We start from the raw sequence: 57,140 nt of genomic DNA, 5'->3' as shown, positions 1-57,140 counted from the left end.
CTGCTCGGGACGAGCACGCCGAGCATCTGCTCGTTGGCCACGAGGACGTCTCCGTTCGGCGCGATTCCCAGTCCGTACATCGGCGGGCACTGGAGCGACTCGTCCTTCGAGCCGTCCGGATTCGTGGTGACGAGGTACCAGCCCGGATGACGGTGGCTGTTGTACGTGAGCCCCTGGATGCGGGTCACTCCGTGGTTGGTCGTGATGTAGAGGTCGCCACGATACGGGCCCCGCGTCACACGGGCGCAGTTCAGGACGCTGCGATCCTCCTCGTAGTGGAAGTCGTTCGTGTTGTGGATGCCAATCTGCTTGCCCTTGTTCGACGAGCCCGTGGTGCGCCAGATGTGCTCCTCGAGCACGACGGTCCCATCCTGCTGGAGGCGGACCGCGTCGAGGTCTCCCTTCTGGTACTCGGCGTAGCGCTCGGGCGTGTAGTTCGGCTCGCCCGGTCCGGGGATGTACGTGCGTTGTGAGATTCCCTCCGCCCGCTGCATCTCCCGCGCGCGATACCCCACGTACGCGCGCCCGGCCTCACCGCCGCAGATGACCGTCGAGCCGACCGCCAGCGAATCCGAACCGAACGGCTGGCGCGCCTGACCAATGCCCGTGGTCCACGCCGGCGCCGTGTCGCCCGGACGCAACACGCCAATACGGTAGCCATCGAGCAGCCACAGGTTCATCCCTTCATCGAGTCCGATGCTCTGGGGTTTCCCAACACCAAACGACAGGGTGTAGTCGAGCACCGCCTCCACCGGCCACGGACCCGCATCCGGTGGCTCGGGCTCCTCCGGCTCCGGCTCTCCGGCATCGGGCGGCGTTCCCCCATCCTCATCCGGAGTGGGGTCCGGGGTCGTACCGGCATCCTCGGAGGGAACGGGAGGGACGTCCGAGGGAACTTCGCTTCCATCGGGTGAACCGGGCTCCTGCGTCTCCCGCGGGTCGACTGTCCGGGTCCGGTCAGTACAACCCACCGAGAGCAATGACACCACCACGAGTCCCGCCCCCAACGCCCCTGCGCGAATGCCCATCCATCCCTCCGTAAGCAGAGACTCCTTCGCAAATCCCAGGCCAGCACCGCGCCCTGGCCAGATTCTGCGCACCCGGTGCACCGATCATGGTCATTTTTTCGCTCGGGGAGGGCGTGTTACCCAAACCATGCCTTTCAACGAAGGAGAGCGGCATGCGCCGGCACCATTTCCCCATCGTTCCCCTGCTCCTGCTGACGGCCTGTGCCAGCACGGGAGAACTTGCCTCGAACAAGCCGCCGCCCCTCGGGAGTCCCCGCGAGCTGCTGAAAGGCTTCCGCGAACGCGCGGGGCTCGTGCTCGAGAAGGATGCCTACGGTGACGGCGCGACGAAGCTCGTCTACCTGGACCAGGGCTGGGGTCCGCCCGAGACCCTCTGGTTCTACCATGCCGATCAGGGCTCGGTGCTCATGCCCTACGACACGCTCGTCCACCTGGAGCAGGCCGGGAATGACCAGCCGTTCATCCACCCCGAGCACATGACGCGGTTCCGGTTCCTCAATCAGCACAGGACCCCGAACAACCCCGACGCGCTCCCCGTGGGCTTCGCACGCCACGAGGACCAGGTGGGCCTGACGTGCGCGGCCTGCCATACCTCGCAACTCAACTACCGCGGCACGGCGATCCGGATCGACGGCGCTCCCGCGCTCGCGGATGTCTCCGGCTTCCTGCGCGAAATGCAGGCGGCGCTGACGGCCACGCTGGCCGATGACGCCAAGCTCGCCCGGTTCGCCACCACGATGCCCAGAGGAGGCCGTGACGAGGCCAGCCGCGAGGCGGCACGCAAGAGCCTCACCCAGACGCTGCGCTGGTTCGAGAGCTACAACACCGCCAACCACTCCTCCACCGTGGAAGGCTTCGGCCGGCTCGACGCGGTCGGACGGATCATCAACCAGGCGATCCGCTTCAGCAGTGACTCCAAGAACAGCATCGAGCCCAATGCACCCACGAGCTATCCCCTCCTGTGGGACGCTCCGCGCCACGACTATGTGCAATGGACGGGCTTCTCGCCGAACGCGGGCGCGGGCTCGCTGGGCCGCAACACTGGCGAGGTGGTGGGTGTGTTCGGGCGCATCGAAGTGAAGCACTACGAGACGGAGCAGGCGGCGAAGAAGGGCTATCCCTCCACGGTCGAGGCGAACGAACTGGTCGCGATGGAGGAGTCCTTGCGAGGGCTGAAGTCACCCCGGTGGCCGGAGAATGTCCTCCCGCCCATCGATCGCACGCTGGCGGCCCGTGGCGAGACCCTGTACCAGGCGCACTGCGTGTCGTGCCATGCCCTCATCGACCGCGATGACCCCAAGCGGAGCGTCACCGCCATGATCACGGGCATCGACGTCGTGGGAACCGATGACACCACCGCCCGGAACATCGCCGAGGCGCGCGTGCCCTCGGGAGTGCTCGAGGGAGCGCTCTCGCCCCAGGGCTCGAAGTATGGCGCGCAGATGAGCGCCCTCTCCCTGGTGGCGGACCTGGCCACCCGCACCGTCTCGGCCAAACCCGATGCGGCACTCAAGTCGCTCGTCAATGCCAGACTCCACCGGCAGGAGAAGACCGCCAAACAAGGCAACCACACCCGGAACAGTGACGCGAACCCGTCCGCCGACCTCCTGGCCTACAAGGCGCGCCCCCTCAATGGGACCTGGGCCTCCTCCCCCTACCTCCACAATGGCTCGGTCCCCACGCTCTACGCGCTGCTGCTGCCGCCCACCGAGCGGCCCCAGACCTTCTCCGTGGGCCGCTGGGAGTACGACCCCAAGCAGGTGGGCTACATCAGCGCCGGCTCCGCCCCCTTCGTGTTCGACACCCGCGTGACCGGTAACTCCAACCGGGGCCACGAGTACGGCGTGACGCTCCCCGACACGGATCGCTGGGCGCTCGTGGAATACCTCAAGACCCTCTGACGCCCCGCCCCGGCCAGCTGACGGCTCCTGGAGCTCCAACGATGCCCTCCTCCCGAGGGGGAGGGCCGCCCGCCGGGAGAGCGGCCAGGGCAGGCTCGGCCCGAGCAACCGCCCCGGCCCCGGCCCGGCCTGCTTCTCTCTCGCCCTGAAGACCAGAACGGCGATAGTAAGGAGCACATGACGAGCAAGCAGCCAGCTGACCTGATTCCCGCGCCCGAGACACGCCGCGTGTCTCCGAACTTCATCACGGAAATCATCGACGCGGACCTCAAGTCCGGGCGGCACACGCGGGTCGTCACGCGCTTCCCGCCAGAGCCGAACGGCTACGCGCACCTGGGGCACGCGTTCGCCAGCTACCTGGACTTCATGACGGCGCAGGACTACGCCGGCGTCTGCCACCTGCGCATGGATGACACCAACCCCGAGGGGGAGACGCAGGAGTACGCGGACAGCATCATCCGCGACATGAAGTGGCTGGGCTGGGACACCTCGCGCCTCTTCTACGCCTCGGACTACTACGAGCAGCTCCACGACTTCGCCGTGCAGCTCATCCGCAAGGGCCTGGCGTACGTGGAGAGCGTCAGCGGCGAGGAGATGGCGCGCCTGCGCGGCACGGTGGAGCAGCCGGGTACGCCCAGCCCGTACCGCAACCGCGGCGTCGAGGAGAACCTGGACCTCTTCCGCCGCATGCGCGCTGGCGAGTTCAAGAACGGCGAGCACGCGCTGCGCGCGAAGATCGACCTGGCCCACCCCAACTTCAAGCTGCGCGACCCGGTGCTGTACCGAATCCTCCACGCGTCCCATTACCGGACCGGGGATAAGTGGTGCATCTACCCGATGTATGACTTCGCGCATCCCATCAGCGACGCGCTCGAGGGCATCACGCACAGCATGTGCAGCCTGGAGTTCGTCGACAACCGGGCCATCTACGACTGGCTGATGGACAACCTGTTCTCCGACAAGGAGACGGGCAAGATGGCGCCGCGCCAGTACGAGTTCGGCCGGCGCAGCATGGAGTACACCGTCGTCAGCAAGCGCAAGCTGCGCCGGCTCGTGCGCGAGGGCGTGGTGAAGGGCTGGGATGACCCGCGCATGCCCACCATCAGCGCGATGCGCCGGCGCGGCGTGACGCCCGAGTCCGTCCGGGCCTTCGCCTCGCAGATTGGCGTGAGCCGCACCAACCGCACCGTGGACCTGGCGCTCTTCGAGAACGCCGTGCGCGATGATTTGAACCTCCGCGCACCCCGCGTGATGGCGGTGATGCGCCCGCTCAAGGCCGTCATCCAGAACCTGGAGGCGGAGCGCACGCTGAGCCTGCCGTACTGGCCGCAGCAGGAAGAGCTCAGCGCCGATGGGAAGGTCCCCCTACCCACCGGGGAGCGCGTGCCGTCCGAGAAGGCGGTGCGCGAGGTGCCGCTCACGCGCGAGCTCGTCATCGAGCACGACGACTTCAGCGCGAATCCGCCCAAGGGCTTCAAGCGGCTCACGCCGGGCGGAACGGTGCGCCTGCGCGGCGCGGGCATCATCCGCTGCGACGAGGTCATCACGGGCGCGAACGGTGAGCCCACGGAGCTGCGCGTCACGCTGCTCGGCGAGGACGCCAAGGCCAGCGGCGTCATCCACTGGGTGAGCGCCACGCGCGGCGTGAGCGCCGAGTTCCGCCTGGTCGACCGGCTCTTCACGGTGCCGGAGCCCGACAGCGAGGCGCAGCAGTTCGACCCCGAGCAGCCCGGCCACGAGGACGACACGAAGCCGGTGAACACGGACTTCATGCGTTTCGTGAACCCGAACAGCCTGGTGGTGACGCGCGGGATGGTGGAGCCGAGCGTGGCGAAGGACCCCGCCGACGCCCGCTACCAATTCGAGCGCACCGGGTACTTCTGGCGCGACCCCGTGGACAGCCGCGACACCGCGCTCGTGTTCAACCGCATCATCACGCTGAAGGACACCTGGGGGAAGAAGGCGGAGACCACGGAGTCGGCAAAGGCGGCCCAGAAGAAGGCGGATCAGCGATTCGAGGACAAGATCCTCAAGGATCCGCCCGTGCGTCCGGCACTCACCGCGGAGCAGGAGGCCACGGCCGCGCGCCTGCGCCAGCAGGGTGTCTCCGAGAACGACGCGTCCCTGCTCGCCCGCGAGCCGCAGCTCGCCGCGTACCTGGAGGGTGCGGGTGGCAAACGGCTGGCGGAGCTCGCGCCCTGGGTGGTGAACGATCTGGCCACGCCCATCCGCGAGGGCACCAACCGCGTGGGCGTGGACGCGCTCGCGGCGCTGGTGACGCTGGTGGCCGAGGGCAGCATCAGCGCCCGCATCGCCAAGGACGTGCTCGCGGAGGCGCAGGCCTCGGGCGAGGCGCCCGCGAGCATCGTGGAGCGCAAGGGCCTGCGCGTCGTCAGCGACGAGGGTCAGCTGCGCACCGCCATCCAGGGCGTCCTGGACGCCAACCCCGCGAAGGTCGCCGAGTACCGGGGCGGCAAGAAGGGCCTCACCGGCTTCTTCACCGGCCAGGTCATGCGCGCCACCAACGGCCAGGCGGACCCGAAGGCCGTCGCGCGTCTGCTGAGTGAGATGCTCGGTTAGCCGGGCAGGCGAAGCCTGGCGGGGCGCGCTCTCTCAGCGCCCCGCCAGAAGCCGAGCCGCTCACCCGCCGTGACGCCCATGGAGAACGACTCCGCCCCCCTCATCGTCGATGACTCCCTCTGGCCCCTGCTCATCGTCCAGATACGAGAAGCGGTCCCGCTCGCGCGCTTCGAGGAATACCTCGCGCAGCGGCTCACCTACCTGCAGCGCGCGGAGAAGCACGTCACCCTCTTCGACATGCGGCACTCGCCCATGCTCTCCTCCGAGCTCCGCCAGCGTCAGGGCGAGTGGCTGAAGCAGCATGCGTCCCTGCTCGACACCCAGATGCTGGGCTACGCCCTGGTCATCACCTCACCGCTCCTGCGGTTGATGATGTCCACCTTCCTCAAGTTCAGGCCGCGCAATGCCCCCTACGTCGTCACGCCCCGCATGGACGACGCGGCGCGCTGGTGCCTCAACCTGCTCGAGGAGTCCGGCAGCCACCCTCCCGCCGAGCGCATCAAGGCCCACTTCGGGCTGTGAGCCGGCTATTTCGGAGGCGGGGGAGCATTCGCGAGGATCGCCTCCACCCGAGGGTCCTTCCGGAAGGTCTCGAACTTCGCTCCGGTCCTGATCGGTTCCGCGAAGAACCGGATCCACGGCTTCATGCCCTCTAGCAGCGCCACGGCCTTCTCGGTCTCCCCCGCTTCCACGAGCAACTCCAACAGGGCGAAGGCCACGACCCCGCGGTTGGGAGTACCGAGCGCCAGGGCCCTCTCGAAAGCGGCCCTCGCGCCCGCCGCGTCTCCCGTCTCGCGCCGCGCCTCCCCCACCCGCTGCCACACGAGCGCGTCCAAGGGCGCTGACTTCACGGCCTCCTCATAGCCCACCACCGCGGCCTTCCAGTCACCCCGGAACGCGGCCCCGGAGGCGCTCGCCAGCGGCACGCCGGCCTTGATCGACGCCGAGAGCCCGGTCGTGAGCACGCGCTCGAGGAAGTCGAGCGTGCGAACAATGGCCGCCCTCGAGGTCTCGGCGTCGTCGCGGATGTCGAAGGCGTGATTCGCGGCCGGGACGTTCAGCAGCTCCACCGGCGCGTTCTCCCGTGCCGCCTGCGCCACGAGGGCGTCGAGCCCACGGTTGAGGCTCGCGCTGTCCAACCCGGCCCGCACGAAGAGGACCGGCAGGTCCGGACGGAAGGCGGTCACCTCGGCAGTGCCGTAGTACACCACCGCCGCCGTGACCTCGGGAGTCTCCACCGCGAGCGGCAGTCCCCGCCGCACATTGGCCGAGCACGCCCAGAGGGCCACGCGCGCTCCGTCCACGCCGAGCGCGCTCCCCTGCGTCCGCAGGTGCCGCAACAGCGCGCGCAGATCCTCGTCCACGCTGGCCTCACGCGTCTCCAGCACGATCCCCGCGAGCCCCCTCGCCGTCACCGCCCGGCTCCAGCTCGTGTACTGCACGTGCCCCCGCATCCACGGAGCCCCGATGCCATTCACGAACACCACCACCGGCACGGGGCCCTTGCGGCCCGCGGGAAGGTAGAGATCGAACGCCAGCCGCGAGCCCCCACTCTCGTAGGCCAGGTCCTTGCGAACCTTGATGCGTCCCTGCGCGGGCAGCGGCGCCATGAAGCGCTCACTCGCGGGTGAGGGCGAGACAGGCGTGGTCCGCGGAGCCGGCGGAGCGGCGAGCAGGAAGAGCGCGAGCGGCACGAAGGCGAAGTGCATGAGCGAAGCTCCTGGTTCAGGGACGAAGAGGTGCGGGAGGGCCTTCCTGGTCGGCCGAGAAGGACTTCAGCCAGGCGAGCAGGGCCTCCGGCTCGAAGGGCAGGTCATCCGGCCAGAGCCGGACGGAGCCGTCCTCACCGGTGGAGGCGAGCGTCTTGCCGTCCGGGAAGAAGGCCACCGCCGCCACCTGCCCCATGTGGCCTCGCAAAGCGCGGCTCTCCAGGGTCGCCAGGTCCCACAGCCGCACGGTCTTGTCGAGACTCGCCGAAGCCAGACGCGTTCCATCCGGCGAGAAGGCGAGATCCAGCACATCGCCCTGGTGGCCACGGGGCACGAGGATCGGCACGCGCTTTCGCGCGTCCCAGAGCATCACGCTGTCATCCTTCTGGTTGCGGCTGGCCACCACATCCCCCTGGGGCGAGTAGAGCAGTTCCAGGACGACTCCACCGCTCGGGTTGTTGGCAACGCTCTGGCCGCTTTTCACATCCCAGAAGATCACCTGTTCCAATCCGCCCGTGACGAGGTGCTCGCCATTCGGGGAGAAAGCCATGGCGCGCACGACATGCTGGTGCCCGTTCAGGAGCCGGAACTTGCCCGGCGTGGTCACGTTCCACAGCCGTACCTCCTTGTCCTCGCCCGCGGAGGCGATGAGGCCGCCGTCGGGTGAGAACGCGAGCTGCCACACCATCTTCCCATGTGCTCCGAGACGCTGACCCTTCCCCGAGGCGACATCCCACAGCCACACCCCACCTTCCTCGTCCGACGAGGCGAGGCGCTGGCCGTCTCCAGAGAAGGAGATCGCCGTGACGCGGGCTCCAGGTCCTGACTGGAGTGGCCGCTCGCTTCCCGTGGCGGAGGCGTACAGGTGCAGCCGTCCATCGAGTCCACCCGCGGCCAGCCACTGTCCATCCCCGGAGAAGCGCACCGTGCCCGGAGAAACACCCGTTACCTCCAGGAAGGGCTTCCCCGAGGAGGCATCGAGGAGACGCAGGGCGCCCTGCTCGGACAGAGAGGCCAGCCGCTGGCCATCGGAGGAGAGATCCAGCGAGACCTGTGGACCCGCGCCCGCGGAGAGCACACGATGGAGCTTCCGCTCCATGGAGAACAGACGCACCTGCCCGGTGAAGCTGGCGACGGCCAACCGCTGGTCATCCGGCGAGAACAGGACGAGGTGGGCTTGTTGCCGGGGCCCACGCAGCAGGCGGGGCTCTCCGGTCTCGAGCTCCCAGAGCACCGCGGTCCGATCCGCGCTGGCCGAGGCGAGGTAGCGGCCATCCAAGGTGACATCCAGGCTGTTGACGAGCCCCTCGTGGTGGTGGAGCTCCCGCGATTGGCCCGTAGCGGCGTTCAGCAGCCGGATCACTCCCTCCTGGGTTCCAATGGCCACCCAGGGAGTCCCCGGGACAAAGGCGAGCGACGTGCCGATGCCGAGGTTGCGTGCGAGCAGTTGTCCCTCGGTGGTTCCAGGACTCCAGCGATGGAGCTCTCCCCGCATGTTCACCGTGAAGAAGAGGCCCTCCGCGGAGAAGCCCCCCACGGTGGGCCTCGCCTGCTCCAACACCTGGAAGGAGCCCGTGTCCGCGTCGCCAAGGGCCGAGGCGGCGTTGCGGTGGCCTCGCACGAACACCCAGGAGCCCAAGGGTGAAGCCAACAGTTCCTGGATGCCCTGGACACCCGTGTGAAACGTGCGGGTCTCGCCCGTGGCCAGGTCCCAGCGGTAGAGCACGTCATCCGTCTGGGTGGCGGCAAGCAGGCACCGGCCCTGACAACCTACCGTGAGCGCCGAGACGGGGTTCCACAACTTCGCGAGGACCTTCCCCTCGACATTGCCGTCCACGGCGGAGAGCGTCCACTGGCGCAGGACGCCGTCCTTGTCGCTGGAGATGAAGCCCTGCCCATCCGGGAGCATCTGGATCCGCCACACCTCGTTGGCGTGGCCCCTCAGCACCGGGAGTTCCCTGTCCTGCACGAGGTCCCAGACACGCAGCGTGCGATCGTCGCTGGCGGAGACGAAGTACCTGCCATCGGCCGTGAATGAGATGTCGTTGATGTGCTGGGTGTGGCTTCGCAGCACCCTGGCGAATCCCTGGGCCTGGGCGTCCGCCGCGATCGTCCGCGCCGCCGACCACTTCTCGAAACCGGGCGGGAGATTCCTCAAGGATTCGAGGGAGTCGTTGGGCGCTTCCGCCACGATGTCCCGCGCCTGGGTCAGCCGGAGCTCATCGTACGCCTCCTGGGCCCTCTTGGACTCGTCGTGGATCTCACGGATGCTCTCCGCGCCCAGGGCGGCGAGCAGCAAGAGGAACGTCACCGCGGCCCGGTAGCGCCGCACGAAGCGGCGCAGCAGATCCATCCGCGAGTACTCGTAGGCTCCGACGATCTGTCCCGTCTGGAAGCGGCGCAGGTCCTCCGCCATCTCGCGCGCGGTGGCGTAGCGCTCGGCGGGCTCGCGCGCCATCGCCTTGGTCACGATCGCCTGCAAGTCCCTTGGGATGTGGGCATGGAGGGTGACCAGCGGTGGCGGTGGGCCCTTCATCACCCGCGCCAGCACCTGATCCGAGGTCGTCCCATCATAGGGACGAGAGCCCGCGAGCAGGTGATAGAGGATGGCGCCCAGAGCATAGACGTCGGCACGCTCGTCCACGGGCCGGCCCGCGGCCTGCTCTGGAGGCATGTACGCGGGCGTCCCCATCACCGTGCCAACCCGGGTCATGGCGCCGTCCGTGGCGGCGTGCGTGGCGGCGAGAGCCTGCGTGGGTGCGGTGTCCTCCACGCGCGAGAGCTCCTTGGCCAGGCCCCAGTCGATGACCACCGTCTCGCCGAAGTCTCCCACCAGGATGTTGGCCGGCTTGAGGTCGCGGTGGATGATGCGCTCGGAGTGCGCGTAGGCCATGGCCTCGGCCACCGCCAGCACATGGGGCAACAAGGCCAGCCGCTCCTGCAACGTCTTGCGCCCGGAGAGCACATCCGCCAGCGAGCAGCCGGAGACGAGCTTCATCGAGTAGAAGAGCTCACCATCCGGCCAGCGTCCCGCCTCGTACACCGGCACGATGGCGGGGTGTTGCAGACGCGCGGTGACGAGCGCCTCGGTCAGGAAGCGGGACTCGGTCTCCGGCGAGGGCGAGAGCATCTGCTTGATGGCCACGGGCCGGCGAAGCCGCAGGTCCCGGGCGCGGAGGATGCGGCCGATGCCTCCCTGTGCCAGCTCCCCGTGGACGGCGTAGTACGCCGGGTCCACCACGGGCATCAGGGACGATGGTTCCAGGCGCGCGGGAGAGGACGCCGGCAGCGTGGGCGCGCTCCCGATGCCGGAGGCATCCTGTGCGGGGGCCGCGTCCGCGGATACACCGTCCTCGACGGGTCTGGCCTGACTCATGACTGCGCTCTCCCTGGAACACCTGATCTCGATGGAGAGAACCTTTTTATGATTACGCGCGGTGCGAGTCGAGGGCACGCGAAGGACGGCTCACCGCCAGAGCCGCCGGTACCAGGGCTCCGGTGGCTTGCCGCCCGCGGCCTTCTTCCCGGGCGCGTCGTCCCCCATCTTCTTCGTGATGGTGCCCAGGTCCCAGCCCGTGAGGTTCGCCAGCGTCTCCGCCTCCTGCTGGTGGCGATTGTCCAGCGCCTTCAGGTACTGCTTGCCCGCCTCGCACGACAGCTCCCCCTTGAAGGCATGCCTCAGCACGTAGCGCGCCTGGAAGTTCTGCCGGTCGCTCGTCACCTGGAACACCAGGTCCTCGGGGAAGTGCTCTCCGTCGTAGCGCGCGTGCAGCCGCGTGAGCACCACCTGGGAACCGCCTCCCATCGTGGGGTTGCGCTCGTCCAGCCAGAACACCCCGAGCGCCCTCAACTCCTGTGGGCTCAACGGATCCGCCGCGCAGGGGTCGCACCACCCCATGTCCCAGACGTACTCGGTGAAGAGGGCGCGCTTCTCCTCCCGCGCGTGGGCCTTCTCGAAGAGCGCCGGATAGAATTGTTTGAACTCCTCCTTCACGAACACGGGAAGGTCCATGTTGCTGGGAATCTTCACCGTGCGGTAGTTGGAGGACTCCACCCGCCCCTGCCGCGTCATCGCGTAGATGACCAGGTCCTGCGGGCCCTTCGCGTTCGCCATGCCCAGGCGGATGGGCAGCATGAACTTCTTCGACTCGTAGGCCATCTGCAGCGGCCGCAGGTAGTTGAAGCCCTGGCTCTTGTGCTCCTTCAGGTTCACCCTGGCCACGAAGAACTTCATGTCCTGCTTGATGTACGGCTCCAGCGCCTTCGCGGCCCGCGGCGGAATCTTGTAGCCACTCTCGCGCAGCCACGTCTCCAGCCCCGACGACTCCTTCGCCGACAGCAGGACGATGTCGTACTCGCCAATGGTGTACTCAGCTTCCACCGTCACGCCCAGGCTCTTGCGCCGGACCGCGTCCACCCGAGCTCCCTCCGGCGCGCCGACCGAGGGCAACGCATCCTGCAATCTCGCCATCGGCGGGGCACACGGATCCTCGTCGAAGTACTCCACCAGCCGCGGCGCGGAGTACGCATCCAGCCGCTCCACGTACTTGCGCTCCCCCACGTGGATCTGCTCGCGCTCGAGCACCACCGGCACGGGCACCACCAGCGCGAAGTCGGTGAGCTCTCCCTTGTAGTCGTTGGACATGGTGATCACCGTGCGCTCGCCATCGCGCACCAGCACCACCTGCGAGGCCTCGTTGAAGAGGCTCGTGTCCGCCTTGCCCACGTAGAAGCCACAGAAGGCCTCGGCGGCGGGCGCGGCGAGCGTCAGGAATCCAGCCGTCATGCCGGCTGCGAGGACACGGAAACGCATGCGTCGTTCCTTTCCGGTGCTCCTCCTCCCGGCCACTGGAAGCGGCCAGAGGGCAGCACACGGTCGATGAGGGGAGTGAGGGGAGACACCAGGCAGAGCGCCCAGACGAGCGCGTTCTGCCACCACAAGCCGTGCAGCATGAAGAAGGCCAGCCCGGCCACGGAGACGGCGTAGAGGACGCGCCCCACGCGGTGGTCCGGCGTCGTCTTCGGGTCGGAGATCATGAAGAAGGTGAAGAGGATGAGGCCGCCGGCGGACAACTGGTGCTGGAGGCTGGCCCAGGGCGCGCCCAGGTAGAAGATGCGGGCCGCCTTGAGCAGCACCCACGAGCCCAGGAAGGCCAGGCTCACGTCCGAGCGGAACGAGCGGTGCGCCACCGCCAGGCCGAACGCCGCGAACCACCCCAGCAGCGCGCCACTGTGGCCCCACTGGCTGGGCGAGCACCACGCGTGCGCGGTGAGCAGCATGGCCACCACCAGGCCCAGGTTGGTGGGGTTGAAGAGGTGCTTGCCGCGCACACGCAGGACGAACTTGCTGGAGATGGCCACCGCCGCGGCGAAGGGCCCCACCCAGAAGGCATCGGTGCGCAGCAGCAGCGACAGCCCCAGCGAGGTGATGAGCGGCGAGAGGTACCCCACCGGTGGCGCCCGGAACAGGCGCGTCATGGCCCACTGCGTCACGCACGCGGTGAGGATGATGAGGGGAGGCTGCCAGACGGGAATGTCGAAGCCCAGCCACCCCACGCCCGCCACCAGGAAGGAGGAGAGGAAGGCGATCTGGAGGTAGCGCGGGTCGCGGGGAAGCGCGGCGGCGAGCGTCATGCGCCCATCAACGGCCGACCCGCCAGAAAAGGTCTACGCGCTACCATGCCGGCCCATGCAGACCAAGGCCGCGCCCCCCATCTCGTTCCTCCAGGGACGGAGCACCCTCGCCCTCATCGAGGCGTACTTCGAGCTCAACCACCTCAAGCAGCTCTACCGGCAGGGGTGGTTGCGCGTGGGCCTCTCCCGGGAGCGCTGCGAGAGTGTCGCCGAGCATTCATTTGGCGTGGCGCTGCTGGGCCTCTTCCTCGCCGACAGCTACTTCCCCGAGGCGGACGCCTCGAAGGTGGTGCGCATCGCGCTCCTGCATGACCTGGGCGAGGCCTACGTGGGAGACATCACGCCCCATGATCCCGTGAGCCGCGAGGAGAAACTCCAGCGTGAGCAGCAGGCCGTGGAGCGGATCCTCGCCAAACTGCCGCGCGGCGCCGAGTACCTCGCGCTGTGGCGGGAGTACGAGCACGGCACCTCCTTCGAGGCCCGGCTGGTGCGCCAGGTGGATCGGCTGGAGATGGGCTTGCAGGCCACCATCTACGAGCACCAGGGCGCGGGGGACCTGTCGCAGTTCTTCGCCTCGGTGCACAAGGCGCTGGAGACCCCCGAGCTGAAGGCCGTGCTCGCCGAGCTGGAGAAGCTGCGGCCCGGAGTCCAGGGCCACTGAAACCACGACGCCCGCCCGCCTGGCCTCCAGGAGCCTGACGGAGTGAATTTCAGGACGCCCGAGCCGGGCGCTATCCTGGGGACATGCCGGAGGGCGCAGCGAGAGACGAGGCCAGGACGGCACCCGCCGTCCCCGAAGCGGAGGCGCCACGAGCCGGAGAGCCGCTCCCCTCGGCCCTCACCCCGCGCGCGCTCGCGCTCGGCAGCCTCATCGGCGCGCTCATGTGCCTGTCCAACCTCTATCTGGGGTTGAAGACGAGCCTCTCCTTTCCCGCCGCCCTCATCGCCTGTGTCGTCGGGCTCGGCCTGCAACGGGCACTGCTGCGGCTGAGCGCCTCGCGCTTCGGCCCGCCCCTCAGCCTCCGCGAGACGAGCGCCATGCAGTCCGCCGCCTCCTCCGCGGGCTACTCCACCGGCGGCACCATCGTCACCGCCAGCGTGGCCTGGCTGCTGCTCTCCGGCCACCATCCTCCGCTGTGGGCGCTGTTGCTGTGGACGCTGCTCAGCTCCGCGCTCGGCGTCGTCCTCGCCCTGCCCATGCAGCGCGCCTTCATCCGCCACGAGCCCCTCCCCTTTCCCTCGGGCATGGCCGCGGCCTCGGTGGCGCGCTCGCTGCACGCCGGGGACTCCGCGGGCCGCCAGGGTGCGAGGGCCCTCGGCGTGGGAGCACTCGGGGCCGGTGTGTTCGCCTTCGCGCGCGATGGGCTCCAGCTGTTTCCCGCCGCCATCGCCCTACCAGGTGCCCTGCTCGGCGTACCGCTGTCGGAGCTGACCATCTCCATGGAGCTGATGCTCCTGCCGCTGGGTACCGGAGCCTTCGTGGGCCTGCGCACCGGGGCCTCGCTGCTGCTCGGCGCGCTCGTGTGTTACGGAGGACTCGCCCCCTGGCTGTACGGGCACGGGCTCCTGAAGGAGACGGGCTACTACGGCATCCTCGAGTGGAGCATGTGGCCCTGCGCCGCGATGGTGGCGGGCGCCTCCTTCACCCACCTGGCGCTCCAGCGGGGACTGCTGCGGCGCACGTTCGGCGCGCTGCTCGGTGCACGCCGGTCCCCGGGTGAATTGCCCGAGTCCACGGACGTGCCCCGCACGTGGTTCCTCGCCGGGGTGGTGCTGCTCTCCGTGGGACTCGCCACGCTGGGCGCGGTGGCCTTCGGCCTTCCCTTCCAGCTCGGTCTGCTGGGCGTGCTGCTCTCCTTCGCGCTCGCCGCGGTGGCGTGCCGCGCGACGGGCGAGACGGACATGACGCCCTCGGGAACCCTGGGACACGTGGCGCAGCTCGCCTTCGGCATCCTCATGCCGGGCAACACGCTGGCCAACACCGTGGCGGCGAGCCTCTCCGGCAACATCGCCGCCTCCAGCGCGGACCTGCTCACCGATGTGAAGGCGGGCACCCTGCTCGGCGCCGCTCCCCGGCAGACCTTCCTCGCCCAGCTCTGGGGCTGCGTCGTCGGCTCGGCCCTCATCGTCCCCGTCTTCTACCTGCTGGTGCCGGACGTCTCGGCCATCTCCGAGGAGCGCTTCCCCGCCCCCTCCGGCTTCATCGTGGCCGGCGTGGCGCGCGTGCTCTCCTCGGGCCTGGGAGGTCTGCCCGAGGTGTCGCGCTGGAGTGCCCTCGTGGGCGCGCTCCTGGGCGTGGGGCTCGTCCTCCTGGAGCGCTTCGCTCCCGAGCGCGCCCGGCGCTTCATCCCCTCTCCCACCGGTCTGGGCATCGCCTTCGTGCTGCCCGCCTCCACCTCCCTGTCCATCTTCCTGGGCTCGGTGGCCGCGGCGCTGCTGGCCCGCGCGAGGCCCACGCTCGCGGACGGAGTCACCGTGCCGTTGGCCTCGGGACTCATCGCGGGGGAGAGCCTCGTGAGCCTGGCCATCCTGCTCGTCCTCGGCGCGTCCTCCTGAGGATGAGGCAGCACGCCGGGCAGGCCAGCGGCCGGCGAGGCCAGGCAGCCCCGTGACTAGCTTTGGAGGCGAGGAGGAGTGACATGGAACGTTCGACCCGACGCATCCTCGCAGGGGCGGGAATAGGGATTCCGCTCGTGGCCCTGGGCGCCCGGCTATGGAGCAGCCAGGGCTTCACGCCCCGCATCCGGGATGCGCGGGGACGGCCCGTGTCCGAGGGCATCGCCTCGCTGGAGCAGGTGCGGCTCGGCGGCGTGGAGCAATGGCTGTTGATTCGCGGACGGAGCCTCCACAACCCGCTGCTGCTCTACCTGTCGGGAGGCCCCGGCACCTCCGAGATGGCCTGGGTGCGCCACTTCAACGCACCCCTGGAGGAGCACTTCACCGTCGTGCAGTGGGACCAGCGTGGCGCCGCCAAGTCCTACGCCGCCCGGAAGAACGGGGACGACCTCACCGTGGAGCAGTTCGTCTCCGATGCCAACGAGCTGCTCGAGCTGCTGACGACCCGCTTCTCCCAGCAGAAGGTGTTCATCGTGGGCCACTCGTGGGGCAGCATCCTCGGCGTGCTGCTGGCACAGCGCCGCCCCGAGCGCGTCCATGCGTTCGTGGGCACGGGCCAGCAGGTGAACTTCCTGGAGAACGACACCCTCTGCCACCTGCGCGCCTACGAGCTGGCGATGCGCTACGGGGACTACAAGGCCCTCGCGCGGCTGGCGCGCATCGGCCCGCCGCCCTACACCGGCCGGGACATGACCCAGCGGTACCTCACGTTGTACTCGCTCGCGGGCCGCCACGCCGGCCGCCGGGGACTGATGCCCGAGCTGCTCTCCTCGATGCTCACCGCGCCCGAGTACTCGCTGCGCGACAAGGTGCAATTCTTCCTCGGCCTGCGGGAGACGTTCCCGCGCGTGTACCCGCAGCTGGCCGGTCTGGACCTGGAGGCACAGGTGCCCCGGCTGGAGGTGCCCGTCTGGTTCCTGCTCGGGCGCGAGGACTACGTGACCCCCTCGGAGCTGGCCGTGCGCTACTTCGACAAGCTGGAGGCTCCGCGCAAGACGCTGCTCTGGTTCGAGCACTCCGGGCACTCTCCACCGTTCGAGGAGCCCGGCAGGTTCAACGACATCCTCACCCAGCAGGTGCGCGCCGTGGCCGAGGTGCGGCTCGAGGCCATGCTGCACTGAGACACGTTGGCTACTGCCCCCGGGCCGAGCGGCGCACCTCGTTCACCAGGCGGTGCGCATGGCGCGTCGTCTCGGGCTCGCGGTAGCGGGACGTCACCCGCAGCACCAGCTCGACCGCCGTGGGCAGGTCCATCATGTGCCCCGGCGAGACGTAGACGGGCAGCACGTTGGGGCGCGTGCGCACCGCCATGCCCACCACCTCGCCCCCATGGGTGATCTCCGCCATCGAGCCACGCTCGGCCCCCAGCGGTCCGTGTCCGCCGACCAGTAGAGACTTGGCACACCCGATGGAGGGCACGCCGAACAGCAGCCCGCCATGGCACGCCAGCCCGAAGCGCCGGGGGTGTGCCGTCCCCTGCCCGTCGAAGATGAGCACGTCCGGACGCACGTTCAGCCGGGCCCACGCCTCGGAGAGCACCGGCAGCTCCCGGAAGGACAACAGCCCCGGGACATAGGGGAAGCGCAGCTTCACCGCGACACTCACCTGGGCCACTGGCTCCAGCGTCCCCGCGTCCAACACCGCGAGGCCTCCGTACGCGGTGTCGTCACCACGGCTCATGGAGATGTCCGCGCCCGCCACCCGCTCCGCCTTCAACCCCGGGGGCGGACGCAATATCAGACGCTCGCGCAGCTCACGCTGCAGCGCCACCGCCTGTTTCGGTGAGAGGTTCCATCCATGCAGCGGTACCAGCTCCATCCACCCTCCGAGGCCGTGCAGGGCCGTCCTCGTGGAATGGGCCGCGCCAGCCGACCTCGGAGATTAGGTCACCCTGTCGCCCGGCACCAGTTTGCGTCCGCCCTCGGGCACGTGGGCCCTTGAAAAAGTAGAACTCGAGAAAGGCTCCGGCAACGGCGTCCGTGGCGTCACACCTCGACGAATCGAGTGCCGGTGATGCCCTCTGCCTCCATGGCCTGCTTGAGGTCCTCGGAGATGATGAGGGCCACCCGCCAGCCCCAGGGACGGAAGACACGGGCATCGCCCACCTTGGAAGGGTCAATGCGCATGCCGGACACGACCCGGTACTGCCCCAGTTTGTCGGGACGGTCATCCGCAGGCGTCCAGTACTCCACCCGTGTACTCCTGGCATCGTCGATACACCGGATGATGCGCAGCGCATTGAGAATGAAGTAGGGCGCGTCATGCCCCTCGACATGGGCGGGAATGAACTGCACATCCTTGACTTGCAGCCGCTCGAATAGCTGGACGACTCGTCCATGGAGCACGGGGATGGAAAACGCAGCCCAGCAGTAATCCAGCGGGAATCCTGGGACGTCGAGCGGGAAGCGAGGCACGCAACCCAACTCGAGCCATCTCCCCTCCTTGAACTGCCAGGGATCGATCTCCTGTCCTTGCTCATCCACAGGAGTTCCCAGATGCCAACGCGGCTGGGGGCGTCTGTCATCCATCAGATCGAAATACCGAACCATGCGCCTCGCCCCTCATCTCCAGCCTAAGCCATCGGAAGAAAGTCCGTGCAGGGGTCTCTCCTCGGCTTGAGAGCAGGAGGGACCCCTCCGGGCACGGTCTCGCCAAACTTGTCCAACAGTTGGACAAGTTCGTGAAGAGCGCGCCCGGGAGGCGGGCTGAACTCGAGGGAGTGACTTGCGTAGACGGCGCGGACAGACTCCCTGAAAGAACTTTGTTCCGCTGGCCTAGGTATTCGTTACCCATCGGTATAGCCGGGACCCGGGAGTGCAACGTCGGCAGGCACCGCCTCCGGGACCGTCGCACACGCGGGCAGGACAACGCCCAGCACCACCGACAGGCACACCAACGAGAATGCTCTCCTCATCACCTGGCGAGCATGCATGACTGTCCGGCGCCCCCACCAGCGAGCCGGGGGAGGTAGACTCCAGCGCCCCATCGGTCGCGGCCCCCTCCGCGCCCGGGCATGCAGGAGGACACCATGGCGGATGCGATGCGGCAGGAGCAGGCGGCGGAGTCCCACCCGGACACTTCCGCCCGGCCGGAGACGCTTCCGAGCGCCCAGCCCCCTACCACGCCCGAACCCCTGCGCGTCGGCGCTCCCTCCGTCTCCGCGGGAGGAGTGCCCGCGGTGGTATCCGCCATGAAGCACGCCTGGGGCGAGATGGGGCCGGTACGTGGCACCCAGACACTGCTGAAGGTGAACCAGACGCACGGCTTCGACTGCCCGGGCTGTGCATGGCCGGACCCGAAGCACCGCACCCCCTTCGAGTTCTGTGAGAACGGCGCCAAGGCCGTCGCCGAGGAGGCCACCACGGCGCGGGTGACTCCGGACTTCTTCCGCCAGTGGAGCCTGATGAACCTGGCCGCGCAGACAGACCACTGGCTCGGCAAGCAGGGCCGGCTCACCCACCCCATGGTGCTGCGCGAGGGGGCCTCGCACTACGCGTCCATCTCCTGGGACGAGGCCTTCACCCTCATCGCCGGGGAACTCAAGGCGCTCGGCTCGCCGGACGAGGCGTGCTTCTACACCTCGGGGCGCACCAGCAACGAGGCGGCCTTCCTCTACCAGCTCTTCGTGCGCCAGTTCGGCACCAACAACCTGCCGGACTGTTCCAACATGTGCCACGAATCGAGCGGCACCGCCCTGCTCGAAACCATCGGCATCGGCAAGGGCACGGTGACGCTGGAGGACTTCGAGAAGGCCCAGGTCATCGTCGTCATCGGGCAGAACCCGGGCACCAACCACCCGCGCATGCTCACGGCGCTCGAGGCCGCCAAACGCCAGGGCTGCCGCATCGTCAGCATCAATCCGCTTCCGGAGCCGGGCCTGCAACGCTTCAAGCACCCGCAGGCCATGCGCGGCATCCTCGGCTCGGGCACACCGCTCGCGGAGCTGTTCCTCCAGGTGCGCATCAACGGCGACGTGGCGCTGTTGCAGGGACTGGGCAAGGCGCTGCTGGCGCGCGAGGCGAAGCAGCCGGGCACGGTGGTCGCGCGGGAGTTCGTGGAGGGCAGGACGCTCGGCTTCGAGGCCTACGCGGCGCACCTGGACACCGTGTCCTGGGAAGACGTGGTGGAGCAGAGTGGCGTGGCTCGCGAGCAGATCGAGACCGCCGCCGAGTGGCTGGCGAGCACCGACCGCATCATCTGGTGCTGGGCCATGGGACTGACGCAGCACCGCAACGCGGTGGGCAACATCCAGGAGATCATCAACCTGACGCTGCTGCGCGGGAGCATCGGCAAGCCGGGAGCCGGAGTGTGCCCGGTGCGCGGCCACAGCAACGTGCAGGGCGACCGGACCATGGGCATCTGGGAGCGGCCCCGGCCGGCGTTCCTGGACGCGCTGTCCCGCGAGCTCGCCTTCGAGCCGCCGCGCCACCACGGGATGGATACGGTGGCCACCATCCAGGCGATGCGCGAGGGCCGCGTGAAGGTCTTCTTCGCCATGGGCGGCAACTTCCTGTCCGCGACGCCCGACACCGAGCGCACCGCCGAGGCCCTGCGCCGCACGCGGCTGACGGTGCACGTGTCCACCAAGTTGAACCGGGCGCACCTCGTCACCGGGAAGCGGGCGCTCATCCTGCCGTGCCTCGGCCGCACCGAGAGCGACGTGCAGTCCGGTGGGCCGCAGTTCGTCACAGTGGAGAACTCGATGGGCGTGGTGCACGCCTCACGGGGAACGCTGCCCCCCGCCTCGGAGCACCTGCTCAGCGAGCCCGCGCTCGTGTCGAAGCTGGCGCGAGCGGTGCTCGGCTCTCGCAGCTCGGTGCGGTGGGAGTGGCTGGTGGAGGACTACGACCGCGTCCGCGACCTCATCTCCCGGGTGGTTCCGGGCTTCGAGGACTTCAATCGCCGGGTACGCGAGCCGGGCGGCTTCGCCCTGCCCAACGGCCCGCGCGAGGGCCGCTTCACCACGCAGAGCGGCAAGGGGCACTTCACGGTGCACGAGATGTCACGGCTGAAGCTCGAGCCAGGGCAGCTCTTGATGATGACCATCCGCACGCACGACCAGTACAACACCACGGTGTACGGGTTGGACGACCGCTACCGGGGCATCCGCAACGGGCGGCGCGTGGTGATGCTGAACGCCGAGGACATGAAGCAGCTCGGTGTGGAGGCAGGGCAGGTGGTGGACCTCACCAGCCACTTCGAGGGCGTGCAGCGGGTGGCGCGGAAGTTCGTGGTGGTTCCGTACGACATCCCCCGGCGATGCGCGGCCACCTACTTCCCCGAGGCCAACGTGCTGGTGCCGCTCGACAGCTTCGCGGAGAAGAGCCGCACGCCGACGTCCAAGTCGGTCATCATCAGCCTCTCGCCCGCCGTGGACCTGCCCGCCCTGACGGCCTCCGTGCCCTGACGCGCTTCGCCCGGGGCTCAGCTGTTCTCCAGCACCCGCACCACCACGCCGGTGATGTTGTCGGTGCCTCCCCGGTCGTAGGCCTGGGAAACGAGCCGCTCGGCCATCTCCTGGGCCGAGCCCCCTTCCGCCAGCAGCGACACCATCAGCTCCGGCGGCACGGGCTCGTACAGGCCATCGCTGGCGAGCACCAGCACGTCCCCCGGCTGCACCGCCACGCGACAGCACTCGGGGTCCACGCTGGCCTCCATCCCCACCGCCCCCGTCAGGGAGTTGCGGTGCAGCATGGCGAAGGGGTTGCTCGTATCCAGCCCCGCCTCCTCCATCTCCGCGAGCACCGTGTGGTCCTTCGTGAGCCGCCGCAGCTCCCCTTCGCGCACCAGGAACGTACGGCTGTCCCCGAGGTTGCACACCACGACCTCTCCGTCCCTCAGCAGCACCGCGGTGATCGTCGAGGCCATCATCGACAACCGCCCGCTCTGACGCACGTGCACCTCATGGTGCGCCAGGCGCACGGCCCGGACGATGAGGCCCTCCGCCGTCCCTCCCGGCGTAGCGGGCTGCGGCTGGCCCTCCTGGGCGGTCAGGAAGTCGGCCACCGTGCTCAACACGAGCTGACTGGCCACCTCGCCCCCCTCGTGGCCTCCCAGACCATCCGCGACCGCGAAGAAGCCCAGCTCCGGCTTCTGGCAGTAGGAGTCCTCGTTGTTCGGCCGGCGGCCTATGTGCGTGGCCGCTCCGCTGTCGATTCGAGACATGGCGGACCCCGAAGGTGTCGAGAGAAACATGCGCATCCCTCGACGAGTCTCGACGGGTCCAGGCACCGGGCCAAGGAGATAACGCCTCCCTGGCCTCCCGCTCCCCGGGCGCGGGAGCCTCTCGCGCCCGCGTGCCTCACCGCGTCACGGCGCCGGAGCCACCGTGGGCTTCGGCTCGGCCTTCTGGCCCGGCTGCGCCTGCGGCTTCGCCTCGGCGGGCTTCGGCGCCTCGGGAAGCGCCAGCCGCGCGCCCGTGTCGCGCACGATGTGCCGGTACCAGGACTCCGGGTACTTCGGGTGGTTCACCCGGCCCTGCTCGTCGCGCACGTTGCCGTCGATGTACTTCACGAGCAGCTGCTCGCCCAGCTTGCGCCAGCGCGTGTGGACCTTGTCGCCCTGCCGCGTCGAGTACTCGGTGAGGTAGGTGCGCGCCTGCTCGGGCGAGCTCTTGTACAGCTCCAACGCGGCCTTCTCGATGTCGGCCTGGTCGGCGAGTAACTGGCCCTCCAGCTCGCCCTGCACCTTATGGACGTCGACGCTCACGTCGCTCCAGCGCGCGTAGGCCTGGTTGGACACCCAGTTGAACACCCAGAAGGACGAGTCCCAGGAGAACTGCCCACGGCTGGCCACGCCCGTGGCGAAGTTCCTCGGCGTGGTGCGGATGCCCGCGTACATGGGCGTGTACACGGTGGTGGAGGTGTCATCCACGCCGAACCAGAGCACGCCGCCGATGGGGCCCGGCATCCACGAGCGCATCTGCGCCACGAAGGAGAAGCCCGTCTGCTGCGTGGAGATGGCACGCTCGTGGAAGTACTTCTTCCCGTCCACCTCCCACGTCATCGGGCGCCAGCGGTAGGGCGCGGCGTACGGCCCGGCGCCCACGTCCTTCGTCATGTCCAGCGGCGTGCCATCGAAGTGGTCACGCATCAGCCCCATGACGTCCTGCACGGTGAGCTTCTTGTCCGGCTTCACCCACAGCGGCAGGCGCTTGTTGGGAGCCGAGCCATCCACGTAGTCCGCGCCCAGCCCGGCCGACGGCGCCGCGCGGCGGAAGATGCTCCACACGCGAGCCTCGGCGAAGCGCACGCTCTCGAAGTCCAGCGGGTGGTAGGTGTCCGCGAAGCTGAAGTCCTTGTCCGCCCCCTTGTACCAGCCCTTCTCGCGCGCGAAGGAGACGACGTCCGGCGAGTACACCGCGTTCTCCGCGTCATTCAGCGGGAACTGGCGGATGCGGGCCTGGTTGGCGTGCGCCGACAGGTAGCCCTCGGGCAGCCGGCGGGCCACCCACACCGCGCCCTTCTGGCCCGTGCCCTTGCCGATCATCTCGAGGAACCACACCTCCTTCGGATCGGCGATGGAGAAGGACTCGCCGGTGGAGGCGTAGCCGTACTCGGCGACCAGGTCCGTCATGACCTTGATGGCCTCGCGGGCCGTCTTCGCGCGCTCCAGGGCGGTGTAGATGAGCGAGCCGTAGTCGATGATACCGGCCGGGCCCTCCAGCTCCTTGCGGCCAGTGAAGGTGGACTCACTGATGGAGAGCTGGTGCTCGTTCATGTTGCCCACCACCGTGTAGGTGACGGGGGCATCCTTGATGCGGCCGAGGAACTTGCCCGTGTCCCACTCGACGATGTCGCGCATGGCGCCGGGCGCGTTGCGGCGCGCCGGGGTGTAATACAGCTCGCCGTACAGCTCGTGCGAGTCCGCGGCGTAGGTGATGAAGGAGGAGCCGTCAGCCGTGGCGCCCTTGTTGACCAGCAGGCTGGTGCAGGCGAGCGCGGCGGGCGCGGCCAGTCCCACCGAGACAGCCAGGGCCGGGAGGAACTTCGTAAGGGGTCGGATCATGGCGGCGGATGCTACCAGGGCTCTCCCGCATGCACCCCTTTCCGATTGCCGCATGCCCCTCGCCCACCGGGCAGGGAGCCGGGCGGCAGGTGCCCAGAACGCGGACACGGCCTAGCTTGGGAGAGGTCGGGTAGGGACATGCAACCTGAGCTTCCCACGGAAACACAGCCCCTTCGCGGGGATGAGCGGCGGCGCGAGGTGGCCCAGCGACGCGTCGAGGAACTGCGCGACGTCATCAACGCGCACGACTACCGCTATTACGTGCTCGACAGCCCCGAGGTCTCCGACGCCGAGTACGACGCGCTGATGCGCGAGCTGCGTCAGCTCGAGGCGGAGTTCCCCGAGCTCATCCTCCCGGAAAGCCCTACGCAGCGCGTCGGAGGCAGGCCCACGGAGCTGTTCGCCCCGGTGAAGCACCGGCTTCCGATGCGCTCGCTCGACAACGCCTTCTCCGGCGAGGAGCTCGCCGCGTGGGCAGCACGCGTGGAGCGGCGGCTCGGAGCCCGGACGGACTGCGTCTGCGAGCTGAAGATCGACGGGCTGGCCGTCTCGCTCACCTATGAGGACGGCGCCCTGGTGCGGGCGGCCACCCGGGGAGACGGGCTCGTGGGCGAGGACATCACCGCCAACGTCCGCACGATGCGCTCGGTCCCCATGCGCCTGCGCGGCACCGGACTCCCGCGCGTACTGGAGGTGCGGGGGGAAATCTATCTGCCCGTGAAGGCCTTCGAGCGGCTCAACGCGGAGCTGACGGCGCGGGGCGAGCGGCCCTTCGCCAATCCGCGCAACGGTGCCGCGGGCAGCATCCGGCAGAAGGATCCGGCGGTGACGGCCTCCCGGCCACTGCGGATGTGGTGCTACGCGCTGGGCTTCGCCGAGGGCGTCTCGCTCTCCCGGCACTCCGAGGCACTCGACTTCCTCAAGCGCACGGGGCTGCCGGTGAACCCGGAGCTGGAGCGGGTGCGCACGTTGAAGGAGGCGCAGGACTTCTGCGCGTACTGGCAGGAGCACCGCCACGACGTGGACTATGAGATCGACGGCGCGGTGGTGAAGGTGGACGCGCTGGAGCAGCAGCGGGAGCTCGGGGAGACGAGCCGGGCGCCGCGCTGGGCCATCGCCTTCAAGTTCCCGCCGGAGGAGCGGACCACGCTCGTGAAGAGCATCTCGGTGAACACGGGCCGGACGGGCAAGGTGACGCCCTTCGCCGTGCTGGAGCCGGTGCGGGTGAGCGGGGCCACGGTGACGTACGCCACGCTCCACAACGAGGAGGAGGTCCGCCGCCGGGACGTGCGCGAGGGAGACACCGTCATCGTCCGGCGGGCCGGCGAGGTCATCCCCGAGGTCGTCGGCCCCGTGCTGCCCAAGCGCCCACCGGACACGCGCCCGTGGCGCTTTCCGAAGAAGTGTCCCGCCTGCGGCACGAAGCTGGTGCGCGAGGAGGGCGAAGCCGACTGGCGCTGTCCCAACCGCGTGGGCTGCCCCTCCCAGGCCATCGAGTGGCTCTTCCACTTCGCCTCGCGCGGCGCCATGGACATCGAGCACCTCGGGTACGTCACCGGCATGCAGTTGCTGGAGCAGGGGCTGGTGAAGGACCCGGGTGACATCTTCTTCCTCACCGCCGAGCAACTCGGGCAACTGCCCAACACGGGCGAGAAGTCCGTGCGGAACCTGCTGTCCGCCATCGAGTCCGCGCGGCACCGGCCCCTCTGGCGGCTGCTCGTGGGCCTCAACATCCGGCACGTGGGCCCGTTCGCCGCCCGGCTGCTCACCCAGCGCTACCCCTCCCTGGACGCGCTGCGCCAGCTCTCACTCGACGAGCTCCAGGCCGTGCAGGGCATCGGCCCCAGGATCGCCCAAAGCCTCCACTCCTGGCTCCAGCAGCCGGAGAACACGAAGCTCCTCGAGAAGCTGCGCCGCGGCGGCGTCCAGCTCCAGGACGAGGCCCCCGCCACCGAGGCGCCCGCCGCGGGCCCGCTGTCCGGCAAGGCCGTGGTCATCACCGGCGAGCTGGAGACGATGAGCCGTGAGGAGGCCACGCAGGCCTCCGAGGCCGCTGGGGCCCGCGTCACCTCCAGCGTGTCGAAGAGCACCGCCTTCGTGGTCGTCGGCGCGCGCCCGGGCACCAAGTACGACAAGGCCCAGGCCCTCGGCATCGAGACCGTGGACGAGCAGGAGTTCCTCCGACGCCTGGGCAGGCCTCGCCCGCTGCACTGAAGGAAGAGGCCCCTCCGGGCGCGCTCGTCACCAACTTGTCCAACAATCGGATCAGTTGCCCGACCTCGCGTCCGGACCGGCTCAGCCCGTGCCCTGTCCTGGAGTCAGCCCGAAATGCGCCCGGACACGCTGGGCCTCCGCGAGCAGACCGGCGCCCGCGAGGCGTCCGGCGCACCAGCTCGCGGCATCGGACATCGAGCGGGCGGCATGGTACGGCGAGCTCGCCTGGGAGAAGTGCAGCACGCCGCTCAGCAACAGCCGCACGACGGGCGAGGTGATGATGAGGGCGCTGCCCAGCGAGAGCGTCCGCAGCGACTCCTTGTGCTCCTTGAGCCAGTGGATCTGCCGCTGGCGCTGCTCGGGGGAGAGCACGGTGAAGCTCACCGTGTCGTAGATGAGCGTGTGCTTCTGGTTGCGTGCCAGATAGCTCCCCCGCCTGGCCATGTACTCCTCGAACTGCTGATTCGTCGGCATGCCGGTGAACCGCACGACGAGCAGCGGCCACAAGGAGTCATCGAAGGTGATGTGGCTCGGGGTCGCCATCCCCCTCAGCGTTGCAGGGAAAACCCGTACGGGGCAAGCGACCCCCCTGCCCGCCTGGATGCCGCTCAGCCGCGCCAGGGCCGGCGGGCGGCTCCCCTACAATGGCTCGTTGCTCGCATGAGGGAAGGTTTTCGATGTGTTCCCAGAAGGCTCCCCGGACGGGCCCCTCTGCGCCGACAATCGGCGGAGCCACCCGTTGGAGAAGGCCACGATGAACGACTTCCAGTTCCAGGACATGCTGCCGCTCGGCAAGGACGAGACGCCCTACCGGCTGCTCACGAAGGATCACGTCTCCACCTTCGAGGCCGGCGGGAAGACCTTCCTCCAGGTCGCCCCCGAGGCGCTCTCACTCCTCACCCGCGAGGCCATGCGGGACATCTCCCACCTCCTGCGGCCCGGCCACCTCCAGCAGCTCGCCCACATCCTCCAGGACCCCGAGGCCTCGTCCAACGACCGCTTCGTGGCGCTCGAGCTGCTCAAGAACGCCAACATCGCCGCGGGCGGCGTGCTCCCCTCCTGCCAGGACACCGGCACCGCCATCGTCATGGGCAAGAAGGGCCAGTATGTGATGACCGGCGGCGGTGACGAGGCGGCCATCTCGCGCGGCGTCTTCGACACCTACCGCACCGCCAACCTGCGCTACTCGCAGATGGCGCCACTCGACATGTACAAGGAGGTCAACACCAACAACAACCTCCCCGCGCAGATCGAGCTCTACGCCACCGACGGCGACGCCTACAAATTCCTCTTCATGGCCAAGGGCGGCGGCTCGGCCAACAAGAGCTACCTCTTCCAGGAGACCAAGGCGGTCCTCAACCCGCAGAGCCTCCTGACGTTCATCGAGTCGAAGATCCGCTCGCTGGGCACCGCGGCCTGCCCGCCGTACCACCTGGCCATCGTGGTGGGCGGCACCTCGGCCGAGTTCGCGCTCAAGACGGCCAAGTACGCCTCGGCGCGCTACCTGGACTCGCTGCCCACCGAGGGCAACAAGCTCGGCCGCGGCTTCCGCGACGTGGCGCTGGAGCAGGAGGTCCTCAAGCTCACCCAGCGCACCGGCATCGGCGCCCAGTTCGGCGGCAAGTACTTCTGCCATGACGTGCGCGTCATCCGCCTGCCCCGCCACGGCGCTTCCTGCCCGGTGGCCATCGCCGTGTCCTGCTCCGCGGACCGCCAGGCGCTCGGCAAGATCACGAAGGACGGCGTCTTCCTGGAGCAGCTGGAGGCGGACCCGGCGAAGTACCTGCCGGAGACGAAGGACTCGGACCTGTCGGGCGACGTGGTGAAGATCGACCTGAACCGCCCCATGGCGGACATCCGCGCCGAGCTCTCTCGCTACCCCATCAAGACGCGCCTGTCGCTGTCGGGCCCCATGGTGGTGGCGCGCGACATCGCGCATGCGACCATCAAGGAGCGCCTGGATCGCGGCGAGGGCATGCCGCAGTACCTCAAGGACTACATGGTGTATTACGCCGGCCCGGCCAAGACGCCCGAGGGCTACGCCTCCGGCTCGTTCGGTCCGACGACGGCGGGCCGCATGGACGCCTACGTGGACCAGTTCCAGGCGCAGGGCGGCAGCTTCGTGATGCTGGCCAAGGGCAACCGCTCGCCGGCCGTCACCGCGGCCTGCAAGCAGCACGGCGGCTTCTACCTGGGCTCCATCGGCGGCCCGGCGGCGCGGCTCGCCAAGGACTGCATCAAGAAGGTGGAAGTGCTCGAGTACCCCGAGCTGGGCATGGAGGCCGTCTGGAAGATCGAAGTGGTGGACTTCCCGGCCTTCATCGTCGTGGACGACAAGGGCAACGACTTCTTCGCGGACATCAACAAGCCCACGAAGAAGCCGTGAGCCGTCCTCAGTGCTTCAACCCCGCCACGTGCGGGGTGGGCATGTTCTCCAGCCCGTGGGCGAGCTGGAAGGTGTAGCGCACCCGGGGGGCCGACTTCAGGCCCCCCACCACCTTGAAGAGGTAGTAGCCGCGCTCCACGTTGTCCGGATCCACCATCACCTGCACCTGGTGCAGGTCCGTGGTGTCGATCACCATCTCTCCCACCAGCCGCTTGCCCAGGATGAGCTGCACCACGGGCGAGCCGTTCTCCTCCGAGAAGAGCACCCAGTGGAGCGCCTCGGCGTCGTACAGCCAGGCTTCCTCCGTGCCGATGCTGAGGATGCAGTTGGTGTGATCCAGGATCCAATCCCAGAAGCGGTCGAAGGGGAGCGTCGCCCCCGATTCTGTCTCAATCGCCATGCCCTCCACATAGCGCAGGTCGGAGACCACGGCATCCAGCTCTTGGTATAATCTCACCGAGGGGGGACATCTGGACCGCATGCCGAACCTCGAGAACCTGAGCCCGTTCCATGCGGTGAATCTGCCCTCCATGAACAAGGAGGGAGAAGAGCTGTTGGTCATCTGCGTAGCGGGTAGATTCGACCTGCCTCCTGCGGGCCGGCCTTCCGTTCCCCCCAGTTTGAGTGAGGAGCAGAGCCCTCCCGTGATGGAGGACGTCTATTGGGGAAAGCCGGGCTCCTCCAGCTTGCGATACGAGGGACAGACCGCCTATCAGCGCCTGGGGACCGATATCTACGTCTCGGGCCACGCGTGGGCCCCACGAGGCAGGCCTGTAACCGAAATGCTCGCCGCCGTACGGGTGGGTCCCTACCAGAAAGGGATACACGTCTTTGGAACCCGGGTGTGGTACCGAGGCGTTTCGGGGCTCAAGGCTTCGGAGCCGCGGCCCTTCGAGTCCATGCCGCTCCGATACGAGCGCAGCTTCGGCGGTACGGCCCAGGTGGCGGGCAACGAGCCTCCTGCCTACGAGCCGCGCAACCCGGTGGGAGTAGGGTTGTATGGCTCCACGAAAGAGGCCGTCGAACAACCCCTTCCGAATCTGGAGGATCCCTTCCAGCTGATGCGCAGCCCGACAGACCGGGTGAACCCGGCGGGATTTGGCCCCATTGCTCGGAACTGGCAACCGCGCCTGGGGTTCGCTGGAACCTATGATGCGAAGTGGGTGGAACAGCGCGCCCCTCTGTGGCCACCCGACTTCGACGTGCGGTTCTTCAATGCCGCGGCGCCGGGGCTCGTCGCCTCGCCGGGACTGAAGGGAGGAGAACCGGTGGTCCTCGCGGGGCTATCGCCTGAAGGCCAGATGGCATTCCCCCTTCCCCATCATCGGCTGATGGTGAAGACCGTATTCCGCCACCGGGTCGACCGGCGGGAGTTGGTACTGGATGCGGTGCAGATCGAGCCCGACGAACGAGCGCTGACACTCCTCTGGCGCGCCGCCATCCCGGCCCATCGCGAGCTGACCCATCACGAGTACAGCCTCGTCCGGGAGTTGGAACCCTGGGAGGAGATGCCCAGGTGAACGCACGGCAACATGGCTCGGACGAGATGGTAATCGTCGGGTTGGGTCTGTGTACCCCACTCGGGTTGACCGCACGAACCACCCAGGTGGAGATGGCCGCGGGAACCGTACGCTTCTTCGAAACCGGCGTCCTGGATGCCACAGGCGAACCGGTCCGTGCCTCGGTGCTGAAACTCCTGGACCCCAGGCTCTCGCGAACAGAGCGAATGGTGTCGCTGGCGGTGACAGCGCTCCAAGAGGCACTGAAGGAGGTGGCTCCGCATGACCTCGCTCATCTGCCACTCCTCCTGGCACTGCCGGAACCAGGGAGTGGTGCCCCGTTCGACATGGAAGCCGTACGAGGGGTACTCAACCGCGCGGCGGCTCCGGTGCGGTTGGAGGTCTCCAAGGACGCGCTCTTCCACGAAGGCCGCGCGGGACTCTTCCGCGCACTGGCCGAAGCCACCCAAATCCTGAAATCCCGCCAGGCCTCCTGGGTCCTGGTGGGCGGCGTGGATTCGATGTGCGACCGTCAATCTCTGGCACACCACGCGCGAACAGGCCGGACCCTGGGGCCCGGAACGCCGGACGGCATCCTGCCAGGGGAGGGAGCTGGCTTCATCCTTCTGACTTCCACGGAGCTCTCCCGTCAACGGCGGCTGAAATCACGAGGCCGGGTGTTGGGCTGTGCCCTGTCACACGAGCCGCATTCCTTTCTGCAGCGGAAGCCCAACATGGCGGAGGGACTGACGAACGCCTTCCGTCAGCTCAGGCTCCATCCCTTGACGGGAGCCCGGCGGGTGGACCACATCCTGTCGTGCCAGACAGGGGAGACCTTCTGGGCGCAGGAGTTCAACTACGCCTACCTGCGCAACGCAGCACTGATGCCAGAGCCGCTGACAATGAGCCAGGTCGCCGAGAGCCTCGGAGACGCAGGTGCGGCAGCGGGAGCCATCCAACTCGGTAGCGCGCTGCACCTGCTGGGCAGGTTGGAAAAGAGCTCGGAAGAGCCTGTCCGCATCCTGATCTACGGTTGTGCTGATGCGGGACAAACCGGGGCCTGCATCATTGAGGGGGATACATGAGCAAGGTGTACGCCAATGGCCGGTCGGTGGTTCACAAGGGAGATGGCCAGGTCAATACCTGCGCGGTGCCAGATGTGTGCAAGACGCCCTCTCCTGGTGGGCCCGTGCCCGTTCCCTACGTGAACGTGGCTCGCGACGGAGATCTCTCCAAGGGGAGCGCGTCCGTGACGCTCGAGGGTAATCCCGTGGCCCTCAAGGATTCAAACCTGGGTACGAGCAGTGGAGATGAACCCGGGACGGCCGGTGGTGGGCTGATCTCCTCGAAGACCCAGGGAAAGATGACGTGGGCCAACGCCAGCATCGACGTGAAGATCGAAGGCAAGGGCGTCGTCCGATTCCTGGAGCCTACCCAGCACAATGGCAACACCTTCAACAGCGCATTCGCCCAGAATGGGAGGACTGGCTTCGCCTACGGTGATGACCGCGATCCCCTGGGCCCTTGCGACCTCTGTCAGCAGCCCAAGGAATCGCACCGGATCCATGAGCACAAGACCACCAAGGGCAACACGCAGACCCTGGTGAAGGAGCTCGATGCGAAACGGGCGCAAGAGGCCGCTCTCCAGCAAAACCGGCAAGGGCTCGAAACCACCCTGGCGGCACTGAAGGACCAGGGTGGCAACACCAAGACAGTGTCCTCCCAGATCAAGACGCTCAACGATCAGATCGGCAAGACGCGCGTGCTCAGGAGGGGAGCTGGGTACATGATTGGCGTCTTGCTCTGTCAGTGTGGCAGCGAGGTCTACGCCGCGATGTCTGGCGCCGAGACGGATGGGTTCAAAGCCGCAGTACAGTCCCTGGGATGGAAACTGGCAGGACCCGTCACACCTCCCCTGCAAAACGCCAATGGCCCGCTTTCGCCCACGCAGGAGGAGCGGCTGTTGAACATCCACAAAACCCTTCCGGGCAAGAACAACAACCGCTTTGGCGTGTGCGCGGCCCCCAAGCTCATCCAGGCAATGCAGAAGGCCGGTCACAAGCCACACCTCATGACCGAACAGTTCTATTCACCCACGGATCCCCAGAAGAGCGTCCGGGTGCGTTATCGAAAGAATGGCAGGACGGTCAAACATCAGTTCCGCGATGGGGATACGGTTCCCTCGTGCCGGACCTGCCAGAGCGCACTCCCCTGCTTGCTATGCGGTGATCGTCCGTGTCCTTGATTCAATGAGGGAAAGACAGACATGCTCCAAGAATTCATCGCCCTCGCCGAGCACTATGACCCGGGCTACTCCCGCAGGCTCCAGGGAGCCAGGCCCGAGGAGATCCGGAACCTCGAAGTGCTCGCGGGTCAGCCTCTCCCAGACAGCTACCGCGAGTTCCTCACCCGCCTGGGGAGGGACATGGGCGGACTCGAAATCGAGGGAGTCAACTTCCACATCGAACGCATCCTGGAATTCTACAAGAGCGGAGACTGGCCGCCCCCCAAAGGCTACATCCTCTTCGCCATCCAGGAGGATGATCCCCAGATGGATTACTATCTGGAATGCACCAGGCCAGGGCAAAGAGACTGCCCCGTCGTACGCTTTCCCAGCATGGGTGAGTTCTCCAGGGATGGATACTTCGACTCACTGGATCCTTCTCTAAATGACTTCCTCCTCTCCCTGGCCTTCTCGGAGAAACGCATGGAGGATTTCGATCTTCAACGGCTCTTGATCCCTTCCACGCAGAGCAAGAAGCAGGGGCCGGAGCACATCGAGAGTCCAATCAAGCTCACCCGTGTCATCGAAGAGCGGGCCCACCGCCTCGGGTTCGAGCGCGTGGGAACAACCAGTGTAGCCTATCGCTTCTACGATCAACCGGATGCCGCCCTCTATGTGCGGCTCGACGGCGCGGGTGGCCTCATGGGCGTCACGGCTGCCGCCCGGAACCCCCGTGATCTGGAACGCATCAGCGACATTCTCAGCAACCAGACTTCGTTGGTGGTGGCTTGACTCCCCGCTCGCTTCTGGAGCACCCATCCGCCTCGGAATTCCTCCGGGAGTTCCAGGAGGAACATCTGTCGGAGCTGGCCTTCCTGCTCGCGCAGCGCAGGCGCTATCTGCACAACCCCGAGGTGGAGTGGCCCGGCATCGAATCACTGGAGGTGCGGATCCGCCACCATGGCGAGGCGATGCAGGCGGGTGGAGATACGGCCCTCGCGTGCACGAGAGAAGCACTCGCCAGTGAGGCGCCGGACGAGCACACCGCGGGTATCCATGCCATCGCATCCCTCGAGGATGGAATCACGGAGATGCTGGCGCACCTGGCGGAAGCAGACGAGGTGCGGCTGCCGTGTTTCACCGAGGCCCTCACCCTGGTGCGGCATCCGCAACTTTCCGAAAGACTCGAGGCATTGCTGTCCTCGCCACGTCCAGAGGTACGGGCCACCACTGCGCGTATCCTCGGGCATCGCCACGAAACAGGGGCCGCACCCCTCCTACCGCTGCTCGATGACGCCGTACCGGAGGTTCGCGCCGCCGCGGCGCTCGCGGTATCAGAACTTGGCCACAGACCCGCGCTTCCCGTGTTGGAACGGAAGCTGCCCCAGGCCCCCCCAGACGAACTGGACATATGGCTCCTCGCGTCGCTGCGGCTCGGCTCATCTCGTGCACTGCAGGCTTGTCGCCAGGCCGCCCGGGGTGAAGGCCCCCTCTCTCCGAGAATCCCTTGGCTCCTTGGGCTGGCCGGAGCTCCCCAGGACTTCAGTTCGTTACGCCAACTCAGTCGCCGGCCCGAGTTGGTGAGGACCTCCATCGAAGCCATCGGCATCCTTGGAGTGCCCGCGGCCGTTCCGCTGCTCCTCGAGCACCTGGAGCACACCCAAGCCGAAGTGAGAGGAGCAGCGGCCTCGGCGCTGGCGCTGATGACCGGCGCGGGACTCACAGAGAAGATCCAGGTCTTTGATGAAGGGGCGGCTGATGAGGGCGCCTCGGAGGAGTCCGCGCGAGAGGTGATACGGCCGAGCACCGATAGCGCCGTGTGGCGGGCATGGTGGGCGGAGCACCGCTCCCGGCTGGAAGGGACTTCACGGCTGCGACTTGGTCAGCACTACACCCTGGACGCATGCATAGAAGAGTTGGCTCACCCCCGTAGTCCCTTCGACGCTCGGGCCCGTGCGGCGCTGGAACTGGACATCCGCTCCGGACAGCCATGTGGTTTTCAACCTGACTGGCCCATTCACCGCCAGCGGCAGACCATCGGGCGATGGCGGTCGTGGACGGAGCACACTGAGCGGGGAAGGACCCACACCTGAAGAGGGAGCACCAAGCGCCTCCGCATCCGGGGGTCTCGGAAAAGAAGAGGAGCGGAAGCCAGGGAAAATACGGATAGACGGAACGGCTCCTGATCCGGAATATGGCGGCGCACAAGGAGCCAACGCATGCGCACCCTGAAGCTCGCAGCATCCCTCACCGCCGCCCTCCTGACGCAGGCCTGTGGCGGGCCTGCCCTGGAGGAACCGTCGCAGCTCGTCACGAGCACCGCCGCGCTGACCACCGCGGTGTCGCGCGGGTGCACCTTCACCCTCACGTACAAGGAGGTCATTCCCCCCTTCCCGCCCACGTACGTGCCCGTCATCACCCGGCAGGCCTCCTCCACGTGCCCGTGGGGCGCGGGCAGCGTGGAGCTCCCGGGCGCGTACTCGGTCCCCGAGCTCTCGCTGGCCGCCAATGACCTCGGGGTCGCCGTCGGCTACAGCAACCGGTACTCGCCGAGCGGCTCCTCCGGCACCTGGCTGGAGATCCGTCACGTGGCTCCGGACACCCTGTCGGTGGTGCGCTCCGTGACGCTCGCGGCGCACGTCAACACCCGCCCCACCTACGTCAACGGCGAGCTGTCCATCCTCACCGATGGCACCACCCTGAAGGTCCGGGGCCAGAAGGGCGGCGTCCTCCCCGGAGAGAGCGGGAGCGGCCAGTACTACACCGCGACGTTCCCGGACTTCTTCACCAGCACCACGGCCCCCACCATCGTGGCCACGTCGGGGCTCGACACGCCGAGCGTGGGCTCCTGGAGCGCCACCGGCAACCTGACGACCCCGCGCTCCTATCACACCGCCACCCTGCTCAACGGCACCGGGGATGTGCTGGTGGTGGGGGGCACCACGGCCGAGGTGTTCAACCCCTACAGCAACGTGTCCACCCCCACGGCCGCGCCCCTCGCCGAGCGCATGGCGCACACCGCGACGCCGATCTCCTCGAGCCAGGTGCTGGTGGCGGGCGGGTGGATCGGCACGTCGCCGGCCACCTATCGCCAGAGCGCGGAGGTGTTCGACCAGACCACCGGCACGTGGACGGCCGCGGGCTCCCTGGCCACGCCGCGCAGCCACCACACCGCGACCCTGCTCGACTCGGGCAAGGTGCTGGTGGTGGGTGGACAGTCCACCGGCGGGGACACGAACACCACCGAGCTGTATGACCCGGCCACCCACACGTGGAGCCCGGCGGCTTCCGCCCCCACGGCCCGCTACGACCACACCGCCACCCTGCTCTACTCGGGCAAGGTGCTGGTGACGGGCGGCATGGGCGCCACGCTCGGCATGCTCCAGAGCGCGCAGGAGTACGACCCGGCCACCAACACCTGGACGTCCCTCCCGCCAATGAACAAGACGCGCACCCGCCACGCCGCCGTCCGGCTCTACTCGGGCAAGGTGCTCGTCGTCGGTGGCCAGGAGAACCAGGTGGAGCTCTACGATCCGTACAGCTACATCCCCTGGACCCTGGGAGCCGTCCTCCCCTCCGGCACCCTGGCCGTCAGCGCGACGCTGCTCTACTCGGGCGAGGTGCTCGTCACCCACTCCAACGGCGTGGCCTCGCTGTATGACCCGGGCGCGGACGCGTGGATGTCCGCGGGCACGATGACGTCGGCGCTCTACGGCCACACCACGACGCTCCTGCACTCGGGCCAGGTGCTCGTGACGGGCGGCTTCAACAACAGCATCACCGTCACCACCGCGCAGCGTTACACGCGCTGAGACGGAGCGGACGTGAAGACCGGGTGCCCTCGCCATTGCCGGGGGCACCCGCGCCTCACGAGACGTCCTCAGCGCTTCTGCGCGCGCCACGCCTCCTGCCCCTGGGCGTCGAGCGCGCGGAAATCCTCGTCACTGAGCTTCAGGGTGGCCGCCGCGGTGTTCTCCTCCAGGTGCTTCACCTTGCCGGTGCCGGGAATCGGCAGCATGACGGGCGAGCGCTGGAGCACCCACGCGAGCGCGATCTGCGACGGCGAGGCCCCGAGCTTCTTCGCGAGCGTGTCGAGCGCCCCGCCCTCCTTCGCCAGCGGACCCCCGGCGAGCGGGTACCAGGGAATGAAGCCGATGTTGTTCTTCTCGCAGTGGTCGAGCACCGCCTCGCTCTGGCGGTTGGCGAGGTTGTAGAGGTTCTGCACCGTCGCGACCTTGAAGAAGCGGCTCGCCGCCTGGATCTCCTCGACGGAGACCTCGCTCAGGCCAACGTGGCGGATGAGCCCCTCGCGCTGCATCTCCGCGATGGCGCCGAACTGCTCGTCGCGGGGCACCTTCGGGTCGATGCGGTGCAACTGCCACAGGTCGATGCGCTCCAGCTTCAGGCGCCGGAGGCTCATCAGCACGCACTGCTTGAGGTACTCGGGCCGGCCGACGGGGAGCCAGATGTTGGGCCCGTGCCGGGTGAGCGCGCCCTTCGTGGCGATCACCAGACCCTTCTTGTACGGCGAGAGCACCTCCGCGAGGATGTCCTCACTGACGAAGGGGCCGTAGCTGTCGGCGGTGTCGATGAAGTTGATGCCGAGCTCGGGAACGCGCGCCACGGTGCGGCGCGCCTCCTTGGGGTCCTCGGGGTCTCCCCAGATACCATTGCCCGTGATGCGCATCGCGCCGAACCCGAGGCGATTCACCTCAAGGTCGCCGCCAATCCGGAAGGTACCGCTCGCCGCCGCGTTGATCGCCGTCATCCGCTCTCCTCGTGCAAACAGGACAGGGCGGACAACCTAACCGGGGCCAGGACAGTGTGCAGGGGGTTCGCGGATTTCCCCTCTCCCCTCGGGAGAGGGACGGGGTGAGGGTATTGGATGACCCCGGGTTGAACCCCGTGTCTCCACTTGGGGTCCACGGGTTGAAGAACGGGCCCGGATACCCTCACCCTGACCCTCTCCCGGGGGGAGAGGGGATATTGGTGGGGGTAGTGGCGAGGTATTGGTGACGTATTGGCTCAGATCACCGCGTCGGTGGCGCGGCGGATGCGCTCCCAGTTGAAGTTGCTCGCCGGGTCCACCTTGCGGCCCGGGGCCACGTCCTTGTGGCCCACGATGTTCTTCATCGGGATGTCATACGTCTTGGCCAGGTACGGCACGAGCTTCTCCAGCGCCTTGTACTGGGCCTCGGTGAAGGGCGTCTTGCCGCTGCCGTCGTTCGTGATCTCGATGCCGAGGGAGCGCGCGTTCACGCTGGGGCTCTTGTCCCCGTGCAGCGCCGACACGCCCGCGTGCCACGCCGCCATCTTGTCATCCACCAGGTGGTAGATGGTGCCGTCCTGGCCGATCAGGTAGTGCGCGCTCACGTCCGTGCCCTTCTTGGTGAGCGTGGCCAGGTCGCCAGCCTCGTTGTTGGAGGCGGTGTGGTGCAGGACGATGGCGTCGATGTCCGCCCCGCCGCGCGAGCTGAAGTTGGCCGAGGGCACCCACTTCATGTCCGGCTTCTTCACACTGCCCGTGGGGGTGCCCGGGTTCGTCGGGTTGGTCGGCGTCGTCGGAGTGGACGTCGGCGGCTTCTGGCCGGCGAGCGCCTTGTCCATGGCGGCCTTCGTCTTCGGGCCGTACTCCCCGTCCACGCCCAGCTTCCACTGGGACTGGAACTTCTTCACCGCCGCCTCGGTGGCCGGGCCGTAGATGCCCGGGCCGGTGTTCATCTGCGCCTGGCTCATGTGGCCCAGCTTCACCAGGGCCGTCTGGAGCTGCTTCACCGCGGCGCCGGTGCTGCCGCGCTCCAGGCCCGCGGGGGGCGCGGTGACGCCAGAGGGCTTGCTCGGCGTGGTGGGCTTGGCCGGGGTGAGGTCCTTGAGCATCTCGGCGCGCGTCTTCGGGCCGAACACGCCGTCCGCCGTCAGCTTGTTGGCGGCCTGGTACTTCTTGAGCGAGGCCTCCGTCTGGGGGCCGAAGATGCCCGGGCCGGTGTTCATCTGCGCCTGCGTCATGTGGCCCAGCTTCACCAGGGCCGACTGGAGCTGCTTCACCGCCGGGCCCTTGGCCCCCTTGGACAGGGTCGCCGTGGGCAGCGAGGGGGTAGACGAGGCGGCGGCCGTGGCGAGGGCGGCGGTGTTGCGGGACGTGGAGGAGATGGTGCTCACGGGCGGCTCCGGGGGGTAAGCCCTGAAAATCAGTGACGGCGATGGAATTATCGCACGAGCGTCACGGAAGTTGCGTCCCCACCGGATTTCACGGGAGCTGTTCCAGCAGCCGCTCCAGCTCGTCCGGTTTGACGGGCTTCACCATGTGCAGGTTGAAGCCCGCCTCCACCGCCTGGTTCCGGTGCTCGCCGCTGTAGCCCGTCAGCGCCACCAGGAACACGTCCCGGCCACCCTCGGACTCGCGAATCCGGCGCGCCACCTGGAAGCCATCCATCCCCGGCAGCCCCAGGTCCACCAGCGCCACGTGCGGCTTCAACGAGGGGAAGAGCTGCACCCCCTTGAAGCCATCCTCCGCCACCTCCACCCGGTGCCCCCACATCTCCAGCAGCTCGCGCAGCACCTCGCGCGTGTCCTCGTTGTCCTCCACCAGCAGCACCCGGCGCCCCGCGGAGGCCTCGGTGGCCGGCGGCGGCGTCTCCAGCGCGGGCGCGGCGGCGACGGGCCGCGCCTCCGACAGAGGCAGACGCACCACCATCTCGCTGCCCTTGCCCTCGCCCTCGCTGTGCGCCATCACCTCGCCGCCGTGCAGATCCACCAGGCGCCGCACCAGCGTCAGCCCGATGCCCAGTCCGCCCGAGGAGCGCGCCAACTGCTGCTGCGCCTGCACGAAGAGATCGAACACCCGCGCCCGCAGCTCCGGGCTCATGCCGATGCCCGTATCCTTCACGCGCAGCACCGCCTGGCGCTCCTGCCCCCTGCGCTCCACCGTCACCCCGACGAAGACATGGCCTCCGTGCTCGGTGTACTTGCGCGCGTTGTCCAGCAGGTTGGACACCACCTGCTCCAGCCGCGTGGCATCTCCCTCCAGCCACAGACTCTCCGAGGCGGGCAGTGACACCTCCAGGTGCAGCCCCTTCTCCTCGAGCGCGCGCCGGCGCGCTTCCACGCTGTGCTGCACCACCTGCCGCAGGTCCACCGGCGCCCGCCGCAGCTCGATGTGGCCCCGGTTGAAGCGCGACACGTCCAGCAGATCATCCACCATCCGCGCCAGGTGCTGGCTCTGCCGCATCATCACCCGCATGGACTTGGACTCTCCACCCTCCGGCTGCGTGGCCATCTCCAGGTGCAGTGCGTTGGTGATGGCCGCCAGGGGGTTGCGCAGCTCGTGCGCCAGCATGGCCAGGAACTCGTCCTTGCGCCGATCCGCCTCGGCCAGGTCCACCGCCCGCTGCCGCAGCGCGTCCTCCAGCTCGCGCCGGGAGGTGATGTCCGTGAGGATGCGCACCGCCCCCACCGCCGTGCCCTCCTGGCCCTCCACCGGGTTGGCCGCCACGCGGTACCAGCGCCCGCCCAGGCACACCTCGGTCTCCTCCTGGCAGGACAGCACCGCGCCGCAGCTCGGGGGCAGCTCGGCCTCCGAGCCCGCCGCCGCCCGCATCAGCTCATCGAAAGGCCGTCCCAACACCCGCTCCTCGGTGAGCCCGAGCAGTTGCAGCAGGGCCTGGTTGACGCGCATCACCCGCCCGTGTCCGTCCAGCAGACACACCCCGTCTCCCAGCGAGTCGAAGGTGCTCTTCCACTGCACCGCCGCCGCGCGCGCCTCCTCCTCCGCCAGGCGCATGCGCAGCAGCGCGCGCACCGTGGACAGCAGCTCCGAGGCGTCCACCGGCTGCGCCAGGTAGCCATCCGCGCCGCTGTCCAGCCCCTCCACCTTGTTCTCGGGACGGATGTAGTTGGCCGACAGGTGCAGCACGGCGATGCCCGCCGTGCGCGGCTCGGCCTTCAACCGCCGGCACACCTCGATGCCGTTGAGGTCCGGCAGCTTCACGTCGAGGATGATGAGGTCCGGCAGGAGCTCGGCGGCGAGCTTCAGCGCCTCGGCGCCAGTCCCCCCCTCGCGCACCTGGAAGCCCGCCGCCTGCATCATGCGCGTGACGGCATAGCGGTTGGCTTCGTTGTCGTTGATGTTGAGGAGGATGGTTTCCCTATGCGGCACGTCGGTCTCCTCAAGAAGACTCTCGGGGGGCGGAAATCAGGTCTGGGCGGCACCGCCACCAGGCATCTGGCCCGGGCCGGAGAGTGCCCGCTGGAGGAGGTCGAGCGCCACATCCCGGGTGAGTCCACTCTTGGAGAGGATCCCCACCGCATGAGGGAGGAGGCGCCCGCGCTCCTGCTCGGTCAGCGAGCGGCTGGTGTGGATGATGACGGGGATGTCCCGGGTGGAGGACTCGCGCCGGAGCGCCTCCAGCACCTCGAAACCATCCATGCCGGGCAGCGACAGGTCCAACAGGATGGCGGCGGGCCGCACCTCCCCCGCCATCCGCAGCCCCTCGAAGCCCGTCGCGGCCTCGCGGAATTGGAGCGAGGCATCGGCCAACACCCGCTGGAGCAGATAGCGGGCGACCTCGTCGTCGTCGATGATGAGCACGGTCCGGACATGGGGTGTATCCCGCTCCAACTCCTGGGTGTCCCCGCCCTCTTCCCCCGCCACGCCCGGCCGCTGGGTGTAGTCGCGGGACACCGCCGCGAGGAAGGTGCTGCCCTGGCCCGGCTGGCTCTCCACGGTGAGCGAGCCGCCCAGCAACTCCGCCAGCCGCCGGGAGAGCGGAAGCCCCAGGCCCGTGCCCTTGACCCCCTGCTGGTGGGGCCCCTCCACCTGGACGAACTCCTCGAAGATGCGCTCCTGGTCCTCGGGGTCGATGCCCACGCCGGTGTCCCGCACCGAGAACACCACCGTGTCCCGGGGGCCCGGCTTCGCCGACACCCGCACCTCGCCCCGGGGGGTGAACTTGAGCGCGTTGGAGACGAGGTTGCGAAGAACCTGGGACACCTTGCGCTCGTCCGAGTGCAGCTCCGGCAGCCCCTCGGTCTCGTCGAAGACGAGCTGGACGCCCTCGTTCACGCGCAGCGGCCGGAGCATCCCGCGCAGCGCGCCGAACAGCTCCGCCACGGAGAAGCGCGTGCACAGCACCTCGGAGCGGCCGGACTCGATTTTCGCCAGGTCCAGCAGATCGTCGATGAGCTCCTGGAGGGCCTCGCCGGACTTGCGGATGAAGAGGACCTGCTTCTCCTGCTCGGTGGTGAGCGGCCCGTCGATGCGGTCCAGGAGCAGCCGCGAGAGGTTGAGCACGGAGCTGATGGGCGTGCGCAGCTCGTGGCTGACATTGGAGATGAAGCGCGTCTTCATGTCCGAGGCACGGCGCAGGGCCTCGGCCTTCTCCTCGAGCTCGGCGTAGAGGGCCACCACGCCGCGGTTGGTCTCCTCCAGCTCGCGGTTGAGGCGATCCACCTCGGCCTTGCGTGCCTGCAGCTCGTCGAGGACGCGCAGCAGGTCCGCGTTCTGCTTCTGCAGCTCCTCGGCGGCACTGGCGCGCCGCTGCCGCTCCAGCTCCTCCTTGAGCGACTCCAGCGCCTGGGGCATGGGGGTGAGCTGCGGCAGGCGCTGGACCATCTCCAGCAAGAGCCAACCGTCTCCGTCCCTGCGCAGCACCACCCGGTCCATCAGCCGCTGCGCCGGAGCGAGCGCGGGCCCGGGCCGGAGTGTCTCCGGCGTGTTGCCCGCGACGAGCCCCTCGTTGAACGACGAGGCCCGCACCCGCACGAGCAGGGAGGGCTCGGGCAGCTCCTCCAGCAGGAACTCGATGTGGCCGTTGGCCTGGGTAGCGGCGAGCCGCGCCACCTCGGAGATGGCGGTGGCGATGCGCACCTGATCCTGCCCGTCGAAGCCCAGGGACTGGGCGATGTGGCGCCCCCGCTGACGGGTGTTGACCACGTCCTGTCCGGTCCGTAGCTCAGCCTGGAAGAGAGAGGAGCTCACCGTGATTCTCCGTGAGGCACCTCGCGTGCCACGAGCACTGTTGCGTCGTCCCGGCCCCGGACGAAATCCCGATACAGCACCCCAGCCACCAGACTGGGGTGATGGACGAGCAGCCCGGGGTAACCGTCCAACTTCCACTGGGAGGCCAACCCGTCCGAGCACATGACCAGGGTGGCCCCCGCGCTCCACGGGTAGCTGAATTGCTGCATGCGGGGCGCCTGGTGCCCCAGGGTGCCATTCATGGAGACCAGCCGCTGGATGCCTCCCTCGCGCGACACCACGGCCGCGGAGATGTTGCCCACCCCCGCGTAGTGCAGCTGCGCGCCGTCCAGCGAGGCGAAGGACACCGCCGCGCCCCGGGTGCTGCGCAGCTCCTGGTGCGCGCCGCGCAGCAAATCCACCGGCCCGAGGGGACCCTGCTCCAGGAAGGACACCACCGCCGCGCGCGAGGCCCGGGCCGCCTCGGGCCCGTGGCCGAGCCCATCCGCGACGAGGAAGATGCAGCGGTCCGCCTTGTTGTCCACCGCCCAGGAGTCTCCGCAGACCTCCTCGCCCGGCATGGGCACGCACACCACGCCCACCTCCACCCGGGAGGCGGGGGGCGGCTGGCCGGCCCACAGCTGGGCCACCATGGCCGTGCCCACACCCGGCAACGAGTGGATGTCGAAGAGGGTGGACATCCGCCGTATGGCGCCAAGTCCCACGCCGCTGGTGCCGGCGGTGGAGAAGCCGTCCCGCAGGCAGCGCTCCACGTCCGCCATGCCCGGGCCCTTGTCCAGCGCGAGCACCTCCACCCCGACATGCGGGGCCGCATGGAGCGCGCGCAGGATGATGAAACCGTCGCGCGCGTGGGCCACCAGGTTCTTGGCCGCCTCGCTCACCACGATGGCCACCTTGCCCTGGGCCTCCTCCTTGAACCCCAGGCGAGCGGCCAGTGCCGCCGCCGTCCGGCGTGCATGTCCCGCCTGGCTGCTCTCCGTTACCGGAATCACCGTGGAGCTCACTTCCATCGTGTCACCGTGACCCTCGTGCCCTCCCCTACCTTGGAGACGATGTCGAAGTCGTTCACGAGCCGCCGGGCGCCCCCCAGCCCGAGCCCCATGCCGCCACCCGAGGTGTACCCGTCACGCAGCGCCAGCTCGATGTCGGGAATACCCGGCCCCTGGTCCTCGAAGGACAGCCGCAACCCCTTGCGGATGCCCTCCTGGAGGAGTTCGAGGGTGACCTGGCCGCCCCCGCCATAGTCCAGGGTGTTGCGCGCCAGCTCGCTGGCGGCGGTCACCATCTTGGTCTGCTCCACGAGGCTGAACTTCAGCTCGGCGGACCACGTGCGCACGGCCTGGCGCACGAGCACCAGGTCCTGCGCCGAGCGGATGGGCATCACCTCAGTCCTCAAGACTTGCATCCGAGACCTCGAGCCCGACCTCGTCGGCCTCCATGGAGGCCTGCAGCAGCGCCATGCCCTTCTCCACGTTGAGGGCGGTGCGGATGCCGGGCAACGACATGCCCAGTTCCACCAGGGTGATGGCCACCGCCGGTTGCATGCCCACCACCACCGTCTGTGCATCCAGAACACGCGACATGGTGGCGATGTTGCCGAGGATGCGTCCGATGAAGGAGTCCACCACCTCCAGCGAGGAAATGTCGATGAGCACACCTCCAGCGCTGGTCTCGACGATCTTCGCGGTCAGGTCGTCCTGCAGGCTCACCGCGAGCTGGTCATGCATGTCCACCTGGATGGTGACCAGCAACACCCGGCCCATGCGGAGGATGGGAATGCGCTCCATGTAGATGACTCCGGCTAGGCCTTGCCCGACGTGCGCGGGCTCGGAGCGCTGACGCTCTGGTTGAGACGCTTGAGGGCCCAGTTGAAGGCCCCGGCCACGCTGGACTTGGTCACCACGCCGGCCAGGTCCACGCCCAGGTGGACGATGGTCTGGGCAATCTGGGGACGGATGCCGCTGATGACGCACTCGGCGCCCATCAGCCGGGTGGCCGTCACCGTCTTGATGAGGTGCTGGGCGGTGAGGGTGTCCACGGTGGGCACGCCGGTGATGTCGATGATGGCGATCTCCGCCCCCGTCTCGACGATGCGCTGCAGCAGCGTCTCCATCACCGTCTGGGTGCGGCCACTGTCCAGCGTACCGATGAGCGGCAGGCAGACGATGCGGTCCCACAACTGCACCACGGGGGTGGACAGCTCCAGCATCTCCTGCTGCTGGCGCATGATGACCTCCTCGCGCGCCCGCTGGTGCACCTCGGTGGTGTACAGGCCCAGCTTGTCCAGCAGGAGCGTGGCGGTCCACATCTCCTCGGTCACCACCTGCGGCTGACTGGCGTAATCAGCGCGCAGCCGATCGAACAGGGGCTGTTTGAAGCTGAAGATGAAGGTGGCCGTCTCCGCGGGGGAGAAGCCCTGCAGGCCGCGCGAGCGCGACAGCCGCTCCAGCATCTCCCGGACCGATGCGAAGGTGGAGCCGCTGATGTCGGTCAGGTTGCCCTGCCCGGTGGCCTGCGTCAGCAGCCGGAGGAACTCGGCGCACTGCTCGCGCAGCTCGGCTTCCTTCATCAGCGCGTCACGGCGCATCCCGCCGGTCGTCATGGCAGTGAGCCATTCACCAAGCAGCTCGGACGGATATTTCTTGAGAATCTCGTGGATTCGAGTGGTCAACGAACGCCTCCTGGGGTCCGGCCTGTACCACACGCGGGGCGCTCACTCTCGGCTCACAATCCGTCCCCGGTACACGATTGTGACGAATGTTCATTCCTCGATAGCCAGCGGGGCGGGAGTGAAATTCCCACGAGGCTCTGGCACGGGACGTGAATGTTCCGGAGGAGGGCCGGGAGCGGGGGCTCACCCCAGCAGCCACACCAGAAGGAAGCCCACCGCGAGCGCGGCGAGGAACAGCCCGACGGCGAGCCACCCCCGGGCGGAAGGCGGCGACGTTCCCGTGGGGGAGGAAGCCTCGGCCTCGCCACCCCCGGCCTCTCCGCCCTCGACCTCTCCGCCCTCGGCTTCGCCGCCCTCTTCAATGGCGCGCACCAGCCCGGACTCCTCCCCCGGCTGCTCCACGTCGAAGGCCACACGCACCTCGCGCGAGTGCGGCGTCGGGACAGGGGGAGCCCCGGTGGCCTCCGGCCGCGCCTGGGGCTTGGACTCATCGACGACGACCACCTCACCGGAGGGGACGAAGCCGGCGGGGGCGTCGAGGGCCCGGTGCTCGAAGGCCAGCGCGGTGGGCGGCGCGAAGGCGGGCATCTCCCGCTCGGGAATGGGCCGCTGGGGCGGGGGCCCGCGCCGCAGCAACTCCGCGAGCACGCCGTCCTCCACCACCTTCTCCTTGGCGAAGGCCTCGCCCATCACCCGCGCCAGGTCCGCATCGCCCACGCCGGGCGCGTACTTCTCGCGCAACTGGCGCAGCGCGGCCCCGAATGCCGCGGCATCCGGGAAACGGGCCTCGGGGTCGACGGCCAGCGCCTTCATCACCGCCTCGTCCACCTCGGGCGGCAGGGGCCGGTGCTGGCCCGGCGGCTCCCACTGGGGGTAGGCCGCGCGCTTCCACCGCTCGGTGACATCCCCCTTCTGCACCAGGGGGCGCCAGGCGAGCAGCTCCCAGAGCACCACGCCCGTCGCGTACACGTCCGCCCGCCGGTCCACGCGCCGCTTCCGGGCCTGCTCCGGCGCCATGTACGAGATGCTGCCCATCACCACGCTCGGCGCCGTCTGCGCCTGCTTCAACGTGGACTGCGCCGCGCCGAAGTCGATGATTTTCACCTCGCCCGCGTAGGAGATGCACACGTTGGCGGGGGACAAATCCCGGTGCACCAGGTGCAGCGGCAGGCCCTGCTCGTCCGTGGCGTCATGCGCGTACGCGAGGCCCTCGCACATGCGCTCGCCGATGAGCAGCACCAGCCCCAGCGGGAGCGACTTCCCACGGTTGCGCAGGCGCCAGGCGAGCCGGTTGAGCGTCTTGCCCGCCACGTACTCCATGGCGAGGTAGAGGGCGCCGGACACCTCGCCCATGGCCCACACGCGGGCGATGTTGGGGTGGGACAGGCGCAGCACCACGCGCGCCTCGTCCCGGAAGCGGGCGAGGAAATTCGCGTTGCCCGCCAGGCCCGGCAGCACCTTCTTCACCACGCAGGCGCGGCCGGACGCCTCGCCCTGAAGCTCCTCGCGCGCGAGGAACACCTCTCCCATGCCCCCATACCCGATGCGCCGCACCAGGGTATAGGGGCCGAAGGGAATGGGCCCCGGGCTCGAGGCCTCCTCTGTCTCAGGCGCCCTGTCCAAGCGCTCGGAATGCCTTGCGAGCCGCCCGGAGGATGTGCGCCACCTCGGGCTCGTTGATGGCCAGCGACAGGAAGGCCGCCTCGAACTGGCTGGGCGGCAGGTACACGCCCTCCTCCAGCATGAGGTGGAAGAAGCGGCCGTAGCGCGCCGCATCGCTCTTCTTCGCGCTCGCGTAGTCGAACACCGGCCCCTCGGTGAAGAAGACGGTGAACATGCTGCCCACGCGGTTGATGGTGACGGGGACCTTGCTCTCCTCCGCCTCGGCGCGCAGGCCCGCCTCGATTTCCCGGCCGATGAAGTCCAGGCGCTCGTAGACGCCCGGCGCGCGCAGCGCCTGGAGGCTCGCGATGCCCGCGGCCACCGCCACCGGGTTCCCCGACAGCGTGCCCGACTGGTACACCGGGCCCTCGGGCGCAATCTTCGACATGATGTCGCGCCGGCCGCCGTAGGCCGCCAGCGGCATGCCGCCGCCCACCACCTTGCCGAAGGTGCTCAGGTCCGGACGCAGGCCGTACACCTCCTGCGCGCCGCCGCGGGCCAGCCGGAAGCCCGTCATCACCTCGTCCAGGATGAAGAGCACGCCGTGCGCGCGGCACAGCGCCTGGAGGCCCTGCAGGTAACCCTCCTCGGGGATGAGCACGCCCATGTTGCCCACCACCGGCTCGATGATGGCGCAGGCGATGTCCTTGGCCCGCTCGGAGAAGAGCTTCTCCACCGCGCCCAGGTCGTTGTACGGCGCCGTGAGCGTGAGGGCCGCCACGTCCTTGGGCACGCCCGGCGAGTCCGGCAGCCCCAGCGTCTCCACGCCGCTGCCCGCCTTCACCAGGAAGGGGTCACCCGCGCCGTGGAAGCAGCCCTCGAACTTGAGGATGTAGTCGCGGCCCGTGTAGCCGCGCGCCAGCCGGATGGCCGCCACCGTGGCCTCCGTGCCGCTGGAAACCAGGCGCACCTTCTCCACGCTCGGCACCGTGGCGCAGATGAGCTCGGCGAACTGCACCTCCATGTCCGTGGGCGCCCCGAAGGTGGTGCCTCGCCGCGCCGCCTCGGTGATGGCCGCCAGCACGGGCGGGTAGGCATGACCCAGGATGAGCGGGCCCCAGCTGCCCACCAGGTCCACGTACCGGTTGTCGTCCACGTCCGTCAGCCACGCGCCCGCGCCTTCCTTGAAGAAGACGGGCTCACCGCCGACACCCCGGAAGGCACGCACCGGGGAGTTCACACCGCCCGGGATGCGCTCCTGCGCTCGGGAGAAGAGGGCCTTGCTCTGCGAGTGGTTCATGAGGGCTCCATAACACGCGGCCTGGACACCACCGGCGTCACTCCTTCTCCGCCAGTCCGCCGCTTGATTTCCGCCATGCATTCCCCCCCACATGGCGCCATGGAATTCTTGTTTTTCAGTTTACTTTGGGGTGGGAGAAAAAACCCCGGCAGCGGTTTTATACGGTCTCGGGCCCGAATGCATATGCCCGGGAGTCAGGAGTCGGATTGAAGGCCTCGCGCATGGACCCAACCCTCCGCCGGTGCTGGCGCCTGGGCGCACTGCTCGCCACGCTCGGTACCACCCCGGCCCCGGCCGTGGACGAGCGGCCCATCTCCGGGCCGCGCCTCCCTCCGCTCACGTGCTACGCGGGCTACCTGAAGCTCGAGGCCCCGCACGGACTCGAGGGCGTGCGCGCCGCCATCCGGCAGGCCATCGCCCGGAATGATCAGGGCGCGCTGCTCTTCCTGGAGCAGCGGCTCGCCGAGGTCATCGGGAAGGACTCCCAGGCGGCGCTCCAGGTGGCTGGGTGGGCGGACACCACGCCGGAGCCCGAGATGTCGCTCTACCTGCGCGCGGTGCGGGAGACGGAGGCGGTGCGCTCGCCCGCGGTGTTGGACAGGCTGGCCAACATGGCCGAGAGCCACCCGGACCCCGGCCACCAGGCCAGCGCCCTCATCGCCCTGGAGACGCAGCACCGCTTCGAGCCGGCCATGCTGGAGCGCCTCACCACGCTGGCCAGGAAGGACACGCTCACCACCGGCGTGACCATGCACACGGTGCGTACCCTCGGCCGGGTGATGGACAACGACTTCCAGCGCACCGGCCGCTTCGACCCGTACATGAGCAGGCTGCTGGAGGTGGCGCTGGACTCCACGGAGCCTAGCGTGCGCGGCCTGGCCATCGAGATGGGCACGTACCCGGACGCCCGCATCGAGGGACCGTTGCTCCAGCAACTGGCGAAGCTCCAGCGCGAGGATCCGGACCCGGACGTGCGCGAGATGGCCGCGCTGGCGATGTCCTCGGGGCGTGACACGCGGGCGGTGCTCGAGGCCTTCCGCCAGTCCTTCCCCCAGGAGAAGAGCGAGTGCGTGCGCTGGGCCATCGTCCGCTACGCGGTGCGAGCGGCGGGCGCCGGGGCCCTGCCCCTGTTGAAGGAATTCGGGCAGCAGGACGCGCGATTCCGGAAGGACCATGCCGACTTCAAGGCGCTGTATGACGCGGGCCACGTCGACTTCAACCGGGTGTTCTCCAGCAAGCCCAACCACCACCGCTGCGAGGGGTAGGCGATGAGCACGGGAGCGAAGAAGACGTGGGTGGGCGTGGGCGCGGGGCTGATCGCCGTGCTCGCGGGAGCGATGGTGTGGCTCTCGGGCGGGGGGGACGAGCCCTCCAATGAGACGCCGGCTCCGGCATCGGCCCCCGCGGCGAAGGGTCCTCCACCCCAGGACATGCTGCGGGCGGTGCCGTGCGAGCTGGACTCGCTGGTGGAGGAGTACCGCCAGGGCAAGGACTCTCCGGCGTGGCGCCGCTACGTGAAGGAGCAACTGCGCGGCATCCTGGAGAACCTGCCCCCCGAGCAACTGTGGGCGAAGGTGGAGGCGGAGCAGGACCCGGAGGTGCTGGAGGCGCTGACGTCCCTGTGGGTGATGCGCTTCAACCTGACAGGGGACAGGGCGGTGCTGGTGCGGGTGCTGGACAAGACGGGGCGCGAGCCGGACCCGGGGCGCAAGGCGGCGATGGTGCGAGCGCTGCGGGCCTCGGACGAGCCGGCGAGCGAGGTCCTGGCCCGGGCGGAGTCCACGCGGCGGGCATATCGGCAGTGGGTGAAGGACCCGGCGCCCGAGGTGCGCGAGGCGGTGGTGGGCAACCTGACGGACGAGGCCGCGCGTGGCTTCGGGCGCATCCAGGGCGTGGCGGAGCAGGCGGTGGCGCTCGCATCGGAAGCGAGCGACCCGAAGACGGCGGCGGGACTGCTGGGCGCGTCCTCCCTCGAGGCGGCGCGGGCACCGGCGGTGGACACCGTGCGGCAACTGCTGCGGGAGTCCGAGCACCCCGAGGTGCGGGCCGCGGCGGCGAAGGCGCTGGGCACGGTGCAGGTGGGCGAGGCCGGGAGGACGATGAAGGCGCTGACGGAGCGCTTCGCCACGGAGGGCTCCCGCGAGGTGCGCGGCGCCATCCTGGAGGGCATCTCGCGGCTGGGCCTCTCGAACGCGGTGCCGGTGCTTCAGAAGCTCGAGGGCGTGGACCCGTCGATGGACGGGGAGATCGACACCTGGCTCTCGCTGCTGGCCTCGCAGCCGCAGACGTGGAACCTGCTGCTGCGAGACAAGCAGGCGCTGGAGCACGGCCGGGGCCAGAAGGGCTGAGCCCCCAACCCGCGAGACACCGGACACAGGAGCGGACACAGGACCCGTGAGAAGTCCCCTCTCCCACCGGGAGAGGGTTAGGGTGAGGGTATCGCCAACCCGTGGTTGTCTCCCGAGGACACCACCCGAGGATCCGCATGCTCCGCCTCACCCAGCGCCGGACACTGACCCTGCAGGCACCCGAGACGGCCGGGGGCCACGCCCACGTGTCGGCCGCGAGCGGCCTGGTGCGCGCGGGCCAGTGGCTGCATGTCGTCGCGGACGACTCACTGTTCCTGGCCAGCTTCCCGCTGGAAGGCGAGGCCCCGGGCGCGTTCCAACGCCTGTTGCCGGGCGAGCTGCCGCTGGAGCCCAGGAGCCGCAAGGCCCACAAGCCCGACATGGAAGCGCTCTGCCTCGTGCAGGGCCTGTCGGGCGCGCCGCATGGAGCGCTGCTGGCGGTGCCCTCGGGGAGCACGGCGGTGAGACAGAAGGGAGCGCTGATACCGCTGGCGGCGGACGGAAGCACGAGCGGCCCGGTGCGCGAGGTGGACTTCACCAACCTGTACGCGCAGCTCGCGCGGGAGCTGGGCCCGCTCAACGTGGAGGGAGCGGCGGTGTCGGGCGCGCGCCTGCGCCTGCTCAACCGAGGCAACGGGGACGAGGGCAAGGACGCGGTGGTGGACCTGGACACGGGCCGGGTGGTGCGCGCACTGGAGGCGGGCGCGCCGCTGGAGCCGGACGCGGTGCGCATCGTGCGCCGCTGGGAGCTGGGCCGGGCGGGCACGGTACGCCTGTCCTTCACGGACGCGGCGCCGCTGCCGGACGGCCGCATCGTCTTCACCGCCGCCGCCGAGGACACGCGGGATGCCTACGCGGATGGCGCGGTGATGGGCTCGGCGGTGGGCGTGCTGGCGCCGGATGGCACGCCGATGTTCCTCGACGGCGTGGACGCGAAGGTGAAGCTGGAGGGCGTGGACGCGCGGGTAGAGGGCGGCCGCATCCACCTGCTGCTCGTGGCGGACGCGGACGACCCCACCCAGGCCGCGCCCCTGTTCGAGACGGTGCTGGAGGGCGTGCGCGCCTGAGCCATCGGAACAAAGTCCTTTCAGGGGTGAGGGAGTCCGCCTGCCGGGCGCGCGCTTCACGAACTTGTCCAACTGTTGGACAAGTTGGGCGAGACAGCGCCCGGAGGGGACCCTCCAGCTCTTGAGCTGAGGACAGCCCCCCGCGTGGACTTCCTTCGGATGGCTCAGCCGTGCGCGTGCGTGGAGACCACCTCGTAGAGGTGTGGCTCGAACTTCTCCACCAGGGCCGCCGCGGCCCGCATGTGCACCTGCGCCGTCGGGTTGCGCAGCATGGCCTCGAAGTGCTCGCGGCTCGCCCACTGCGCGTAGTTGGTCACCCGGTTGCCATCGAGGCCCCGGTGGATGTTCGCCGAGATGAACCCCGGCTGGTGCCGCATCACCTCCTCCGTCGCCTCATCCAACAGCTTCACCAGCTCCGCCTGCCGCTCGGGCGCCACGGTGAAGACGTTGATGAGGGTGCACACCCCACTGCCCGGAACGATGCGCGTCGTGGCTGCTTCCATGTGATTAGCCTCCTAACTACCTGGACAAAAAAAGAGACTCAGGGGTCCCGGACATGAGGGATGCCGGCGGCGACCTTCGTGAGCAGGGCCTCGAGCTGTTGGCGCTCCTCGGCGGACAGGCCGCTCATCAGGGCGGCGGTGCGGCGGTAGTGGTCTGGGAGGATGCCCTCCAGCCGCTGGCGCCCCCTGGCCGACAAGCGCACCACCGACATGCGCCCATCCTCGGCATGCGCCCGTCGCAGGATGAGCCCCTCCTTCTCCAGCCCGTCCAACAGTCCCGTCATCGTCGCGCGGGTGACGCCCGTGCGCTCGGCCAGCTCGGCGGGACGCAGGCCCTCCTCCTCCCGCTGCAGTTGCATGAGGACGATGAAGCGCGCCTGGGACAACCCATGCCGCGCGAAGTGCGCCCCATAGGCCGCCTCCACGTCGTCGGAAATCCGCAGCAGCGTCAGGCACGTCTCCACGGCCGACACATCCGACTCCGGGTAGCGCCTCGCATCCCGCAGGAGGTTCTCATGCTCGGGGATGTTCTTCAGCTCGAGCGCCATGTCGTTAGGAGCCTAACGACCCGGGGACGGGCGTGCAACGGAAATGCGGGGAGGCAGACCCTCACCCCGACCCTCTCCCAGAGGGAGAGGGAGGGAAGGAGGGAGGAAAAGAGGGAAGGCGCGCGTCAGTCGCCGTGGTCGCGTTCATCGGCCGAGCCGCCAACGGCCTCGATGGAGTTGCGCGGGGGCGGGGGGGGGCGCGCGAAGGCGGAGGTGCGTGAGCCAACCTCCTCGGGGGTCGTCGCGGCGATGCGGCGCCGGGCGCGGGCGATGGCGTCCTGCACCGTGGCCGGCTCCGGGTGGTTCTTCAGGGCCTGCACCCACGTCTCGATGGCCTTCTCGTTGTCACCGGCCTCGGCCTTGAGCTTGCCCGTCTCGAAGACGGCGTGGGGGGCGAGCTCCGAGTCCGGGAAACGGGTGATGAGGTCCGCGTACGTGCGCGAGGCCTCCTGGCGGAAGCGCGGAATCTCGGGCGAGCCGGGCTCGGACTTGAGCGCCTGCATGTGCAGCGCCTGGGCCTGCAGGTAGATGGCATCGTCCACGAAGGCGCTGGTGGCGAAGCGCTCGACGAGCTTGCGCGACTCGAGCACGCACTGCTGGTAGTCCTGCAGCTCGAAGTACAGCTTGGCCACCTGGTAGTGCAGCTCGGCGCTCTGGGGCGGGTTGCGGGCCAGGGCGGCGGTGAGCTGATCGATGGCGCCGCGCAGGTCGCGGAAGTGCATGCGCAGCAACTCGGCGAGCACCACGCGGCCCTCGAGGGCCTCGGGAGACTCGGGGCACTGGGTGATGAGCTCCTTGTAGACGCTCACGGCCTCCTTCACCTTGCGCAGCTCGAGCCAGTAGACGTCGGCGGCCCCCTTGAGGGCGCGGGCCTTGAGCACCTGGGCCTGGGCGGACTCATCCATGCGCAAGGAGTCGAGCGCCTTGCGGTACTCGACGAGGGCCTCCTCGGGACGCTTCTCGAAGATGGCGTCGCGGGCGCGCTGCATGTGGTCGGGGGCGCCATCCCGGGAGCAGCCCGGGGCAAGCGCGAGGGCGAGGGCGAGAATCACGCGCCGCATCAGCAGGTCTCCGGGGCAATGGTGACACACCGGGTCTCGAGGCAGCGGATGCAGGCCACATCACTGCCGGTGTCGTCGACGCACAGGGAAATGCGGGAGGAGCGGGGACAGTCCTCGGCGGCGATGCAGCGGTAGACGTCGCCCTGGGCATCCAGTACCGGCTCCGGGTCCTGGACACACTCCTCGGGCGGAGGGATACCGCAGCCGGCGAGCCCGGCCACGACAGCAAGGACGAGTGCTCCAATCCGGGTTCTCACAGGGCGGGAGTTCTACCCGGATTCGACGCCCTCGTCACGGAAGCTGGCGCCCGCCCGGCCGCCCCCTGGGTTCCGAGGACCCTCTCCCTCTGGGAGAGGGCTGGGGTGAGGGTATAGGGGCCCGGGTTGCACCCGTGCACAGAGCCGCGTCTCGGGTGCGGAGCCGTGGCTATATCCGTGGTAGCACGTCCGCGTGACCGGAGAAGACGAGGGTGTCCGGATGCCGCTGAGACTTACAGTTAGGAACTACCGAGCACTCCGGAACACAGGGTGGAGCCCACAGGGAATCTGCGCACTCGTGGGGCCCAATGGAGCAGGCAAGAGCACGCTCCTGGATGTGCCTCAGTTGCTCCGCCACACGCTTGAGCAGGGATTGATGCGCGCGCTGGACTATCGGGGAGGCGTTGCCAATCTGGCGAACTTCGAGGCGGATCGGAACGGCTACATCGTTCTCGGCATCGAACTCAACGGTGTCGACTGGAGCATCGGATTTACAACCAGCCAGCTGCGCTCTGGCATCTATGAAGAGCGGCTATCGGGACAAGCGCTGCAAGGATACCGCGTACCCCATGAACTCAGCCTCAACGGCACTCGTCTGCCTGTGGACGAGCGCAGTCTGCTCCGTCTGGCTGCGGACAACCCGGCCACGGCTCCGGGGCTCCACCCTCTGCTCGCGGTGCTCCAGAACTACCGCTGCTACACGGACTACCACCTCGCCCATATCCGAGAGAACGGCTCCCCACTCTCTTCGGAGAAGGCGCTGGACGTGCACGGGCGCAACGTCTTCTCCGTCCTGCGCAACTGGCGGGACACGCGCGCCGACCGGGTCCGCTTCAACTTCGTCATGGAGGGCCTGCGGACCCTCTTCCCAGACAACTTCGCGGACCTGGACTTCGAAACGGCCGGAACAACCGTCGCGGCACGAGTAGTCGCCCCGAGGCCCGACACCACCTATCCCATCACCTTCGCGGCCAACGGTCTGCTCGTCGCGCTGCTGCACCTGTGCGCGGTAGCTTCCGTTCCCGAGGGCGGCATGGTGGCCATCGATGAAGTGGAGAACGCGCTCCACCCCTTCGCCATCAAGCGGCTCGTCGAGGCCTTCCGCAGCTGGTCGGCCCAGACGAAGAGCACCGTGCTGCTCGCCACGCACTCGCCCGTCGTGCTCGACCAGTTCCGCGACTGCCCCGAACAGGTCTACGTGATGGAGCCGTCCCAGGAGACCAACCCGGTCCCCCTGAGCAAGTTCCGTGACCCCGAGTACCTCTCCCACTTCTCGCTGGGAGATCTCTATGCGCACCTGGAGTTCGGCGCCCCCCGCGAGCCCGAGCCCTCCTGATGAAGAAGGTCGTCCTGATCACCACGGGCGAGTGCGAGCGCGCCGGGCTGGTGCCCTCGCTCCAGCGGTACTTTCCCTCTGCCGAGTTCGCCAAGCCCCTCTTCCTCGACTCCTTTACCAGCGCACGTCTGAAGCTCATTCCCCGGACGGGGGGAACCCGCCCGAGCCAGGTGGACAGGCTCGCGGCGGCCATGATCGCCGCCACGGACCCGGGACGGACCGGAGAGCGCCCCGACCTCGTCATCGCCGTGGATGACGTGGAGCTACCGAACCTCGACCAGGTGGACGTGGTCGTCGGCCAGCTGCGCGAGGCCGTGAAGCACCACCTCAAGACCTACCCGTGGCCCAGCGCCCGGCGCCAGGAGCAGGTCATCCAGCGTCTGCGCGAGCACTGCTCCTTCCACCTGCTCTGCCCCATGGTGGAGGCCTACTTCTACGGCGAAACCGGAGCGCTCACCCGAGCGGGTGCACAGCGCCCCACAACCGTGGATGGCCGAGCCCTCGACGTCGAGGACTTCATCACCCACGAGCCGCCTTTCCTCGAAGTGCCAGACAAGTCGAAGTACTGGGCCACGCCGGACCGCCAGCGCCACCCCAAGCGGTACCTGCAGTACCTGTGCGACCCGCAGGGTGACGAGCAGAACCCCAGCCCCCACCGCTACCGGGAGACCCACGGCGGAGTGAAGGCCCTGCGCGAGCTCGACTGGTCCGGTGCCCTGTCCCAGGAATCCCACGCACGGCTCGCGCGCTCACTGTTCGCGGACCTCGCGGAGGCGCTCGAAGTGGACAACCCCTTTCCCGGGACGTGTCACCTCGAGACCTCGAACCCTGGCGCCGAGGCGGTGCTGCGCAACCTCTGAACCCTGGGTGCCCAGTGCCCGCTCAACGGCTCCCGGTCATCACCGCGGCGTCCATGGCGGCCATGCGGCGGCGCTTGCTGAGCTGGCGCGCCTTGGCCTCCTGCTTCTCGTAGTGCCGGGCAATGGCCATCAGGTGCTCGTCCGCCACGCGGCACTGGATGGCCGACACCTGCTCGTGCCGCCGCTCCAGTTCCTGCCACAGGTGCAGCTTGGACTGATTGCCCAGCAGCCGCGTCTCCACGGCGTCGAGCGCCGCGTCCATCTGCTTGTCCTCGGCCTCGAGCTGCGCCAGGCGCGCCTCCGCGTCCTCGGGAGGCCCCACACAACCGCTCGCCAGCCACAGCGCCATCGCCGCCAACCCGAGCCCCCAGCGCCGTGTCCGACCCGCCATCGCCCACCTCGAAGTCCGGTGCGTTTGTCATCCCGCGAGCACCCGGTTGGGCCTCTCGCGTGGCGCAAACTAGGGAGCCCTCCTCCCAGGGACAACCTCCCCCCAGGACGGATGAATCTCCCCGGCGTGTCATGGCTTCCAGCAGCCGACGCTTTCCCCGTCCTCCAGGGCGCTACGGCGCCTGCCGGTGACGAAGAATGAACTCACACACCTCGCGCGCCGCGCCGAAGCCCGCCTGCCGCTGCGCCACATAGTGCACTTGCGAACGGACCTCGTCCGGGGCCTCGGGCGGCGCCGCCGAGAAACCCACCGCCTTGAGCAGCGGCAGGTCCACCGTCTCGTCGCCCATGTACCCACACCGGTCCGCCGTCACCTTCAACAGCTCCAGCAGCTTCTCGAAGTGGGCCACCTTGTCCTGGCTGCCGAAGTGCACGTGCTTGAGGCCCAGCGACTGCATCCGCATCTGCGCGGACAGGCTGTCGCCGCCGGAGATGGCCGCCACCTCCAGCCCCGCCTCCTGCAGCCGCTTGATGCCCATGCCGTCGCGCACGCTGTACATCTGCGTCCAGCCCGAGTTGGGCACCCAGAAGATGCGGCCGTCGGTGAGCGTGCCGTCGATGTCGAAGATCATCACCGACAGGCGGCTCACCCGCTCCTTGAGCGACTCGAGGTTCTGGTTCATCCGCGCTCGCCCTACTTGGGAACGGCCTTGAGGACGGCCTTGCCGTCCTTGATGACGACCTTGAACTCCACCGACTTGGCGTTGTGCTGCTTCATCAGCTCGGGCACCTGCTTGCGCAGCGTGGCGGCGACGGAGTCGTAGCTCATCTTGGAGGTGTCCTCCTTGTTCTGACGCTTGGCGGCGACGTAGGCGTCATAGACGGACTTGAGCTTGTCCTCGGAGAGCCCAGCACCGCCGGCAGCCACGGGAGGACGCGCCGCCGCCGCGGGCCTGGCGGCGGGAGGACGGGCCGCCGCGGGAGCAACTGGCGGCACGGCGGGAGCCACACGCGGCACCGCCGGAGCCACGGGCGGCACCGCGGGCGCCACCGAAGGCACGGGAGCCACACGCGGCACCGCCGGAGCCACGGGCGGCACCAGGGGAGCCACGCGCGGCGCCACCGGAGCCACGGAGGGAATGGACGGAACCGCGGGGCCCCGGGCCGGCGTCCCCGCCACGGGTGCCACGGACGGCACCAGCGGCGCCACGGACGGCACCAGCGGCGCCACGGACGGCGCACCCCGGAAGGGCACCGGTTCCATGGGCGGGACGAGCGGCGCCACGGACGGCACCTTGGAGGGTTTCACCTCCTCGACCTCGAAATCCTCGTCCGGCAGCTCGATGGGCCCCAGGGTCTTGGGCCTGTCGGAGCCGGCCTGCTTCGCCGAGCGGCGCTTCGCCTTGGCCACGTCCCGCTTGTA

General features: G+C 68.8%; 48 protein-coding genes (2 of these 48 running past the window's edge). 20 read left to right on the top strand and 28 right to left on the bottom strand.

All coding sequences use genetic code 11. The features are described from left to right. Positions 1-1,028 carry the 5' portion of a hypothetical protein gene (locus tag BO221_RS40490; RefSeq protein ID WP_073566253.1) on the bottom strand. The gene continues 448 nt to the left of window position 1, outside the view, so only the first 1,028 of its 1,476 coding nucleotides appear in the window; the start codon lies at positions 1,026-1,028; the stop codon falls past the left edge of the window. 152 nt (positions 1,029-1,180) lie between these two features. On the opposite strand from BO221_RS40490, the gene BO221_RS40485 reads away from it, so the two are divergent. The 3 genes from BO221_RS40485 (at position 1,181) to BO221_RS40475 (ending at position 6,031) form a co-directional block, all read left to right on the top strand. Then, complete coding sequence (locus BO221_RS40485; RefSeq protein WP_073566252.1) at positions 1,181-2,929, top strand: cytochrome c; 1,749 nt, start codon at positions 1,181-1,183, stop codon at positions 2,927-2,929. Positions 2,930-3,106: 177 nt separating this feature from the next. Beyond that, positions 3,107-5,509, top strand: coding sequence for a glutamine--tRNA ligase/YqeY domain fusion protein (locus tag BO221_RS40480; protein ID WP_073566251.1), 2,403 nt, complete (start codon positions 3,107-3,109; stop codon positions 5,507-5,509). Positions 5,510-5,587: 78 nt separating this feature from the next. Continuing rightward, the gene (locus tag BO221_RS40475) at positions 5,588-6,031 is read left to right on the top strand and encodes a hypothetical protein (protein ID WP_073566250.1); all 444 of its coding nucleotides are present in this window, start codon (positions 5,588-5,590) and stop codon (positions 6,029-6,031) included. Positions 6,032-6,036: 5 nt separating this feature from the next. Here BO221_RS40475 and BO221_RS40470 read toward each other — a convergent pair whose 3' ends face one another. The 4 genes from BO221_RS40470 to BO221_RS40455 form a co-directional block, all read right to left on the bottom strand. Next, the gene (locus BO221_RS40470; RefSeq protein WP_073566249.1) at positions 6,037-7,218 is read right to left on the bottom strand and encodes a dienelactone hydrolase family protein; all 1,182 of its coding nucleotides are present in this window, start codon (positions 7,216-7,218) and stop codon (positions 6,037-6,039) included. Positions 7,219-7,234: 16 nt separating this feature from the next. Then, positions 7,235-10,594, bottom strand: a complete 3,360-nt coding sequence (locus BO221_RS40465; protein ID WP_073566248.1) for a serine/threonine-protein kinase — start codon at positions 10,592-10,594, stop codon at positions 7,235-7,237. A gap of 90 nt (positions 10,595-10,684) precedes the next feature. Next, positions 10,685-12,031: a DUF2330 domain-containing protein gene (locus BO221_RS40460; RefSeq protein WP_073566247.1), complete on the bottom strand. Its 1,347-nt coding sequence runs from the start codon at positions 12,029-12,031 to the stop codon at positions 10,685-10,687. Further along, positions 12,001-12,852, bottom strand: coding sequence for an RnfABCDGE type electron transport complex subunit D (locus tag BO221_RS40455; RefSeq protein ID WP_073566246.1), 852 nt, complete (start codon positions 12,850-12,852; stop codon positions 12,001-12,003). Before BO221_RS40455 ends, BO221_RS40460 begins: the two co-directional genes overlap by 31 nt. Before the next feature lie 55 nt (positions 12,853-12,907). Here BO221_RS40455 and BO221_RS40450 point away from each other — a divergent pair, with 55 nt between their 5' ends. The 3 genes from BO221_RS40450 to BO221_RS40440 all read left to right on the top strand — a co-directional run bounded on the left by BO221_RS40450 (position 12,908) and on the right by BO221_RS40440 (position 16,589). Continuing rightward, positions 12,908-13,513 (top strand): HD family hydrolase, encoded by a 606-nt coding sequence (locus BO221_RS40450; protein ID WP_073566245.1) that lies wholly within the window; start codon positions 12,908-12,910, stop codon positions 13,511-13,513. An 83-nt stretch (positions 13,514-13,596) separates the two neighbouring features. After that, the gene (locus BO221_RS40445; RefSeq protein WP_073566244.1) at positions 13,597-15,408 is read left to right on the top strand and encodes an OPT family oligopeptide transporter; all 1,812 of its coding nucleotides are present in this window, start codon (positions 13,597-13,599) and stop codon (positions 15,406-15,408) included. 83 nt (positions 15,409-15,491) lie between these two features. Next, on the top strand, positions 15,492-16,589 hold the full coding sequence (locus tag BO221_RS40440) for an alpha/beta fold hydrolase (protein ID WP_073566243.1): 1,098 nt from the start codon (positions 15,492-15,494) through the stop codon (positions 16,587-16,589). 10 nt (positions 16,590-16,599) lie between these two features. Here the strand turns inward: BO221_RS40440 and BO221_RS40435 are convergent, their stop codons facing one another. Continuing rightward, on the bottom strand, positions 16,600-17,286 hold the full coding sequence (locus BO221_RS40435; protein ID WP_073566242.1) for an endonuclease V: 687 nt from the start codon (positions 17,284-17,286) through the stop codon (positions 16,600-16,602). 167 nt (positions 17,287-17,453) lie between these two features. Next, entirely contained in the window at positions 17,454-17,951 is a 498-nt protein-coding gene (locus BO221_RS40430) for an imm11 family protein (protein WP_083682187.1), read from the bottom strand. Positions 17,952-18,508: 557 nt separating this feature from the next. Here BO221_RS40430 and BO221_RS40425 point away from each other — a divergent pair. Further along, a complete protein-coding gene (locus BO221_RS40425; protein WP_143195975.1) occupies positions 18,509-20,875 on the top strand; it encodes an FdhF/YdeP family oxidoreductase in 2,367 nt (788 codons plus the stop codon). 17 nt (positions 20,876-20,892) lie between these two features. On the opposite strand, the gene BO221_RS40420 is transcribed toward BO221_RS40425, so the two are convergent. Together BO221_RS40420 and BO221_RS40415 are read right to left on the bottom strand one after the other, a co-directional pair. Next, positions 20,893-21,633, bottom strand: coding sequence for a PP2C family serine/threonine-protein phosphatase (locus BO221_RS40420; RefSeq protein ID WP_073566240.1), 741 nt, complete (start codon positions 21,631-21,633; stop codon positions 20,893-20,895). Between the two features lie 144 nt (positions 21,634-21,777). Then, entirely contained in the window at positions 21,778-23,475 is a 1,698-nt protein-coding gene (locus BO221_RS40415; protein ID WP_073566239.1) for a dipeptidase, read from the bottom strand. Between the two features lie 138 nt (positions 23,476-23,613). Between BO221_RS40415 and ligA the strand changes: the two genes are divergently transcribed. Then, on the top strand, positions 23,614-25,689 hold the full coding sequence (gene ligA / locus BO221_RS40410) for an NAD-dependent DNA ligase LigA (protein WP_083682183.1): 2,076 nt from the start codon (positions 23,614-23,616) through the stop codon (positions 25,687-25,689). A gap of 81 nt (positions 25,690-25,770) precedes the next feature. Here ligA and BO221_RS40405 read toward each other — a convergent pair whose 3' ends face one another. Further along, positions 25,771-26,232 (bottom strand): hypothetical protein, encoded by a 462-nt coding sequence (locus BO221_RS40405; protein ID WP_073566238.1) that lies wholly within the window; start codon positions 26,230-26,232, stop codon positions 25,771-25,773. Between the two features lie 211 nt (positions 26,233-26,443). Here BO221_RS40405 and BO221_RS40400 point away from each other — a divergent pair, with 211 nt between their 5' ends. Further along, complete coding sequence (locus BO221_RS40400) at positions 26,444-28,075, top strand: fumarate hydratase (RefSeq protein WP_073566237.1); 1,632 nt, start codon at positions 26,444-26,446, stop codon at positions 28,073-28,075. Positions 28,076-28,082: 7 nt separating this feature from the next. Here BO221_RS40400 and BO221_RS40395 read toward each other — a convergent pair whose 3' ends face one another. Next, entirely contained in the window at positions 28,083-28,475 is a 393-nt protein-coding gene (locus BO221_RS40395; protein ID WP_073566301.1) for a hypothetical protein, read from the bottom strand. A 79-nt stretch (positions 28,476-28,554) separates the two neighbouring features. On the opposite strand from BO221_RS40395, the gene BO221_RS40390 reads away from it, so the two are divergent. The 6 genes from BO221_RS40390 (at position 28,555) to BO221_RS40365 (ending at position 35,610) form a co-directional block, all read left to right on the top strand. Next, positions 28,555-29,595: a DUF2169 domain-containing protein gene (locus BO221_RS40390; RefSeq protein WP_073566236.1), complete on the top strand. Its 1,041-nt coding sequence runs from the start codon at positions 28,555-28,557 to the stop codon at positions 29,593-29,595. Beyond that, complete coding sequence (locus BO221_RS40385) at positions 29,592-30,659, top strand: beta-ketoacyl synthase N-terminal-like domain-containing protein (RefSeq protein WP_083682179.1); 1,068 nt, start codon at positions 29,592-29,594, stop codon at positions 30,657-30,659. The genes BO221_RS40390 and BO221_RS40385 overlap by 4 nt, the downstream gene beginning before the upstream one ends. Further along, positions 30,656-31,819 carry a DUF4150 domain-containing protein gene (locus BO221_RS40380; RefSeq protein ID WP_073566235.1) on the top strand — a complete coding sequence of 388 codons (1,164 nt, stop codon included), beginning with the start codon at positions 30,656-30,658 and terminating at the stop codon, positions 31,817-31,819. Before BO221_RS40385 ends, BO221_RS40380 begins: the two co-directional genes overlap by 4 nt. A gap of 21 nt (positions 31,820-31,840) precedes the next feature. Further along, positions 31,841-32,590, top strand: a complete 750-nt coding sequence (locus BO221_RS40375; protein WP_073566234.1) for an SMI1/KNR4 family protein — start codon at positions 31,841-31,843, stop codon at positions 32,588-32,590. Beyond that, complete coding sequence (locus BO221_RS40370; RefSeq protein ID WP_073566233.1) at positions 32,587-33,891, top strand: HEAT repeat domain-containing protein; 1,305 nt, start codon at positions 32,587-32,589, stop codon at positions 33,889-33,891. The genes BO221_RS40375 and BO221_RS40370 overlap by 4 nt, the downstream gene beginning before the upstream one ends. A gap of 126 nt (positions 33,892-34,017) precedes the next feature. Next, positions 34,018-35,610, top strand: coding sequence for a kelch repeat-containing protein (locus BO221_RS40365; protein WP_073566232.1), 1,593 nt, complete (start codon positions 34,018-34,020; stop codon positions 35,608-35,610). 68 nt (positions 35,611-35,678) lie between these two features. Here BO221_RS40365 and BO221_RS40360 read toward each other — a convergent pair whose 3' ends face one another. From BO221_RS40360 to hemL, 10 genes are all read right to left on the bottom strand, one after another. Then, complete coding sequence (locus BO221_RS40360; RefSeq protein WP_073566231.1) at positions 35,679-36,566, bottom strand: aldo/keto reductase; 888 nt, start codon at positions 36,564-36,566, stop codon at positions 35,679-35,681. A 257-nt stretch (positions 36,567-36,823) separates the two neighbouring features. Next, on the bottom strand, positions 36,824-37,957 hold the full coding sequence (locus BO221_RS40355; RefSeq protein ID WP_073566230.1) for an N-acetylmuramoyl-L-alanine amidase: 1,134 nt from the start codon (positions 37,955-37,957) through the stop codon (positions 36,824-36,826). An 88-nt stretch (positions 37,958-38,045) separates the two neighbouring features. Continuing rightward, complete coding sequence (locus BO221_RS40350) at positions 38,046-39,953, bottom strand: response regulator (RefSeq protein ID WP_073566229.1); 1,908 nt, start codon at positions 39,951-39,953, stop codon at positions 38,046-38,048. A gap of 36 nt (positions 39,954-39,989) precedes the next feature. Continuing rightward, entirely contained in the window at positions 39,990-41,774 is a 1,785-nt protein-coding gene (locus tag BO221_RS40345; RefSeq protein ID WP_073566228.1) for an ATP-binding protein, read from the bottom strand. Further along, positions 41,771-42,784 carry an ATP-binding SpoIIE family protein phosphatase gene (locus BO221_RS40340; protein ID WP_073566227.1) on the bottom strand — a complete coding sequence of 338 codons (1,014 nt, stop codon included), beginning with the start codon at positions 42,782-42,784 and terminating at the stop codon, positions 41,771-41,773. Before BO221_RS40340 ends, BO221_RS40345 begins: the two co-directional genes overlap by 4 nt. Beyond that, the gene (locus BO221_RS40335) at positions 42,775-43,179 is read right to left on the bottom strand and encodes an anti-sigma regulatory factor (protein ID WP_073566226.1); all 405 of its coding nucleotides are present in this window, start codon (positions 43,177-43,179) and stop codon (positions 42,775-42,777) included. The genes BO221_RS40340 and BO221_RS40335 overlap by 10 nt, the downstream gene beginning before the upstream one ends. Further along, on the bottom strand, positions 43,160-43,561 hold the full coding sequence (locus BO221_RS40330; protein WP_073566225.1) for an STAS domain-containing protein: 402 nt from the start codon (positions 43,559-43,561) through the stop codon (positions 43,160-43,162). The genes BO221_RS40335 and BO221_RS40330 overlap by 20 nt, the downstream gene beginning before the upstream one ends. A 14-nt stretch (positions 43,562-43,575) precedes the next feature. Further along, positions 43,576-44,445, bottom strand: coding sequence for an STAS domain-containing protein (locus tag BO221_RS40325; RefSeq protein ID WP_083682177.1), 870 nt, complete (start codon positions 44,443-44,445; stop codon positions 43,576-43,578). Positions 44,446-44,628: 183 nt separating this feature from the next. Next, positions 44,629-46,068, bottom strand: a complete 1,440-nt coding sequence (locus BO221_RS40320) for a serine/threonine-protein kinase (protein ID WP_233166476.1) — start codon at positions 46,066-46,068, stop codon at positions 44,629-44,631. Further along, the gene (hemL, locus tag BO221_RS40315; RefSeq protein WP_073566223.1) at positions 46,052-47,347 is read right to left on the bottom strand and encodes a glutamate-1-semialdehyde 2,1-aminomutase; all 1,296 of its coding nucleotides are present in this window, start codon (positions 47,345-47,347) and stop codon (positions 46,052-46,054) included. Before hemL ends, BO221_RS40320 begins: the two co-directional genes overlap by 17 nt. Before the next feature lie 221 nt (positions 47,348-47,568). Between hemL and BO221_RS40310 the strand changes: the two genes are divergently transcribed. From BO221_RS40310 to BO221_RS40300, 3 genes are all read left to right on the top strand, one after another. After that, a complete protein-coding gene (locus BO221_RS40310; RefSeq protein ID WP_233166475.1) occupies positions 47,569-48,612 on the top strand; it encodes a HEAT repeat domain-containing protein in 1,044 nt (347 codons plus the stop codon). Between the two features lie 3 nt (positions 48,613-48,615). Continuing rightward, positions 48,616-49,695 (top strand): HEAT repeat domain-containing protein, encoded by a 1,080-nt coding sequence (locus BO221_RS57480; protein ID WP_083682175.1) that lies wholly within the window; start codon positions 48,616-48,618, stop codon positions 49,693-49,695. Positions 49,696-49,832: 137 nt separating this feature from the next. Beyond that, on the top strand, positions 49,833-50,762 hold the full coding sequence (locus BO221_RS40300) for a hypothetical protein (RefSeq protein WP_073566222.1): 930 nt from the start codon (positions 49,833-49,835) through the stop codon (positions 50,760-50,762). 164 nt (positions 50,763-50,926) lie between these two features. Here the strand turns inward: BO221_RS40300 and BO221_RS40295 are convergent, their stop codons facing one another. From BO221_RS40295 to BO221_RS40280, 4 genes are all read right to left on the bottom strand, one after another. Then, positions 50,927-51,265, bottom strand: coding sequence for an antibiotic biosynthesis monooxygenase (locus tag BO221_RS40295; protein WP_073566221.1), 339 nt, complete (start codon positions 51,263-51,265; stop codon positions 50,927-50,929). A 38-nt stretch (positions 51,266-51,303) separates the two neighbouring features. After that, on the bottom strand, positions 51,304-51,813 hold the full coding sequence (locus BO221_RS40290; protein ID WP_073566220.1) for a MarR family winged helix-turn-helix transcriptional regulator: 510 nt from the start codon (positions 51,811-51,813) through the stop codon (positions 51,304-51,306). Between the two features lie 125 nt (positions 51,814-51,938). Further along, positions 51,939-52,874 (bottom strand): tetratricopeptide repeat protein, encoded by a 936-nt coding sequence (locus BO221_RS40285; protein WP_073566219.1) that lies wholly within the window; start codon positions 52,872-52,874, stop codon positions 51,939-51,941. Continuing rightward, positions 52,874-53,131 (bottom strand): hypothetical protein, encoded by a 258-nt coding sequence (locus BO221_RS40280; RefSeq protein ID WP_233166474.1) that lies wholly within the window; start codon positions 53,129-53,131, stop codon positions 52,874-52,876. The genes BO221_RS40285 and BO221_RS40280 overlap by 1 nt, the downstream gene beginning before the upstream one ends. A gap of 376 nt (positions 53,132-53,507) precedes the next feature. Here BO221_RS40280 and BO221_RS40275 point away from each other — a divergent pair, with 376 nt between their 5' ends. Together BO221_RS40275 and BO221_RS40270 are read left to right on the top strand one after the other, a co-directional pair. Continuing rightward, positions 53,508-54,467, top strand: coding sequence for an AAA family ATPase (locus BO221_RS40275; RefSeq protein WP_158080002.1), 960 nt, complete (start codon positions 53,508-53,510; stop codon positions 54,465-54,467). Further along, positions 54,467-55,327, top strand: a complete 861-nt coding sequence (locus tag BO221_RS40270; protein ID WP_073566217.1) for a hypothetical protein — start codon at positions 54,467-54,469, stop codon at positions 55,325-55,327. Before BO221_RS40275 ends, BO221_RS40270 begins: the two co-directional genes overlap by 1 nt. Before the next feature lie 22 nt (positions 55,328-55,349). On the opposite strand, the gene BO221_RS40265 is transcribed toward BO221_RS40270, so the two are convergent. From BO221_RS40265 to BO221_RS57475, 3 genes are all read right to left on the bottom strand, one after another. Then, positions 55,350-55,718 (bottom strand): hypothetical protein, encoded by a 369-nt coding sequence (locus BO221_RS40265; protein ID WP_043399231.1) that lies wholly within the window; start codon positions 55,716-55,718, stop codon positions 55,350-55,352. A 172-nt stretch (positions 55,719-55,890) separates the two neighbouring features. Continuing rightward, on the bottom strand, positions 55,891-56,400 hold the full coding sequence (locus tag BO221_RS40260) for an HAD family hydrolase (RefSeq protein ID WP_073566216.1): 510 nt from the start codon (positions 56,398-56,400) through the stop codon (positions 55,891-55,893). 11 nt (positions 56,401-56,411) lie between these two features. Next, a protein-coding gene (locus BO221_RS57475) for an MXAN_5187 C-terminal domain-containing protein (protein ID WP_158080001.1) crosses the window boundary here: on the bottom strand, positions 56,412-57,140 show its 3' portion. It continues 390 nt past the right edge of the window; the window shows 729 of its 1,119 coding nt (coding positions 391-1,119); its start codon lies off the right edge, out of view; it ends in the stop codon at positions 56,412-56,414.

Origin of the sequence: Archangium sp. Cb G35 (assembly GCF_001896145.1) — a bacterium.
Classification (GTDB): domain Bacteria; phylum Myxococcota; class Myxococcia; order Myxococcales; family Myxococcaceae; genus Archangium; species Archangium violaceum.
This window is presented reverse-complemented; position numbering and strand designations above follow the sequence as displayed.

What these genes read in the sequence shown, in the direction of transcription:
- BO221_RS40485 (WP_073566252.1), top strand. Translation starts at nt 1,181, where the DNA reads ATGCGCCGGCACCATTTCCCCATCGTTCCCCTGCTCCTGCTGACGGCC.
- BO221_RS40480 (WP_073566251.1), top strand. Translation starts at nt 3,107, where the DNA reads ATGACGAGCAAGCAGCCAGCTGACCTGATTCCCGCGCCCGAGACACGC.
- BO221_RS40475 (WP_073566250.1), top strand. Translation starts at nt 5,588, where the DNA reads ATGGAGAACGACTCCGCCCCCCTCATCGTCGATGACTCCCTCTGGCCC.
- BO221_RS40470 (WP_073566249.1), bottom strand. Translation starts at nt 7,218, where the DNA reads ATGCACTTCGCCTTCGTGCCGCTCGCGCTCTTCCTGCTCGCCGCTCCG.
- BO221_RS40465 (WP_073566248.1), bottom strand. Translation starts at nt 10,594, where the DNA reads ATGAGTCAGGCCAGACCCGTCGAGGACGGTGTATCCGCGGACGCGGCC.
- BO221_RS40460 (WP_073566247.1), bottom strand. Translation starts at nt 12,031, where the DNA reads ATGCGTTTCCGTGTCCTCGCAGCCGGCATGACGGCTGGATTCCTGACG.
- BO221_RS40455 (WP_073566246.1), bottom strand. Translation starts at nt 12,852, where the DNA reads ATGACGCTCGCCGCCGCGCTTCCCCGCGACCCGCGCTACCTCCAGATC.
- BO221_RS40450 (WP_073566245.1), top strand. Translation starts at nt 12,908, where the DNA reads ATGCAGACCAAGGCCGCGCCCCCCATCTCGTTCCTCCAGGGACGGAGC.
- BO221_RS40445 (WP_073566244.1), top strand. Translation starts at nt 13,597, where the DNA reads ATGCCGGAGGGCGCAGCGAGAGACGAGGCCAGGACGGCACCCGCCGTC.
- BO221_RS40440 (WP_073566243.1), top strand. Translation starts at nt 15,492, where the DNA reads ATGGAACGTTCGACCCGACGCATCCTCGCAGGGGCGGGAATAGGGATT.
- BO221_RS40435 (WP_073566242.1), bottom strand. Translation starts at nt 17,286, where the DNA reads ATGGAGCTGGTACCGCTGCATGGATGGAACCTCTCACCGAAACAGGCG.
- BO221_RS40425 (WP_143195975.1), top strand. Translation starts at nt 18,509, where the DNA reads ATGCGGCAGGAGCAGGCGGCGGAGTCCCACCCGGACACTTCCGCCCGG.
- BO221_RS40420 (WP_073566240.1), bottom strand. Translation starts at nt 21,633, where the DNA reads ATGTCTCGAATCGACAGCGGAGCGGCCACGCACATAGGCCGCCGGCCG.
- BO221_RS40415 (WP_073566239.1), bottom strand. Translation starts at nt 23,475, where the DNA reads ATGATCCGACCCCTTACGAAGTTCCTCCCGGCCCTGGCTGTCTCGGTG.
- ligA (WP_083682183.1), top strand. Translation starts at nt 23,614, where the DNA reads ATGCAACCTGAGCTTCCCACGGAAACACAGCCCCTTCGCGGGGATGAG.
- BO221_RS40405 (WP_073566238.1), bottom strand. Translation starts at nt 26,232, where the DNA reads ATGGCGACCCCGAGCCACATCACCTTCGATGACTCCTTGTGGCCGCTG.
- BO221_RS40400 (WP_073566237.1), top strand. Translation starts at nt 26,444, where the DNA reads ATGAACGACTTCCAGTTCCAGGACATGCTGCCGCTCGGCAAGGACGAG.
- BO221_RS40395 (WP_073566301.1), bottom strand. Translation starts at nt 28,475, where the DNA reads ATGGCGATTGAGACAGAATCGGGGGCGACGCTCCCCTTCGACCGCTTC.
- BO221_RS40390 (WP_073566236.1), top strand. Translation starts at nt 28,555, where the DNA reads ATGCCGAACCTCGAGAACCTGAGCCCGTTCCATGCGGTGAATCTGCCC.
- BO221_RS40380 (WP_073566235.1), top strand. Translation starts at nt 30,656, where the DNA reads ATGAGCAAGGTGTACGCCAATGGCCGGTCGGTGGTTCACAAGGGAGAT.
- BO221_RS40375 (WP_073566234.1), top strand. Translation starts at nt 31,841, where the DNA reads ATGCTCCAAGAATTCATCGCCCTCGCCGAGCACTATGACCCGGGCTAC.
- BO221_RS40365 (WP_073566232.1), top strand. Translation starts at nt 34,018, where the DNA reads ATGCGCACCCTGAAGCTCGCAGCATCCCTCACCGCCGCCCTCCTGACG.
- BO221_RS40360 (WP_073566231.1), bottom strand. Translation starts at nt 36,566, where the DNA reads ATGACGGCGATCAACGCGGCGGCGAGCGGTACCTTCCGGATTGGCGGC.
- BO221_RS40340 (WP_073566227.1), bottom strand. Translation starts at nt 42,784, where the DNA reads ATGGAAGTGAGCTCCACGGTGATTCCGGTAACGGAGAGCAGCCAGGCG.
- BO221_RS40335 (WP_073566226.1), bottom strand. Translation starts at nt 43,179, where the DNA reads ATGCAAGTCTTGAGGACTGAGGTGATGCCCATCCGCTCGGCGCAGGAC.
- BO221_RS40330 (WP_073566225.1), bottom strand. Translation starts at nt 43,561, where the DNA reads ATGGAGCGCATTCCCATCCTCCGCATGGGCCGGGTGTTGCTGGTCACC.
- hemL (WP_073566223.1), bottom strand. Translation starts at nt 47,347, where the DNA reads ATGAACCACTCGCAGAGCAAGGCCCTCTTCTCCCGAGCGCAGGAGCGC.
- BO221_RS40310 (WP_233166475.1), top strand. Translation starts at nt 47,569, where the DNA reads ATGGACCCAACCCTCCGCCGGTGCTGGCGCCTGGGCGCACTGCTCGCC.
- BO221_RS57480 (WP_083682175.1), top strand. Translation starts at nt 48,616, where the DNA reads ATGAGCACGGGAGCGAAGAAGACGTGGGTGGGCGTGGGCGCGGGGCTG.
- BO221_RS40300 (WP_073566222.1), top strand. Translation starts at nt 49,833, where the DNA reads ATGCTCCGCCTCACCCAGCGCCGGACACTGACCCTGCAGGCACCCGAG.
- BO221_RS40295 (WP_073566221.1), bottom strand. Translation starts at nt 51,265, where the DNA reads ATGGAAGCAGCCACGACGCGCATCGTTCCGGGCAGTGGGGTGTGCACC.
- BO221_RS40290 (WP_073566220.1), bottom strand. Translation starts at nt 51,813, where the DNA reads ATGGCGCTCGAGCTGAAGAACATCCCCGAGCATGAGAACCTCCTGCGG.
- BO221_RS40285 (WP_073566219.1), bottom strand. Translation starts at nt 52,874, where the DNA reads ATGCGGCGCGTGATTCTCGCCCTCGCCCTCGCGCTTGCCCCGGGCTGC.
- BO221_RS40275 (WP_158080002.1), top strand. Translation starts at nt 53,508, where the DNA reads ATGCGCGCGCTGGACTATCGGGGAGGCGTTGCCAATCTGGCGAACTTC.
- BO221_RS40270 (WP_073566217.1), top strand. Translation starts at nt 54,467, where the DNA reads ATGAAGAAGGTCGTCCTGATCACCACGGGCGAGTGCGAGCGCGCCGGG.
- BO221_RS40265 (WP_043399231.1), bottom strand. Translation starts at nt 55,718, where the DNA reads ATGGCGGGTCGGACACGGCGCTGGGGGCTCGGGTTGGCGGCGATGGCG.
- BO221_RS40260 (WP_073566216.1), bottom strand. Translation starts at nt 56,400, where the DNA reads ATGAACCAGAACCTCGAGTCGCTCAAGGAGCGGGTGAGCCGCCTGTCG.